General features: G+C 69.5%; 48 protein-coding genes and 2 pseudogenes (1 of these 50 only partly in view). 20 read left to right on the top strand and 30 right to left on the bottom strand.

The genetic code is table 11. The features are described from left to right. From ACIQU6_RS32255 to ACIQU6_RS32220, 8 genes are all read right to left on the bottom strand, one after another. Positions 1–12, bottom strand: the 5' portion of a protein-coding gene (locus tag ACIQU6_RS32255; RefSeq protein WP_403485264.1) for a hypothetical protein. It extends 255 nt beyond the left edge of the window; only the first 12 of its 267 coding nucleotides appear in the window; the start codon lies at positions 10–12; its stop codon lies off the left edge, out of view. A 526-nt stretch (positions 13–538) separates the two neighbouring features. Then, on the bottom strand, positions 539–742 hold the full coding sequence (locus ACIQU6_RS32250; protein WP_403485263.1) for a DUF6126 family protein: 204 nt from the start codon (positions 740–742) through the stop codon (positions 539–541). 131 nt (positions 743–873) lie between these two features. Continuing rightward, a complete protein-coding gene (locus ACIQU6_RS32245) occupies positions 874–1,236 on the bottom strand; it encodes an ArsR/SmtB family transcription factor (protein ID WP_403485262.1) in 363 nt (120 codons plus the stop codon). A 16-nt stretch (positions 1,237–1,252) separates the two neighbouring features. After that, positions 1,253–1,447: a hypothetical protein gene (locus ACIQU6_RS32240; protein ID WP_403485261.1), complete on the bottom strand. Its 195-nt coding sequence runs from the start codon at positions 1,445–1,447 to the stop codon at positions 1,253–1,255. Between the two features lie 433 nt (positions 1,448–1,880). Then, a complete protein-coding gene (locus ACIQU6_RS32235) occupies positions 1,881–3,134 on the bottom strand; it encodes an NAD(P)/FAD-dependent oxidoreductase (RefSeq protein WP_403485260.1) in 1,254 nt (417 codons plus the stop codon). Further along, on the bottom strand, positions 3,134–4,567 hold the full coding sequence (locus ACIQU6_RS32230) for an NAD(P)/FAD-dependent oxidoreductase (protein ID WP_403485259.1): 1,434 nt from the start codon (positions 4,565–4,567) through the stop codon (positions 3,134–3,136). Before ACIQU6_RS32230 ends, ACIQU6_RS32235 begins: the two co-directional genes overlap by 1 nt. After that, positions 4,564–5,997, bottom strand: a complete 1,434-nt coding sequence (locus ACIQU6_RS32225; RefSeq protein WP_403485258.1) for an FGGY family carbohydrate kinase — start codon at positions 5,995–5,997, stop codon at positions 4,564–4,566. The genes ACIQU6_RS32230 and ACIQU6_RS32225 overlap by 4 nt, the downstream gene beginning before the upstream one ends. Further along, positions 5,994–7,529, bottom strand: coding sequence for an APC family permease (locus ACIQU6_RS32220; RefSeq protein ID WP_403485257.1), 1,536 nt, complete (start codon positions 7,527–7,529; stop codon positions 5,994–5,996). Before ACIQU6_RS32220 ends, ACIQU6_RS32225 begins: the two co-directional genes overlap by 4 nt. 385 nt (positions 7,530–7,914) lie before the next feature. Here ACIQU6_RS32220 and ACIQU6_RS32215 point away from each other — a divergent pair, with 385 nt between their 5' ends. Further along, positions 7,915–8,676, top strand: a complete 762-nt coding sequence (locus tag ACIQU6_RS32215; protein ID WP_403485256.1) for a DeoR/GlpR family DNA-binding transcription regulator — start codon at positions 7,915–7,917, stop codon at positions 8,674–8,676. A gap of 203 nt (positions 8,677–8,879) precedes the next feature. On the opposite strand, the gene ACIQU6_RS32210 is transcribed toward ACIQU6_RS32215, so the two are convergent. Continuing rightward, positions 8,880–9,902, bottom strand: a complete 1,023-nt coding sequence (locus ACIQU6_RS32210; RefSeq protein WP_403485255.1) for a GlxA family transcriptional regulator — start codon at positions 9,900–9,902, stop codon at positions 8,880–8,882. Positions 9,903–10,042: 140 nt separating this feature from the next. Between ACIQU6_RS32210 and ACIQU6_RS32205 the strand changes: the two genes are divergently transcribed. Then, positions 10,043–11,020 (top strand): NADP-dependent oxidoreductase, encoded by a 978-nt coding sequence (locus ACIQU6_RS32205; RefSeq protein WP_403485254.1) that lies wholly within the window; start codon positions 10,043–10,045, stop codon positions 11,018–11,020. On the opposite strand, the gene ACIQU6_RS32200 is transcribed toward ACIQU6_RS32205, so the two are convergent. After that, the gene (locus ACIQU6_RS32200; protein WP_403485253.1) at positions 11,021–11,800 is read right to left on the bottom strand and encodes an esterase/lipase family protein; all 780 of its coding nucleotides are present in this window, start codon (positions 11,798–11,800) and stop codon (positions 11,021–11,023) included. Between the two features lie 218 nt (positions 11,801–12,018). On the opposite strand from ACIQU6_RS32200, the pseudogene ACIQU6_RS32195 reads away from it, so the two are divergent. After that, positions 12,019–12,600: pseudogene (locus ACIQU6_RS32195) on the top strand (M20/M25/M40 family metallo-hydrolase); the annotation flags it as partial. A 101-nt stretch (positions 12,601–12,701) separates the two neighbouring features. Then, a complete protein-coding gene (locus tag ACIQU6_RS32190; protein ID WP_403485252.1) occupies positions 12,702–13,304 on the top strand; it encodes a peptidase dimerization domain-containing protein in 603 nt (200 codons plus the stop codon). A 171-nt stretch (positions 13,305–13,475) separates the two neighbouring features. Here the strand turns inward: ACIQU6_RS32190 and ACIQU6_RS32185 are convergent, their stop codons facing one another. From ACIQU6_RS32185 to ACIQU6_RS32160, 6 genes are all read right to left on the bottom strand, one after another. Then, on the bottom strand, positions 13,476–16,103 hold the full coding sequence (locus ACIQU6_RS32185; RefSeq protein ID WP_403485251.1) for an EF-hand domain-containing protein: 2,628 nt from the start codon (positions 16,101–16,103) through the stop codon (positions 13,476–13,478). Between the two features lie 80 nt (positions 16,104–16,183). Continuing rightward, positions 16,184–16,432 (bottom strand): hypothetical protein, encoded by a 249-nt coding sequence (locus ACIQU6_RS32180; RefSeq protein ID WP_403485250.1) that lies wholly within the window; start codon positions 16,430–16,432, stop codon positions 16,184–16,186. Positions 16,433–16,571: 139 nt separating this feature from the next. Further along, entirely contained in the window at positions 16,572–17,882 is a 1,311-nt protein-coding gene (locus ACIQU6_RS32175) for a DUF6801 domain-containing protein (RefSeq protein WP_403485249.1), read from the bottom strand. A gap of 566 nt (positions 17,883–18,448) precedes the next feature. Continuing rightward, on the bottom strand, positions 18,449–20,449 hold the full coding sequence (locus tag ACIQU6_RS32170; RefSeq protein WP_403485248.1) for an ABC transporter ATP-binding protein: 2,001 nt from the start codon (positions 20,447–20,449) through the stop codon (positions 18,449–18,451). A 952-nt stretch (positions 20,450–21,401) separates the two neighbouring features. Then, positions 21,402–21,677 carry a hypothetical protein gene (locus ACIQU6_RS32165; protein WP_403485247.1) on the bottom strand — a complete coding sequence of 92 codons (276 nt, stop codon included), beginning with the start codon at positions 21,675–21,677 and terminating at the stop codon, positions 21,402–21,404. 398 nt (positions 21,678–22,075) lie between these two features. Continuing rightward, the gene (locus ACIQU6_RS32160) at positions 22,076–22,675 is read right to left on the bottom strand and encodes a short chain dehydrogenase (RefSeq protein WP_403485246.1); all 600 of its coding nucleotides are present in this window, start codon (positions 22,673–22,675) and stop codon (positions 22,076–22,078) included. A gap of 161 nt (positions 22,676–22,836) precedes the next feature. On the opposite strand from ACIQU6_RS32160, the gene ACIQU6_RS32155 reads away from it, so the two are divergent. The 4 genes and pseudogenes from ACIQU6_RS32155 (at position 22,837) to ACIQU6_RS32140 (ending at position 25,519) form a co-directional block, all read left to right on the top strand. After that, positions 22,837–23,691, top strand: coding sequence for a LysR family transcriptional regulator (locus tag ACIQU6_RS32155; RefSeq protein WP_403485245.1), 855 nt, complete (start codon positions 22,837–22,839; stop codon positions 23,689–23,691). 83 nt (positions 23,692–23,774) lie between these two features. Next, positions 23,775–24,638 carry a maleylpyruvate isomerase family mycothiol-dependent enzyme gene (locus ACIQU6_RS32150; protein ID WP_403485244.1) on the top strand — a complete coding sequence of 288 codons (864 nt, stop codon included), beginning with the start codon at positions 23,775–23,777 and terminating at the stop codon, positions 24,636–24,638. Between the two features lie 446 nt (positions 24,639–25,084). Next, a pseudogene (locus ACIQU6_RS32145) lies at positions 25,085–25,260 on the top strand (fluoride efflux transporter FluC); the annotation flags it as partial. Next, the gene (locus tag ACIQU6_RS32140) at positions 25,184–25,519 is read left to right on the top strand and encodes a fluoride efflux transporter FluC (protein WP_403485243.1); all 336 of its coding nucleotides are present in this window, start codon (positions 25,184–25,186) and stop codon (positions 25,517–25,519) included. The pseudogene ACIQU6_RS32145 and the gene ACIQU6_RS32140, both read left to right, overlap by 77 nt. Before the next feature lie 46 nt (positions 25,520–25,565). Here the strand turns inward: ACIQU6_RS32140 and ACIQU6_RS32135 are convergent, their stop codons facing one another. Then, entirely contained in the window at positions 25,566–26,582 is a 1,017-nt protein-coding gene (locus ACIQU6_RS32135) for a pentapeptide repeat-containing protein (RefSeq protein WP_403485242.1), read from the bottom strand. Between the two features lie 340 nt (positions 26,583–26,922). Here ACIQU6_RS32135 and ACIQU6_RS32130 point away from each other — a divergent pair, with 340 nt between their 5' ends. Continuing rightward, the gene (locus tag ACIQU6_RS32130; RefSeq protein WP_403485241.1) at positions 26,923–27,435 is read left to right on the top strand and encodes an RICIN domain-containing protein; all 513 of its coding nucleotides are present in this window, start codon (positions 26,923–26,925) and stop codon (positions 27,433–27,435) included. A gap of 102 nt (positions 27,436–27,537) precedes the next feature. On the opposite strand, the gene ACIQU6_RS32125 is transcribed toward ACIQU6_RS32130, so the two are convergent. Beyond that, the gene (locus ACIQU6_RS32125) at positions 27,538–28,173 is read right to left on the bottom strand and encodes a TetR/AcrR family transcriptional regulator (RefSeq protein WP_403485240.1); all 636 of its coding nucleotides are present in this window, start codon (positions 28,171–28,173) and stop codon (positions 27,538–27,540) included. A gap of 242 nt (positions 28,174–28,415) precedes the next feature. Here ACIQU6_RS32125 and ACIQU6_RS32120 point away from each other — a divergent pair, with 242 nt between their 5' ends. Next, complete coding sequence (locus tag ACIQU6_RS32120; protein ID WP_403485271.1) at positions 28,416–29,246, top strand: class II aldolase/adducin family protein; 831 nt, start codon at positions 28,416–28,418, stop codon at positions 29,244–29,246. A 191-nt stretch (positions 29,247–29,437) separates the two neighbouring features. Continuing rightward, the gene (locus tag ACIQU6_RS32115; protein WP_403485270.1) at positions 29,438–30,454 is read left to right on the top strand and encodes a helix-turn-helix transcriptional regulator; all 1,017 of its coding nucleotides are present in this window, start codon (positions 29,438–29,440) and stop codon (positions 30,452–30,454) included. A gap of 20 nt (positions 30,455–30,474) precedes the next feature. Here ACIQU6_RS32115 and ACIQU6_RS32110 read toward each other — a convergent pair whose 3' ends face one another. The 4 genes from ACIQU6_RS32110 to ACIQU6_RS32095 form a co-directional block, all read right to left on the bottom strand. Next, positions 30,475–31,419, bottom strand: a complete 945-nt coding sequence (locus tag ACIQU6_RS32110; RefSeq protein ID WP_403485239.1) for a Gfo/Idh/MocA family protein — start codon at positions 31,417–31,419, stop codon at positions 30,475–30,477. A gap of 132 nt (positions 31,420–31,551) precedes the next feature. Continuing rightward, positions 31,552–32,379 (bottom strand): VOC family protein, encoded by an 828-nt coding sequence (locus ACIQU6_RS32105; protein ID WP_403485238.1) that lies wholly within the window; start codon positions 32,377–32,379, stop codon positions 31,552–31,554. Between the two features lie 277 nt (positions 32,380–32,656). Next, positions 32,657–34,240, bottom strand: a complete 1,584-nt coding sequence (locus tag ACIQU6_RS32100) for an MFS transporter (protein WP_403485237.1) — start codon at positions 34,238–34,240, stop codon at positions 32,657–32,659. Positions 34,241–34,532: 292 nt separating this feature from the next. Further along, the gene (locus tag ACIQU6_RS32095) at positions 34,533–35,396 is read right to left on the bottom strand and encodes an alpha/beta fold hydrolase (RefSeq protein ID WP_403485269.1); all 864 of its coding nucleotides are present in this window, start codon (positions 35,394–35,396) and stop codon (positions 34,533–34,535) included. 279 nt (positions 35,397–35,675) lie between these two features. Between ACIQU6_RS32095 and ACIQU6_RS32090 the strand changes: the two genes are divergently transcribed. Next, positions 35,676–37,100, top strand: a complete 1,425-nt coding sequence (locus ACIQU6_RS32090; protein ID WP_403485236.1) for an RtcB family protein — start codon at positions 35,676–35,678, stop codon at positions 37,098–37,100. A gap of 19 nt (positions 37,101–37,119) precedes the next feature. Here ACIQU6_RS32090 and ACIQU6_RS32085 read toward each other — a convergent pair whose 3' ends face one another. The 5 genes from ACIQU6_RS32085 to ACIQU6_RS32065 all read right to left on the bottom strand — a co-directional run bounded on the left by ACIQU6_RS32085 (position 37,120) and on the right by ACIQU6_RS32065 (position 44,158). Beyond that, on the bottom strand, positions 37,120–39,126 hold the full coding sequence (locus ACIQU6_RS32085) for a S9 family peptidase (RefSeq protein WP_403485235.1): 2,007 nt from the start codon (positions 39,124–39,126) through the stop codon (positions 37,120–37,122). Between the two features lie 282 nt (positions 39,127–39,408). After that, complete coding sequence (locus ACIQU6_RS32080; RefSeq protein ID WP_403485234.1) at positions 39,409–40,416, bottom strand: LacI family DNA-binding transcriptional regulator; 1,008 nt, start codon at positions 40,414–40,416, stop codon at positions 39,409–39,411. 117 nt (positions 40,417–40,533) lie between these two features. After that, the gene (locus ACIQU6_RS32075; protein WP_403485233.1) at positions 40,534–41,787 is read right to left on the bottom strand and encodes an MFS transporter; all 1,254 of its coding nucleotides are present in this window, start codon (positions 41,785–41,787) and stop codon (positions 40,534–40,536) included. A gap of 161 nt (positions 41,788–41,948) precedes the next feature. After that, a complete protein-coding gene (locus tag ACIQU6_RS32070; RefSeq protein WP_403485232.1) occupies positions 41,949–43,418 on the bottom strand; it encodes an arabinose isomerase in 1,470 nt (489 codons plus the stop codon). A gap of 413 nt (positions 43,419–43,831) precedes the next feature. Continuing rightward, the gene (locus ACIQU6_RS32065; protein ID WP_403485231.1) at positions 43,832–44,158 is read right to left on the bottom strand and encodes an L-rhamnose mutarotase; all 327 of its coding nucleotides are present in this window, start codon (positions 44,156–44,158) and stop codon (positions 43,832–43,834) included. Between the two features lie 331 nt (positions 44,159–44,489). Here ACIQU6_RS32065 and rhaI point away from each other — a divergent pair, with 331 nt between their 5' ends. From rhaI to ACIQU6_RS32050, 3 genes are all read left to right on the top strand, one after another. After that, the gene (rhaI, locus tag ACIQU6_RS32060; RefSeq protein WP_403485230.1) at positions 44,490–45,653 is read left to right on the top strand and encodes an L-rhamnose isomerase; all 1,164 of its coding nucleotides are present in this window, start codon (positions 44,490–44,492) and stop codon (positions 45,651–45,653) included. 104 nt (positions 45,654–45,757) lie between these two features. Beyond that, positions 45,758–47,794 carry a bifunctional aldolase/short-chain dehydrogenase gene (locus ACIQU6_RS32055; RefSeq protein ID WP_403485229.1) on the top strand — a complete coding sequence of 679 codons (2,037 nt, stop codon included), beginning with the start codon at positions 45,758–45,760 and terminating at the stop codon, positions 47,792–47,794. Between the two features lie 62 nt (positions 47,795–47,856). Further along, a complete protein-coding gene (locus tag ACIQU6_RS32050) occupies positions 47,857–49,335 on the top strand; it encodes a rhamnulokinase family protein (RefSeq protein WP_403485228.1) in 1,479 nt (492 codons plus the stop codon). A gap of 267 nt (positions 49,336–49,602) precedes the next feature. On the opposite strand, the gene ACIQU6_RS32045 is transcribed toward ACIQU6_RS32050, so the two are convergent. Both ACIQU6_RS32045 and ACIQU6_RS32040 read right to left on the bottom strand, forming a co-directional pair. After that, complete coding sequence (locus tag ACIQU6_RS32045; protein ID WP_403485227.1) at positions 49,603–50,058, bottom strand: archease; 456 nt, start codon at positions 50,056–50,058, stop codon at positions 49,603–49,605. Continuing rightward, entirely contained in the window at positions 50,055–50,831 is a 777-nt protein-coding gene (locus ACIQU6_RS32040) for an STAS/SEC14 domain-containing protein (RefSeq protein WP_403485226.1), read from the bottom strand. The genes ACIQU6_RS32045 and ACIQU6_RS32040 overlap by 4 nt, the downstream gene beginning before the upstream one ends. Positions 50,832–51,082: 251 nt before the next feature. Here ACIQU6_RS32040 and ACIQU6_RS32035 point away from each other — a divergent pair, with 251 nt between their 5' ends. The 4 genes from ACIQU6_RS32035 (at position 51,083) to ACIQU6_RS32020 (ending at position 54,851) form a co-directional block, all read left to right on the top strand. Beyond that, positions 51,083–52,411 carry a SpoIIE family protein phosphatase gene (locus ACIQU6_RS32035; RefSeq protein ID WP_403485225.1) on the top strand — a complete coding sequence of 443 codons (1,329 nt, stop codon included), beginning with the start codon at positions 51,083–51,085 and terminating at the stop codon, positions 52,409–52,411. 5 nt (positions 52,412–52,416) lie between these two features. Beyond that, positions 52,417–52,827 carry a hypothetical protein gene (locus ACIQU6_RS32030; protein WP_403485224.1) on the top strand — a complete coding sequence of 137 codons (411 nt, stop codon included), beginning with the start codon at positions 52,417–52,419 and terminating at the stop codon, positions 52,825–52,827. 208 nt (positions 52,828–53,035) lie between these two features. After that, complete coding sequence (locus ACIQU6_RS32025; protein WP_403485223.1) at positions 53,036–53,917, top strand: trypsin-like serine peptidase; 882 nt, start codon at positions 53,036–53,038, stop codon at positions 53,915–53,917. A 34-nt stretch (positions 53,918–53,951) separates the two neighbouring features. Then, positions 53,952–54,851: a LysR family transcriptional regulator gene (locus ACIQU6_RS32020; protein WP_403485222.1), complete on the top strand. Its 900-nt coding sequence runs from the start codon at positions 53,952–53,954 to the stop codon at positions 54,849–54,851. 19 nt (positions 54,852–54,870) lie between these two features. On the opposite strand, the gene ACIQU6_RS32015 is transcribed toward ACIQU6_RS32020, so the two are convergent. Then, positions 54,871–55,659 carry an SDR family oxidoreductase gene (locus ACIQU6_RS32015; protein ID WP_403485221.1) on the bottom strand — a complete coding sequence of 263 codons (789 nt, stop codon included), beginning with the start codon at positions 55,657–55,659 and terminating at the stop codon, positions 54,871–54,873. A 333-nt stretch (positions 55,660–55,992) separates the two neighbouring features. Here ACIQU6_RS32015 and ACIQU6_RS32010 point away from each other — a divergent pair, with 333 nt between their 5' ends. Next, complete coding sequence (locus ACIQU6_RS32010) at positions 55,993–56,274, top strand: hypothetical protein (protein WP_403485220.1); 282 nt, start codon at positions 55,993–55,995, stop codon at positions 56,272–56,274. Positions 56,275–56,346 lie beyond the last annotated feature (72 nt).

Genomic DNA, 56,346 nt, shown 5'->3' with positions numbered 1-56,346 from the left:
CGTCTCCACCACGTCCGAGGCGCCTACGGTGCTCGGGTGGCTGTGCAGGAATGACCGCCACCAGGCGTGCCAGACGTTCTCCAGCGCCGTGGCTCCGCCTCGCTCCCATCGCGCCAGCCGACGGCGAGGAACCGAGAGGCGACCATGTCGCTGATGAGGCCGTCAGCGACAAGGAGGCGAGCGATGCGGGGCGCCAACTTGCGGGTACAGGCCAGGGAAATCGCCCCAGTGGTCGGGCCCCTCGTGTGCGACGTAGCCGACCAGCTTGTCTGAGATCTGGCTCACCGGACCGGCCAGGGCTTCAAGATCCGCTTCGCTGTAGCAGTAGGTGCAGCCGTCCACGGAAATGGACAGTTCGGCACGTGGTGCGAAGGCTGCGTCCAAAGCGGCGAGTGCGTCACGGAGTTGCTGTTGTGGGTCGGTTATGAGGTGGTGCCTGACAGCACTCCATCCGGAAGCTCCGGAGAAGAGAGCGAGGCCATCACGGACAAATCACCAACAACCTGGCCGGGGGCTCTCGTTCCGCCCAGTCCGACGCCTACTTGCCGGCGTGGCTGCCGAGGTAGAAGAGGAGCGCCATGAAGGCCAGGAGGAGGTGACTGCCGGCGATGTAGATGAACACCCGCCAGGACGCGCCCCGTTCCTTCCGCCGCTCGGACATCCCGCCGCCGAAGGATGCTTCGAGCGGGTGCTGCGCGTCGGCCTGCGCTGGGGTCTGCTCGTTGGTCTGGTTGTCGGGCATGGTTGCTCTCCTGGGTGCGTCGCGAGTCAGGGGGAATGGGGGAGGGGAGACGGGTAGGGCGTACGTCCCGGCTGGGGTGGTGAGGGGCAAGGTCTGCCGACGCCACCACGGCAGGGCGCGCCCCGCTCACCTCACGACGCCTGCTCCGGAACGCCCGCTCCCGACCCGCGCAACTGCGTCAGCAGGTCCTCCCGCCCGGCCAGCAGCTCCACCAGGATCCGACGCGCGGCCCGCAACAGCTCGGCCACATCGCCGCCGGCCAGCTCGTACACCACCGTCGACCCGCCTCGCGCGGCCGTCACGATTCCCGCCCGGCGCAACACCGCGAGCTGCTGCGACAGGCTCGACGGCTCCACCTCGATGTCGGCCAGCAGCTCCCGCACCGGCTTCGGCCCGTCCTGGAGCAGCTCCAGCACCCGGATCCGGACGGGATGCCCCAGCATCCGGAAGAACTCCGCCTTCGCCTGGTACAGGGGGACCTGCGTCCTGTTCATGCGGTGCCACCTGCGTTCATGTGGGGTCTTCGTGTGCGTCGTCCGGTGCGGCACCGGGATCCACGCCGAGGTCGCGCGCCATCCGCAGCGCGTCGTCCAGCTCCTCCTTGGCCTCGGTCACCGCGTAGACGTCCCCGGCCCCGTGCGCCGCCGCGACAGCCTCCCGTGCTCGCCGCACCCGCTCCCGCACCGCTTCGACGAAGTCGCCCACCCGGACCTCCACACCGCGACGTAATTAACCTCTGACGAAACTGACGAATTGAAGAACTCTGCAAGTCTAGGGCCCGGTGCCCCCGCGGGACGCCATCAGGACGCCTCTCGTGGGGAGAGGCGGGCCACAGTCGTTGGTCGACGCGGGGGAGGGGGAGTAGCGGCGGCACCGTCGGACGTCTTCAGGTCGTGGTCCCGGATGGTGCGGGCAGTGAGCGGCCCCAAGCGCCACGCCGAGGACGTTGCGAACCAGCAGCGCTTGGGGCCGGGAAGGCCCGTGGTGCCCCGGCCCTCCGCTACGACAGCGGAGCGGAGGGCCGGGGAGGATGCGGACACCTTCACCGCCACCAACGACGGCCGGCCACGTAGGGCACGCCCCCGTCAACGCGTCGCGATGACGGGCAGTGCGGTGCCCGTGACCGGTCGTTCCGGGGTCAGTGCAGGCCGATGTGGACCGGGCCGCCGATGGACGCGACGTTGTCGAGTACGTCGGCGGGTACGCGGAAGACGCGGCCGGGGGCGGCGGGCCAGGCGAGCGTCCGGCGGGCGAGGGTCAGTCCGTCCTGACGGACGGTCACCTTGGGGAAGCGGACGAACTCCTCGGACCACAGCAGCAGACGTCCCCGGGCGGGTGCGGGGTCGTTGGGCCGCAGGATCTGCGGGGCGACCCAGCGGAAGGGTGGGTCGGCGAGCAGGCGGATGCCGTAGGCGGAGCGGGCCTCGCCGTTCAGGTAGCGGACGACCTGCTGTGCGACGTGCCTGCCGTCGAGGGCGGCGACGTCGGCGGTGTCGACGGGGTGCAGCAGATTGCCGGCGGCGAAGACGCCGGTCCGGCTGGTGTGCAGCGCGGTGTCGGTGAGGGGACCGAGGGTGCCCTCGTCGAGGGCGATGCCGCCGGCGCGGGCGAGTTCGTGGTCGGGGATCCAGTCGCCGGTGAAGACGACGGTGTCGCAGGCGACCGTGCGGCGCTGGCCGGTGTCGAGGTGCTCGATCTCCACGGCCTGGCAGCGTCCCTTGCCGATGATGCGGGTGACGCGGCTGCGGGTGGCGACGGGGACGCGCAGCACGGTGCGCCCGGCCGCGTTGAAGGCGGCGTAGGACTCCGCCTTCGGGTACTGGCTGACCATGAGCGCGGGGGTGCAGCCGGCCTCGCGCAGGGTGACGGCCGCGGACCAACTGACGAGTTCGCCGCCGACGATGACGGCCCACTTGCCGACGGGCTGGTGGTGCAGGTGGACGAGGTTCTGCAACTGGCCGGTGGTGTAGACGCCGTGGGGACGGTCGCCGGGGATGCGACGTGCGGTGCGGGGCCGTTCGCGGGCGCCGGTGGCCAGCACGATGGCGTGGGGCCGGATGCGGTAGCGGCCGTCGGGGCTGGTGACGTGGACGGTGCGCTCGTCGGCCCAGTCGGTGACCATGGTGCGGGTGCGGATCTCCGCTCCGGCCCGAATGGCCTGCCGCACGAGGTGACGGGCGTAGGCGGGGCCGGACAGCACACGGCGCAGGTCGCGCAGACCGTAGCCGGTGTGGTCGCTGTGCCGGGGGATGCCGCCGGCGTTCTGCTCCCGGTCGACGACGAGGACTTGGCCGGCCCGGCGTTCGGCCAGCTCGGCCGCGGCGGTCAGGCCCGCCGGTCCGCCGCCGATGATGAGGACGTCGGGCGTGATCAAGGGCGCTTGGTGGGTCATCAGTTGTCCTTGTGCTGGCTGCGGCAGCCGTCGTGGGCGTGGTGCTTCTCGCGCAGGGCGCCGACTTCCGCGCCGCAGAAGAAGCCCTGGCAGCGGCCGTTCATCGCGCGGGTGCGGCGGCGCAGTCCCTCCAGACTGCGGGCGGGTACCGGGGCGTGGCAGGCGTCGCGGATCTCGCCCTCGGTGACCCGTTCGCAGAAGCAGACGATGGTGCCGTAGGCGGGGTCGCGGGCGATGAGGGCGGCGTCCTGGTAGGGGCGCCGGGTGGCTTCGCCGAGGTTGGGCATCCGCGGTGGCTCGGGCAGGTCGGCGCGCGGGCGCAGGGCCAGGCCGGCCTCCTCCAGCAGGACGCGGGCGTGTTCGGCGATGGCGATGCCCGCGGTCAGGCCGGTGGAGCGGATCCCGCCGACGAGGAGGTAGCGCTGCTCCGGACTGGCCTCGATGAGGTAGTCGGAGCGGTCGATGGCGGCACGCAACCCGGCGTAGCTGGCGGTCACTTCCTCGGCCAGCAGGCGCGGCATGAGGCGTTCGCCCTTGGTGAGCAGGAAGTCGAAGCCGCCTTCGGAGGTGGCGGTGTCGGTGCGGTCGGTGAGGTCCTCGGCGGTGGGGCCGAGCATGACGTTGCCGTAGATGGTCGGGGAGAGCAGCACGCCCTTGCCCAAGGAGGTGGGCACCGGGAGCACGATCTTGTTCACCATGGGGCGGGTGAGCTTGTCGAAGACGAAGAGCTCACCTCGGCGGGGGGTGACGGTGAAGCGGTTGTGGCCGAAGAGGCGGTCGATGTGGTCGGCGCCTAGACCGGCGGCGTTCACGACCCAGCGGGCCCGCACGTCACCGGCCGAGGTGTGCAGTGTGGTCGCCTCGTCCCCCACGTCGACGCCGGTCACGGCGTGTTCGAGCAGGAGTGAGGTGCCGCGTTGCCGGGCGTCGGTGGCCAGGGCGAGGTTGGTGGTCCAGGTACAGATGATGGACTCGTCCGGCACGGTCAGCCCGCCCAGCACTCCCGCGCCGAGGTCGGGGATCAGCTGGTACACCTCGGCGGCGTCGATGATCCGGCAGCGGTCGTAACCGTTGGCCTCGGCCTTCTCCTTCAGGCCGGGAAGCGCCTGGAGCTCCTCGTCGTTCCAGGCCACCAACACGGCGCCGGTGTGCTCGACGGGAATGCCGGTGGCCTCGGCGTAGTCACTCAACAGCCGGTATCCGCGGGCCACGAGGCGGGATTCGAGGGTGCCCGGCTTGGCGTCGAAACCGGTGTGCAGGATCGCGGTGTTCGCCTTGCTGGTGGCGTCGCCGACGTCGTCGCGGGCGTCGAGCAGCACGACGCGGACGTCGTGGCCGGACAGTTCGCGTGCGATCGCCGCGCCGACGATGCCTCCGCCGATCACCGCGACGTCGTAGACGTCGCCGTGGGGGCGGTGTGGGGTGGCGGTCATGAAGGCTCTCCCTCGGCGGCGCAGGCCGTCGCGGCCCGCGTCCATGCGGTGCGGAACTCCTCGGCCCGGTCAGCGGACCAGCGGGGTTCGTAAACGGTGGTCGGTTGCCAGTCGCCGACGGCCTCTTCGAGCCCGAGCGCCGGATCAAGGGCGCAACGGGCAAGAGCGGCCGCCCCCAGCGGGGTGGCGTGGGCGTGTGGGTAGATGTCGACCGGCATCTGTGTGATGTCGGCCTGAGCCTGCATGAGGACGGCGGAGTTGGTCAGACCGCCGTCCGCACGCAGTCGGGTCAGGGGCCGGCCGAGGTCCTTGGCGACCAGCGTGCCCAACTCGGCGACCTGCGCGGCGATGCCCTGGAGCACGGCCAGGACGAGGTGTTCGCGTCGAGTGGGCAGGGTCATGCCGGTGAAGGAGGCGGTGGCCTCCGGCGCCCACCACGGGGCGGCGAGCCCGGCGAAGGCGGGCACACACAGCACGCCCTCGGCGTCGGCCGCAGCCAACGTGTCCAGGTCGGTCGAGGATTGGATGAGCCCGAGGTCCTGGAGCCAGCGCACCGCCGAGGCGACGGTATAGACCTGGCCGTCCACGCAGTACCGCGTCCGACCGGCCGCTCGCCACGCCACCGAGGTGGTCAGACCGGCGCTGGAACGCACCGCGTCCAGGCCGGTGTTCGCCAGCAGGAACGCACCGGTGCCGTACGTGCACTTCGCGGTACCCGGCTCCAGGCAGCGCTCCGCGACGAGAGCCGCCTGCTGGTCGACGATCAGCCCGGCCACCGGCACCTCCTGGCCGAAGGCCCGGGTGGTGCCGACGACCTCGTCGCAGGCCGCGATGCGCGGCAGCCGCTCGCCGTCGAGCCCGAACAGGCCCAGGAGTTCCCCGTCCCAGGCGACGCTGTCCAGATCGAGGACGAGCGAGCGGCTGGCGGTGGAGGCGTCGGTGACGAACTCCCCCGTGAGGTGGTGCACCAGCCAGGTGTCGGTGGTCGTCACCACCCCGTCGCGGGTGAGGTTGCGCCGCAGCCAGGCCATCTTGGGCGCGGAGAAGTACGGGTCGAGGACGAGGCCGGTGCGGCGGGCGATGCTCTCGGCGTGCTCGGACAACTCACCGCAGACGCTCTCCGCGCGCCGGTCCTGCCACACCAGCGCCTGGGTCAGGGGCGATCCGGTGGCCGGATCCCAGGCCAGGACCGTCTCGCCCTGGTTGGCCAGCGCCACACCGGCGATCGGACGACCGGCCGCACTCACCGCCCGCCGGCCCGCGTTGAGGACGGAGTCGAGCAGTTCGTGCGGGTTCTGCTCGACCCCGCCACCGTTCAGGTAGACGGGACGGACGGCCTCCTCCGCGATGGCGACCGTGCCTTCCTCCGGATCGACGACGATGGCCTTCGTGCCCGAGGTGCCCTGGTCGATGGCGAGAATCGCGGTCATCGCGCGCTCCGTTCCATGGCCGGGCCCGCGGACGTCGCGTCGCCGGCGTCCAGCGCGCGGTCGATGTCGGCCATGTCCGGCATGGTTAGCCCGTCCCGCCCGCGCCGGAACAGCAGTCCGGCGAAGTAGACGCCGCCGATCGCGAACAGCACGAGGACGTAGGTCCACGGAGCGAGGAAGGAAGCGTCCCGGAAGATCAACAGCTCGTACACCAGCCAGATCCCCGCAACGACCAGCACCGGCACCTCCCAGCGACCCAGCGAGAAGCCCTGGGACGCGGGCAGCGAACGCCGCTTGATGGCATACATCGCAACGGTTCCGGCGTAGATGAGGGCGGGAAGCAGGGTCCCGGCGGAGAACAGGTGGAACAGGGCGTCGGTGGACCGGGAGAAGACCGCGAGGATGATCTGCGCGACGAGCATCATGAACACCGTCGCGTTCAGGGGCGTGGCGGCACGGCGGTTGAGGCGCTTGAGCAGTTGCCAGCCGGGGAAGCGCTCGTCGCGCGACATGGCGTAGACGAGGCGGGTACCGCTCAGGGTGATCACCAGCCCGCAGGAGAAGATCGACACGACGACCAGGACCAGCAGGATCTTGCCGACGACCGAGCCGAGCACGGCGGTGATGATGGTCGCCACGGGAGTGTCCGACTCGCCGACACCGCTGACCTGGCCGGCTGCCGCAGTGATCGCCACCAGGAACAGGAAGCCGAGCACACCCAGCGAGAGCACGGCCTGGACCATGGCCTTGGGGATGACCCGGGCCGGGTTCTTGGTCTCCTCGGCCATGTTGGCCGCCGACTCGAAGCCGACGATGGTGAACGCGCCGAGCAGGAACGCCAGGGCGAACGGTCCGACCGAGGTGCCGCCGCCCAGGGCGAAGTAGCCGCTCTCGGGGATGGTCCCGGTCTCGAAGAGGTTCGCGAAGTCGAGCTTGCCGGTGAAGGCGCCCACCGCGAACAGCAGCACGGTCAGCGCGATCATGCCGACGAGCTGCACGGTCACGGCCACGCTGTTGACCCGATGGGTGGTGCGCGTGGAAGCGGCGACGAGGACGGCCTGGAGCAGGACGACGACGGCGGTGATCACCCAGGCGTTCTGCGTGGTGCCGACGTACTGGAACAGCTCCGGAAGGATGGTGGAGGCGATGGTGTAGTCGACGGCGACCAGGACCACGCCCAGGAAGGCGAACGAGATCCATCCCATGATCCAGCCCCATACCGGGCCCACGATCCGGGACACCCACTGGTACGAGTAGCCGCTGATGGGGATGCGTGCGGCGAGGGCCCCGAAGACCAGGGCGACGGAGAGCTGGCCGATCACGGCGATCGGCCAAGCCCAGATGCCCCGCGGGCCGGAGGTCGCGAGCACCGAGCCGTAGGTGGTGAAGATGCCGGTGGCGATGGAGACGAACCCGAAAGCCAGGGAGAACGAGGCGTACCAGCCAAGCTGCCGCGCCATCCGCGGCTTGGGCTCACCCTGGCCGGAGACGTCTGTTCCTGCTCCCTGGGGAGCTGATGCTGCGTGTGCCATGACTCTTTCCCCTGCTTAAGAGTGCCCCGCGGTGGAATGCGAGAGCCAGTGAACGTGGGCGAGCGAACTCGGTCGTGTGCGGACACGCCCCGCGCAGGGGAACCGTCCGGGGCCTGTCCGCTGGGGCAGCAGGGCCTGCGACGGTGCCGCGGGGCCATGGCCGAAGCGGTCTCGGCGACTCACCGTGTGACCGTTTCTATGGACTATTGACTGCGAATTACCGGAAGTGTGGACCCTTGCCTGCCTGTCGTCAAGGGCTACGTCAACGGGCGAGACGCCGCAGAGTCCGGCACCGGGGCGAAGGGGCTGACACGACTCGGCATCGGCCGACCGTAGAATGCAGTCACAGATCCACAGAAACGGTCACTCGCCCAAGGAGGTGGACGTGCTCGCCGCTGAGCGCCACCGCAGAATCGTCGCCGAGATCGCCCGACTGAAATTCGTCACCACCGACGACCTGACCACGCTGCTCGGCGTCTCCCACGAAACGGTCCGCAGAGACCTCGCCCTGCTTGAGCGCCGCGGCGAACTGTCCCGGGTACACGGCGGCGCCACCAGCACCCAGACACCCGTCGGGGAGGAAGCCCCCTTCAGCGAACGCAGCGGCAGCCTCGCCGCCGAAAAAGAGACCATCGGCCGGGCGGCGGCGGCCCTCATCGAGCCGAACCAGACCGTGGTCATCGACGTCGGCACCACGGCCCTGGAAGTGGCACGCGCACTTCCCGCCGACCACATCGGCGTGATCGCGACCCCGTCCCTGCTCGTGGCCGCCGAGGTCAGCACACGCTCCCGAGTGGAAGTGCTGGTGAGCGGCGGACGCCTCAGAGCAGGCGACCTCGCCTGCTCCAACGCCCAGACGCTGGAGTTCTTCGACGGCCTGCGCGCCGACGCCGTCTTCCTCGGATCCGGCGGAATAGCTCCCTACGGCCTCACCGACTTCCACCTCGACGAGGTCGCCACCAAGCGGGTCATGCTCGCCAACGCATCCCACCGCTACGTACTGGCCGACTCAAGCAAGTTCGGCCGCACGGCCGCCCACCGCGTGTGCGAGCTCAACGGCTTCGACACCCTCATCACCGACAAGCCCTGCCCGACCGACCTACGCACCGCCCTCACCCGAGCCGGTGCCACCGTCGTCGTGGGGTGACCCGCCCGGAACCCGCCCGGACTGAAAAGGCCGGGCCGGGACTACTTGCCGTCCCGCGGGCCACAGTTGACGACCGTGCCGACGTCGCCGGTGCCTGGCAGCGGTTGCCTGAGGGCACGCTCACGCTCACGACCAACTACCCCGCCAGTCCCGGGCGTAGGGCCGCCGGAGCCGTCTCAGCCGAAGCGGTCACGTGCGACGGCTCAGGCGGCCGGATCCATCCGCGGTGCCGGCTTGCCGCGGTCCGCCGCGGCGGGGCTGCCGACCGGCGCGGTGTGGAACGTGCGCCGGTACGTCTGAGGAGAGACGCCGAGGGCGGCCTGAAGGTGCTGCCGCAGTGACGTTCCGGTGCCGAACCCGGCGCTGTCGGCGATCCGATCGATCGGCCAGTCGGTCGTCTCCAGCAACTGACGGGCCCGCTCCACCCGTTGCTGGATCAGCCACTGACCGGGGCTGGTGCCGACCTCGTCCCGGAAGTGCCGGGTGAAGGTGCGCACACTGACCCGGGCGTGGGCGGCCATGTCGGCAAGGGAGACCGGTTCCGCGAGCCGTTCCAGGACCCAGGCACGGGTGGGCGCGGTGCCGCTGGTGGTCGGGGCGGGGACCGGGCGCCGGATGTACTGGGCCTGACCGCCCTCACGCCACGGCGGAACGACGCAGGCACGGGCCACGTCGTTGGCGACCTCGCTTCCGTGGTCCCGCCGGACCAGGTGCAGGCACAGGTCGATTCCGGCGGCCGCGCCGGCCGACGTCAACACATCGCCGTCGTCGACGAACAGCACATCGGGATCGACCCGGACGCGCGGGAACATCCGCTGCAGCCGCTCGGCCTCGCGCCAGTGCGTGGTGGCCGGGCGACCGTCCAGCAGGCCGGCCGCGGCCAGGACGTAGGTGCTGGTGCAGATCGCCACGATGCGAGTGCCGAACGGTACGGCGGCGAGGGCCTCCTGCAAGGCATCCGGCAGTCTCCCGTCCTCCTTGACCGGGCCGAGCCGGTGCGTGGGCGCAACGACGACGGTGTCCACAGCGGACAGCACGGAGGCATCGTGGCTCACGGTCAACTCGTAGTCCGCGTCGGTGCGTACGGGACCGCCGTCCAGGCTGCACGTCGTCACCGAATACAGGCGCTCGCCCGCCGCGCCGCGGGCGGCACCGAAGATCCGGGAGGTGATGGCGAGTTCGAACGGGAGCACGCCGTCCAGGGCCAGTACGCCGACACGATGCATGGCCCGATTCTTTCAGACCCTGACCATCAGGTCACTACGTCGGAACTTGACCATAGGTCAAACTGGGCCAGCGCCACCAGACACCACCGACCCACATGTACAAACCCAACCCGAAGGCCGAACACGAAAGACAACCAACCATGTTGCAGATCACGCACCCTACTCGCACCGACCGCTTCATGATGCGGGCCGTCGTCCAGAACCGTGCCGGCGGCCCGGAGGCCCTCAGGGTCGTCGGCACCATGCGGCCGGAACCGGCGGCCACCGAGATCCTGGTGCAGGTACGTGCAGCAGGCGTCAACCCGACCGCCTGGAAGACCAAAGGGTGCGGCACCTTCCACAGCGGGTCCAAGCCACCCTTCGCCCTCGGTTTCGACGTCTCCGGCGTGGTGGAGGCGGTCGGCCCCGGCGTCACCCTCTTCCGGCCCGGCGACGAGGTGTTCGGCATGCCACGCTGCCCCCAACTGGCCGGCACCTACGCCGACTACATCGCCGCCCCGGCCCGGCACTTCGCCCGCCGCCCGGCCAACGTGGACCACGTCCAGGCCGCGGCGATCCCCCTCGCGGCACTGACTGCCTGGCAGGCACTGGTGGACACCGCGGACGTCGGCCCCGGCAAGCGGGTCCTGATCCACGCGGCCGCGGGCGGGGTTGGCCACCTCGCCGTACAGATCGCCAAGGCACGGGGCGCCCACGTGATCGGTACGGCCAGCCGGGGCAAGCACGCATTCCTGCGCCGCCTGGGAGCGGACGAACTCATCGACTACACCCGCGAGGACTTCGCCGAGACCGTCCGCGACGTCGACGCCGTGCTCGACGCGGTGGGCGGCCCCTACTGGGAGCGCTCCCTCCGAACGCTGCGCCCAGGCGGGACGCTGGTCACCATTGTTCCCCCGGACGACACCTTCCCCGCCGAACAGGCCCGCGCGGCCGGGGTCCACGCCACCTTCCTGTTCGCCGAGCCCGACCACACAGGGCTGCGGGAGATCGCCGCCCTCGTCGAGAGCGGCCAACTCCGCGTCGAGATCGCGGCGGTGTTCCCGCTGACGGAGGCGTGCCGGGCCCACGAACTGGGCGAGACCCGCCACGCCACGGGCAAGATCGTCCTGACGACGTAGTCAGCCCACCCGGCTCACCCGGTCCGCACCGTTCACGCCGTCACCGTCGCCGCTGAGGAAGGCGCGCACCTGCTGGGACACCGTGGCATCCCCGAGGAAGTCGTTGTGTTTCAGACAGGCGGTGCGGGTGTTGAGGGCGCCGTCGAGTGCTGTGCTGCTGTGTGGTGTGATCTGCTCGTCGCACGGTGACCACCACGTCGCGTACTTCACCGGACCGGGCGTCGCGGTACCGGAGTTGAGGTGCGTGACGACATACGAACCGGGGGACATGTCCCGGCAGCCCTGGTCCCACGCCGCGCACAGCCAGGCAAGATCGGTGCCGTGGTTGGGGCCGGCCAGGGAGGCCCAGTGCGCCACCCTGTCCCGCCCGTCACCGAACTTGACGTACCAACGGGTCGGAAGGCTGCCCAGACTGTGGGCGACGAGATCCACCTTCGTGGCACCAGTCCGCTCCAGCACCGTGTGGACATAGCTTTGGAGTTGGCCGCTCAGCACCTCGTTCGTCGATTTCGAGGTGTCATACGACCAGGCGAACAGCCGGTCTTCTGGATACCCGTTCCGAGCGAAGTCCGCCCGCATGGTGTTCCAGACCTCCGCGTCGGCGTTTCGACCGTGCACGAAGATGACGGGGTCGGGGGAAGCCGCCGCTTGTGCGGGGGCAACGGCGAGCGCGGCGACCACCAGCGCGGACGATGCCACGAACAGCAGAACGCGACGGCCCGAGAGTCGGCCCGCCCCCCAACTACTCGACGTCCCCTTGCCGTTCGGAATGTGCGGCATGTGCGACATGTTCGGCATGGATGCCTCCGCCTCCGGCGCTGCGCTCGGTTGGTCTGGACGAACCACATGATGAGGGGCGGCTGTTGGGGGCACAAGAAATACGTCGCCTCCGAGACCGCGGCGGCCGTGCCGTCGCCGTCGTCCCACGGGGCTGGGGGATTCGACAGCGGTGTCTCACTCAGTCGTGATGCGGCCGTCGGGCGTCGGGCTGGTTCACCATGGGCGGGAGACGTGCGCCTCGGCGCGGCCGGTGGAGAGGATCGAGAACGTCCGCGCGCTGCCGATGCGGCACAACCGAGGGGCGAGGGAGGAACATGATCGAGAACGAGTCGCAGGCCGCGGCCCGTACGGCGTCCGTGGTGGAGCTCGCGCAGGAGCTCGTCCGGCGGCCGAGCAGGGGCGGCATCGATGACTACGAGCCCGTCCTGGGCGTGCTGGAGAACTGGCTCGCCTCCCGTGGCCTTCCGCACCGTCGACTGCACGACGACGCCGGGGAGTTGGTGGGGCTGCTGGCGGAGGTCCCCGGCGGACAGCCAGGTCCTTGGTGGACGCTGGATGCCTGTGTGGACACCGCCCCGTACGGGGACGAGGCCGCCTGGTCGTTCCCGCCGGCCAGCGGAGACGTCACCGACGGCTGGCTGCTGGGCCGCGGCTCGGCGGACTCCAAGCTCGCCGCGGCGATGTTCTGCCACATCGCCGCCGACCTGCTGCCCCGCGCTGCGGACCTGCACGGCGGGCTCGCCGTGCTGCTGGACGTCGACGAGCACACCGGCGGCTTCGGCGGCGCCCGCGCCTACCTCACCGACCCGGACGCCGCCCGGCCCGCAGGGGTGATGATCGGATACCCGGGCATGGACCAGGTCGTCGTCGGCGGCCGGGCCTGTGGCGGGCCACCATCACCGTGCACGCCCTCTCCGGGCACTCCGGCTCCAGCAAGACCGTGGTCGGCGCGGTCTCCCGGGCCGCGCACCTCGTACGCCTTCTCGACGCGGCCGATCTGCCCGCAGTCGACGGGGCCTCGGGGTTCCCGCTGCCGCCGAAGCTGTCGGTGACCTCCTGCCACGGTGGCCAGGGCTTCTCGGTCGCCCCCGACCGGTGCGACCTGCACATCGACGTGCGCACCACCCCGACGTTCGACGCCCAGGACGCGGAGACGCTGCTCCGCAAGGCCGTCGCTGAGCTGGATGCGGAGCTGCCCGCCCCGGCACCCACCGAGGTCACACCCGTCGCCGCCTGGCCACCCTTCCGCCTCCGCGAGGACGAACAACCCGCCGCGGCCTTGCTCAACGCCGCGGCCGAGGCGGGCCTGACGGTACGGGCGAAGACCGCGGGACCGTCGAACATCGGCAACCTGCTGGCCGGGGAGGGAATCGCGGCTACGGCTGGCTTCGGCGTGCCGTACGAGGGCCTGCACGGCATCGACGAGCGGGCCCGCCTCACGGAACTCCCCACGGTGTACGCCGTCTATCAGCGCGCCGTGCTCGACCTCCTCCGGGCGGGCTGACGCCCCGATTCCATCCCGGACTCCTACCAGATCCGCTCCCAGCAACTGCCCAACTCCGGCTCTGTTGGGTGCACAAGAAAGAGTTCGACGTTCTCTCTGCGATCACCGGGCGCACTTCCGGGTGGGGCGCGAGGTGGCCGGTAGCCGGGCGGCAGTGGACCAGGGCCATAGCTACGCGACGCCGAAGAACACGCTCCCCGTGCCACCCCGGTCGGGGGAGTAGAAGTACGTGTTGATCGCGCGGGTCAGGTCGTCCTTGCTGAGGCGGCCGTCGCCGTCGGTGTCCAGTTGGCCCAGCACGCGGGTGGCGTCTCTGGCGAGGTTCCACATCGCGAGGTACCGCGTCAGCTCCTGCTCTCCGATGTAGCCGTCGTGGTCCGCGTCGATGACCTTGAACACGGCTGCTCCGAAGGCCGAAACCGGCTCCTGCAGAGCCGGGTCTGCAGGAGCGGCGTCGGCGGCGGTGCGGTGCTGTTTGCGGGACAGTCGGCCGTCGGTCTTCGCGTGACGCTGCAGACCGGCCCAGTACTCCCGGTAGAAGGACGCCAGAGCCTTCGCCTCGGGGGTGTCCGTGGCGAGTTCGTAGGTGGTGCAGTAGCGATGGGCGATCCGCTCGTAGTCGGCCCTGTCGACGTAGCCGTCGCCGTCGGTGTCGGCCACGTTGAACAGGCGGTCCAGGTTGCTGGTGCGGTGAAGGACCCGCTCGGGCGGGGTGTCGGCGGTCTCGCGCAGGTGTTCCTGGAGCAGGGCGTGGCGGAACTGGTAGACCGCGCCGCTTCGGCGCAGGATGCCTCGCTGGTAGGCGTCCTGCAGGAACGCGTCAATGTCTCTCGGCAACCATCCCCCCAGGGGTAGCCAGATGCGAGCCAGGACTACCCACCGCCCCCAGGCGGTCATGGTGCCGACCCCGAGCGCGATCACGCATCCGGCCGCCAGCCCGGCCCCGAGTCCGGCCAGGGCATTGGTCACGAGCCCGAAAGCGATTCCGTACCCGGCCCCGACCACCAGCCCGATGGTGAGCAGCTGCTTGAGTACGGTGGCGCGGTTCGTGTTCAACAGGTCCGATGGCAGGGCGCGTTCGTCGATTGGGATGGCGGTCTCGAACCCGGCCCCGAGCGCGGCGATGAGCCCCATCGCGAGTCCCAGGCCGATCCCGGCCGCGAGCAGTTGCCCCGTGGCCAGCGCGATCATGAGCGCGGGATAACCCAGGACGGCCGAAAGGGCCGCGCTTCCGAGCGCCCACACGACTCCGAACAGGAGACCTCCGGCGAGCCCGCCCATGACTCTGGGGCAGAAGCTCTTCCGCAGTCGTGTCTTGGCTTCGTCCCTCGTCCGGCCCCGAAGACTGATTCTCATGAGCGACGGTTTGAACATCGGGCCGCCGACCTTCATCCTCGTGACGAACCCGTGCATGAGCCCGAAGGTCAGACCCAGTCCGAGTCCGTCCAGCGGGCCGGTGACGCCTGCTGATGTGAGCCCGTACGTGGGGCCGTACACGAGCCAGCCCTCGAACCCGTAAACGAGCCCGGCCACGAGCCCGGACGCGGCGAAGAGGGTGACCCCGACCCGCAGCATGAGCCAGCGCAGCCTCACGGTGGTCCCCAGCCGCCACCATTCGATGTCGGGCGTTTTGAGTTCCGTCAGATGCGCGGCGAGGTAGCCGAGCCAGCGCCGGGCTCGCTCGGTGTTCCGGCTCCGGTGTTCTGGTGCTTCTGGCTTGTCGCTCTCGTCGCTGAGAAAGCGCTCGTAGGCGGTAGTGACGAAGGCATCCAAGAGGTGATTCTCAAGGGCCTCTCGGGTGCCGAACCTGTCGGCCTTCAGCAGGTCCGACGGGTCTAGTTCGGATTCGTAGACGAATCGGGCGAGTGTGACCATCAAGGGGGTAGTCAGCACGGCGGCGAGATTGGCGACGTGTGGTGTGTGGCGGCGGTAGCGCAACTCAGTCAGGACGTAAGTCCATCCGGACCGGGGGGTGACGGTCGTACTGGCGGGGAGAGTTGTGCCGGTGGCCTCCTGGAGATACTTGATGGAGTCGTCCAGGTCGAGGTCGATCAATTCAATAGCGGTGGCGGAGGGCTCGACGTGGGTTTCTTCCCTGGCGGATTTGAACTCGGTGTAGCGGCTGGTGACAAGCAGCGGCAAGCCACATTTGTTGAGTTCTCTCAGCGCGCTCTTGCGCAAGCCGATGGCGATCTCGTCGAACCCGTCCAGGATCGGTAGCACGTAGTCGGCCCCCACCAGCGCGGCGGCCCACGTCTTACCGCTGGGGCTTGCCGCGGCGAGAAAGTTGTGATCCCGCTCCAATTGGCCGATCAACCACTTCCGCAGCGAGGCAGTTTCGGGATTCCATGATCCGAGACTGAAGATGACCGGTACCGGTGAATCATGAGTGGCAGGACGTGCTTTGAGACGGGCCAGGGCGAAACGTAGGGCCAGGGCGCTCTTCCCTGAGCCCGCCCGCCCCAGCACCATCAGCCAGTGGGACTTCGCCTGTTCAAGGGCGGCAGTGATCTCGTCCCCTTGACCGGTGGGGGATAGCGGGGGAGTGGGAGATTCCTCGACCTGGGCGTTCTGGATGCCCTTGTGGTCGGGCGTCTCCTCCAGTACCGGTCGCCAGTAGACAGGCAAATCCCGATCGGTTAGCCCCAGTTGTTCCACCTCATGCTGCAGGCGCGCACGGACAACGCTCGCGAGCACGTCGGCCTTCTCGGCCAGTGCACCCTCCGCGGACACCGCTTGGTTGAGGAACAGATTGAGGTTGTTGTCGCCGATACTGACAATCCCCAAAACGTTGCTCACCGTGATCGACCTTTTGTCGCCCAACTGGTCAGCAACATGGGCCGCGGTGAGCCCCGACTCCCGCGGATCCCGCGAGACGCTCACCGGTACAGGCCGTGCGTCGCGCCATCGTCGATGGCGATGATCCCGGCATTGCCCGTTGCGGAGGCGGAGACGCTGTGTGCGTCGGTGCCACGGTGCAGGGTTGGGGCGAGTGGCCGCTGTTCCGACCGCACCGTCGCTCTGGTCGCCTCGCTCTCGGCCCTGGCCAGCATGCCGACACCGTACGCACCCGCTGCCGCTTCAACTGCGGGCAAGATCCGGCCAAGCAAAGTGTCGATCTCAGCCACCAGAGACCTCTTCTCTCGCGCGGATAGCGGAGGGCCGGCTTTCCGTGTGACCGTCCCCGCCCCAGTAGGCAGGCACCCGTGGCTGGATGCCTGCCGCCCTGCTTGAGCCTCCGTTACACAGACGGTGGTCGTTCGTTCCCTACCCCTGCCGAACGGATTCGGTACCGGGCCGCTCGTCGGTCACGACGCCGACGTCCTCACCTTGCCGCGAGCCCGGGATGTGGCTGTTCAGGTTGGTGCCACCGCAGGCTCGTGCTCCGACGCCCTGATGGCCGGCCTGGTGTGGAACGTGGCGCCCCATCAGAAGATTGCGGCCCTCGGCCGCCCTCCTGGCCGTGGTGCCGTGTGATGCCGCCCTACCCTCGTAGCCTCGACGCTGAGGCGGAACAGCGTTCAGGTCCTTCCTCGGGTAACTGACGTCGGTGCTGCCGTCCTTGACGCCTGCGACGAGCAAGCCCTGCTTCGGGTCGATGGGCCGCTGAGCCGCTCCGTCGCCACTGGCGCGGCGGCGGTTCTTGAGCAGCACGCCGAGACCGAAGCAGGCGGCGCATGCGACGAGCACGCCCGCGGCCAGCAAGATGAGGTCCCTGGTGTGCTGCTCACCGGTCGAGGTCCTGGCGACGACCGCGGGTGTGGTCGACCTCGGCGTCGCGTGGCTGGGGCTCGTCACCGTTGGGGCGTTGGAAGCGCTGGAAGTGTGAGGGCTCGGGTTGTCGGGTGCGGGCGGGCTGTGGGGTGTGGGGCCGGTGCCCGCTGGCAGCGTCGGCTTGGGAACGGCAGCGCCCACCGGTCCGGTTGTCGGCCTCGAAGCGGCGGAGGCGCCCGATCCGGTCGAAGAGCTCGGAGGGGCGGACGGTGCCGGAGTCGGCTTCGTGACGTCGAAGGACGCCACGAAATTGCTTTGGCCGGCGTTCAGGCTGCACTGCGCGGCGCCCCATAGCTTCACGTTTCCGGCCGCGTTCTTCGCGAGGAGGTGAAGGGTGACGCCGCTGGCGGTGACCGTCCCCTTGCCCGGATGGTTGAAGGTGCGCGTGGTCACGCTGGCGGTTGCCCGGACTGTGAACGCACCGGATGCCGGGACGTTGGTCGTGGCGATGTGGAAGGGGACCGCGACGTCGAAGTCGTCCTGCGGCGCGGCCACATGGGTCGTTGCGTCCACAGTGCCCCCGAGGGTCTTCATGCCGGCATTGGCGAGCCACCCGGTGAAGCCCGCGCTCACCGTCGCCACCGCGTTGACGGCGATGGTCTTGCGGGGTGCGCCGACCGCGACCGAATGCGGGACGTCCGAGTCGATCTCCACCGTGAACGGCTGATTGCCAAGCAGGCCAGCCGCGCATGTGTAGTCGAATGTGCGTGAAAGCGGTTGCGCGGCAGCTGATCCGGCTCCGATAATGCCCACCAACCCGCTTGCTGTTGCCGTAGCCGTGGCGGCCGCAAGGATGATCCTCATCCTTGGCCTGCCGCACCTGATGCTCATGAGCCAGCCCCCGTTCGTTGTTCGGGTGTGCAATTACGACACGTTTCTCTTTTCCGGTAGCTCGGCATACTGCTCAGATCGCGTGACCCGTGCCGGGTCTGCCGAGCCCGGACGATTTTGATCAACGAGGCACGTGACGCTACTTGAAAGACGTTACTCCGTCGGTTCTGGTTGCGTGTGAGGAACTTAGAGCATAGCCCTGTCACCCTCCAACACGCCTTGTTAGAGGGTGACTTCCGGAAATACCCTTCGCGGCTTGCGGGCACCGAGAACCGTGCATTTACGCTTACCTGTGTTCGTGCGTCACGTGCGTCACACGAGTTTCAGTCGATTCGGCGAGCGCAAATACTTGCTGAACTGGGTAGTGTGGCGAAGGTTCAGACCAGTTGCGCGCAGAACCTCCACAGAATTCCGGATGTCAGGAATTGCGGCGGACAGGTTCAACAGGTGCCTACCGGATGAATTGACGACGAATGCTGAGGAGTTGACTGCGCCCGGCGATCGGGGGGATGCGCCATCAGCAGGTGTCGCCGTCCCGGTCATGGGCGAACCTCCTTGTCGTCGGTGCTGGTTGCAGCCTGGTAGCCGGAGGCTTGGAGGGTGAACATCGCGGCGTAGTCGCCGCGCAGGGCCATGAGTTGGTCGTGCGTGCCCGATTCCACGATCCGGCCGTCGTCGAAGACGTAGATGCGGTCGCAGTCCACGACCGACGCCAGCCGGTGGGAGATCAGTACGGTGATCCGGTCCTGTCGCAGGTCGCTGCGCAGGACCGCCTCGTAGATGCCGTGTTCGGACGGCGGGTCCATGCTTGCGGTCGGCTCGTCCAGCAGGAGGACGGGCGCCTTCTTGTACAGGCCACGGCCGACCGCGATCTTCGCCCATTGGCCGGCTGACAGTTGCCGGCCGCCGCGGAACCGCTTCGACAGCAGCGTTCCCCATTGGTGCGGCAGCCCGGCGATGACCTGCTCGGCGCAGGAGGCCCGCGCGGCGTCGAGGGCGCGCTGCGGATCAGCCGAGGTGAGGGTCCCGGTGGAAACGGTGAAGTTGGACAGGGCGCTGAAGGGGAAGCGAACCGGGTCCTGGAGGACGCAGGCAACCTGGGCGTGCACAGACTGCGCGTCCATCTCCTGGACGTTCACACCGTCCCAACACACGGTGCCGCCCTGCGCGTCGTAGAGGCCGGCGAGGACCCGGGCGCAGGTGGACTTGCCCGACCCGTTGAGTCCGACGAAGGCGACGGCTTCCCCCGCGGTGAGCGTCAGGGAGACACGGTCCAGGGCGGGGGTGTCCTTGCCTGGGTAGGCGTACGTGACGTCGCGCAGCGTGATCGTCCTCACGGTCGGCGGAGCCGCCAACTCCGCGCTCCGAAACGTAAGTTGCCTGCACCGCTGTTGAAACGCCAGCAGATCGTCGACCCACATGGCGTGCTCGTACACCAGGTGAGCCACGTTGACCAGCCGCTTGAGGGAGCTCTGACTGGTCTGGATGGCCAGGACCGCGCCGGCGCCGGCCGCCAGCGGCAGCCATCCGGCGATCAGCATGGCACCCAGGGCGGTGTACGTGACGCCCAGCGCCAGGCCCCCGGCGGTTCGGCCGGCCAGGGCGAGGGCGGCGGAGCGCATCCCGAGCTGGGTGTCCTCCTCGGCGATCTTGGACACCAGGCGGTGGTGCTCGTCCAAGAGGGCGCGCTGGGCGGTGTTCGAGCGCAGCTCGGCCGCGGCATCCGGCTCCAACAGCAGCCAGGAGAACACCCGCACCCGCCGCTGAAGGGCGTTGTACCGCTTGTAGGAATGGAAGCGGGCCCGCGCACTGTGGATCGCGGCCGCGCCGACCGGCACGACGGACAACATCAGCAGCGGAAGCAGCGCGGGATGGAGCACGCTCAGCACGCCCGCGGTGCCCATCAACCCGAGCATGGCGGAGGCCAAGTCGACGACCTGGCCGACGATTTGGCGGGCGTAGAACAGCCCTCGGTCATTGGCGCGGTACGCCTCGTCGTGCCAGTCCGGGTCGTCCACGACCTCCAACCGCACGTGTGCCGTCGACGCGAGGAACTCGGTCTCCAACGCCGTGCGGATCTTGGGTGTCACCCGGGCCTGGGCCGCGGAGACGCCGGCCTCCAGCAGCCCACGGGCCGAGAGGCAGGCCACGACGGCGAGCAGTTGCGGCACGGCCGCCCACACCCGGTCCGGCGTCGGCCCCTGGGCGAAGAGCTGCCGGAGGACCGAGACGGAGGCGATGAGACCGAAGGCGGTCATCGCGGCCGAGGCGAGCTCACAACCGATCAGCGCCAGGGTCGCTCGCCGGTCGGCGTGCCAGGCGAGTTGGCCGATCTGCCGCATGATCCGCGGCAGCCGCGAGAGCATCTGCCGCACCGTGGCCTGGGCCGCCGCACCGTCGTAGACGGACCAGTACGCCTCCTCCATCTCGTCCACCAGGTCGCCGTCCTGGGGCGTGGCGGTCACGGAGGACGACGGCAACGGCAACGTCAACGGGGCGGTTCGCTGCGTGGGCACCTCGGCGTCGTCGATCTGACTCATGCCGTCCACCACGCTTTCGCGTGCGCGGTGGACGAGAACTCGACGCTACCTGGGGCATGGCCGGCCGCGGCGGGCTGGGAGCGTTCGATACCGGACGGCGTACACGGGGTTCCGGGAACGGGCTTCACGTCTGCCTCCTGAGGGGTGAATGCGCGTGTGTGAGCTGGCAGTTGGGGCGTCACCTGGTCTGTTGCGTAAGGGCTGTGGGTTGGTCGATGACGTGATGGTCAACGACACGGCAACGGAATCGAACTCACGTATTTGAGACGGGGCGCAACCCGCAAGACAGCGCGAAAGTAGGCGTATGCACGGGCCACGGCCCCTTGCGGCGCCGGGGTCCTCGTGGGGTGGCGGGGTGGCCGAAACGCCGAGTTCGAGGCGCGTGGGCTCAAAGACGTCGCAGGGCCCTGCGAAATGGGATGGGGCGGAGCGATGCGGAAGGTGGCGGCGTGACGCCGGAGGTTGCGTCGGGGGCCGGGTTGTCGCGCGCGACTGACGGGAGTGGCGTGGTCACTGATGGCGGCTCTCCGCGTCTGCGGCCTTGCCTGCCCAACTAGCCCCAGTTGTCGGGTGGTTGCTGAACCCCGGCGCCTCCATCGCTGAAGCGGAGGAGATGCGCGCGGTCGTGTGGGGCCGGGCGTGGGAGTTTCGGAGGGTGGGCCGTCCCCATGCGGCGGTTCCACCTGCGCCTCCGGGGCCCGAGCCGGTCACCCCACGACGCGACTGAACTCGCCGTAGGGTGACTGGCCTTCGACTGCCGCGCACAGGATCGCGCCCGGCGAGAGGGAAGGGGGTGTCCGCCTTCCTGCCTGGCGCCCACACCTCACCGCGCCACCTCGGACGCCAGGAAGCGTGACTCGCCGCGCACCGAACCCGTCGCGGTACGCGGATCCCCTCAGGATGCCGCGATTGCCTCCCCGTACGGCAGTCCAGGTCTACCCGTTGGACGTGCTCACTGCCAGTGCGGTCGGCCGCTCTGCATCGCGCAGTGCAACCGATTGCCGTGCGCATCCCGCGTGGTGAGACCCAGGTGGGCCTTCTTGCAGAACTGGCCGCGCTGGTAGTGGTTCCCGGACGGGGAGAGGATGACGCCGGCGGTGTCCGAGGCGTCCCCAGCGGAACCGGACGAGGACGACGATCCGCCGCCGGACCGCGATCCCGAATGGGACGAGGAGCCGGAGCCCGATCCGTGGCCGTAACTCCCCTTCCCCTCAGGGGAGTTCGTCACTGCTGCGGGTGTCGGGGGCGCGGGCGTGGCTGACGGTGACGGAGGCACGGTCGAAGGACTGGGGGAGGGGGAGGGCGACTCCGAGGCCGGCTCGGAGACCGACGCCGAGGGCAAGAGCGAAGTGGAGGGCGACGGATCCGCCTTGTCCCCGCCGCTGGCACTGGGCTGGCAACCGGTGAGGACGAGCAACGCCGTGGCCGCAACTGCTGCGGCGGACAGAGAGGCGCGGCGGCGGGCTCGGACACGTATCACAGAGGGACACATCCTGACGAAAGGAGAGAGAAGCGGTATGGACGCACGCTCAGTGCGCACCGAAGACCTTATGTCTGTATCTCCCCTGTAGTCGGATATGTGGCTGGAATAGGCTCCCCGTCCCGCCTTCGCCGCTGCCTGCTCGGCTAGCCCACGCTCAACACCCGCCCCGTCTCCCGGCCCTCGACGGAACGGACGTATGCCCGGGCGACCTTGGCCGCCGGGACCGGCTCGAATCCCGGGAAGAACGGCCCGTAGGACTCCGTCGATTCGGTGAGCAGCGTCGGGCTCACCGCGTTCACGCGTTGTGGCGCGATCTCGATGGCCGCCGCACGGACGAACGCCTCGACCGCACCGTTCGCCGCCGAGGCCGCGGCGCCGCCCGCGATGGGCTGCTGTGTCAGCACTCCCGTGACCAAGGTGAACGACCCCTGCGGTGCCACGTGCCGCACGCCCTGCCGCACCAACTCGATCTGGCTCAGCGCCTTGCCGCGCAGCGTGGCCACCATGTCGTCGGCGGTCAGCTCGCTGAACGGGGCGAACACCGCGTCACCCGCGGCACACACCACCGCGTCGATGCCGGTCACCTGCTCGTAGAGCCTCCCCACGGCCGCCGGATCGGCGATGTCGCACAGCTCGTCGCCACGGCTGCGCCCCACCGCGACCACCTCATGACCACGGCCGACCAACTCCGCACGCACCGCACCGCCCAGCGTGCCGAACGCACCCACCACAACAACCTTCATCACGACCACCCTCTCCCCGGAAGAAACCGGAGAGCTAGAGAACTGGAGAACCGCAGCTCCGGAGGTCAGGAACTCCAGAGAACCCGGACATGTCGCCGACGCTACGGCTCCTTGGCATGCCCCCGAAAATGCCCTCCGGTCAGGAACTATGCTTCCTAGGCATGGATGTGGAGCTGCGCCATCTGAAGGCCCTGGTCGCCATAGCCGAGGAGGGCACCATCACCGCCGCGGCGGCCCGGCTGCGCCTCACCCAACCCGCCCTCTCCCGCACCCTCGCGGCGCTCGAAGAACACCTCGGTGTCCGTCTCGTGGACCGGTCGTCCCGCCATCTGACCCTCACCCCCGCCGGACGGACCCTCCGGGAGCACGGGCAGGCCATCCTCGCCCATGTCGACGCAGCCCTCGCCGAGACCACCGCAGTCACTCGGCCGCTGCGCGTCGGCTACACCTGCGCGGTCCTCGGCGAACTCACCGTGCCGCTCCTGCGCTCCTGGCGGCGCACCCACCCACACGTCACCCTCGAACTGCGACGCGTGGACAGCCGCACCGCCGGCCTGGCCACCGGCGAGACCGACGTCGCCGTCCTCCGCACCCGGCCCGTCGACGCCCGGCTGCGCGCCGAAGCCCTCTACCTGGAGGAGCGTGTCGCCGCCCTGCCCGACGACCACGCCCTGGCCGGCCGCCCCGGCCTCACCCTCGCCGAACTCGCCGACGAGTCGCTCGTCGCCTGCCCCGAGGCCGGCGCCGCGAGCGTCGAACTGTGGCCCAGGGAACGGCGCCCGGAGAGCGTGCGGGTGGTCGACAACGTCGATGCCTGGCTGACCACCATCGCCGCCGGTGAGACCGTCGGCATCGCGGCGGCCGGCACGCGGGAGAGCCACCAGCACCCGGGCGTGGCCTACGTCCCGGTCACCGACGCCCCGGCCGCCACGGTCTACGTGGCGCACCCGGCGCAGCCCACGCACCCGCACACGACGGAATTCCTCGCGGCGGTGCGGGAGACGGTCAGTGTCTGAGGAGGAACGACCCCCGGCCCGGCCGCTTCCACAGGCGGCTTATTCGTTGGCGGGCCGGGCCAGACGGTTGGCAGGCTGAGGCCATGAACCCTCCGCCCGACGACCTTCCCAACCACTCCTGGCTCGGCAGCCGCATCGACGCCCGCCCGCTGTTCGCCCGGGAGCACGCGGCGTTGATGGCCACCCTGCGCGGACTGGAGCCGGCCGACTGGCGCAGGGAAGCCGTGCCCGGCTGGGACGTGCGCGACGTGGCCGCACACCTCCTCGGCGACTGCTACGGGCGCCTGAGCCGCGACCGTGACGGTCACCAGACCGGACCCGCCCTCGCGCCAGGGGAGACGCTGGAGGCGTTCATCCACCGCATCAACCAGGAGTGGGTCGACGCCCACCGCCGGGTCAGCCCCGCCGCGCTCACCGATGCCCTGGACCTCTTCGGCGCCCAGGTCACGCGCCTCTTCGAGGCCGCCGACCTCGACCAACCGTCGCTGGGAGTCTCCTGGGCCGGCGTCGATCCCGCTCCCATGTGGCTCGACTGCGCCCGCGAACTGACCGAGTTCTGGACCCACCGCCAACAGATCCGCCACGCCACCGGCCAGGCAACCGACCCCGCCCCAGGCACGCTGTCCGTGGTCCTGGACACCTTCCTGCGGGCCCTGCCCCACACCCTGCGCGAAACCCACGCCGCCGCCGACACCCAGATCCAGATCCACATCCCGGGCCCGGCCGGCGGCACTTGGACCGCCATCGCCCTCGCCACCCCAGGCCGCTGGTCCCTGGCCGAGCCTGACGCCGGATCGCCTGCCGCCCGCGTCACCCTGGACGCGGAGACCGCCTGGCGACTGTGCACCCGCGGGATCGAGCCCGCCACCGCACTGGCCCGCGCCCACGTGGACGGAGACCACCAACTGGCCGAAGCCGCCTGCCAGATCGTGTCCATCGTGTACTGATTCCGCGACCCGACCGACAGCGGCCCGGGCTTCCGTTCCGACCAGGGGCGAGCCCAAGGCCGGGCATCCGTGTCGACGCCCCTCCAACAGGCGTTACCCCTGCTCCCGCGGCAACAGCTCTCCTCCTTGATCTCGTAGCCGCACGGCGGTGGGGCTCGCCGTACCCGAACCGCGGCATCGGCGCCGCCAACAGTCCCTACTTGCAGCGAGCGGAGCGCGCCCATTTCGGGGCGCCTGGCAAGTAGAAGACGTGGCACGTGGAGACACCTCAGGCAGGTGCGGCCCCGACGGCAGCCCCCGAGTCCGCCGACCCCGATACCGGTCCCGACGTGGATGATTCGACCGGCGACGCGAGGCGTCCGTCCCGCGGCGCTCGCGCCGGGCAGTTGCCGGTTGTCTGCGCGGTCGCGGTCGGTGGGGGACTGGGCGCCGCCACCCGCTACGGGATGTCCTTGTGCCGGCCGCCGGCGCCTTCCCCTGGACGACCCTGGTGATCAACGTGTTGGGATGCACGGTGATCGGCGTCTTCATGGTCGCCATCACCGATGCCTGGTCCGTGCACCGGTTGGCGCGGCCGTTCTTCGGTACGGGTGTCCTGGGCGGCTTCACGACGTTCTCGACGCAACGTCGTCGGCAGTCTGATCCTGGGGCTCGTCACCGGTGCGGTGGCGGCCGGCGCGGGGACGACTCAGGTGCAGTTGCTCATCGGTACCGGGTTGTGCGGCGCGCCGACGACCTACTCCACCTTGTCGTACGAGACGTTGCGCCTGTCGCAGGACGGCGCGCGGCTCTTCGCGGTGGCCGACGTGGTGGGGAGCCTGACCGCCGGCCTGGGCGCGGCCTTCCTCGGGGCCGCGTTGGCGCAGGCGATCTGGGCGTGATGCGTCGGCGTACTGCTGCGTGAGCCTACTCCGCACCGGCCGCTGATCAGGGCGGCTCCGGAGCATCGCCGTCCCGGAGTCGCCCGGCGGCGAAATCGGCCAGTGCGGGCGGTAGTTGGGTGGACTCGTCGATGAGGGCGTCGGCGAGTTGTGGCTCGGTGAGGCCGGTGCAGTCACGGAGATCGGCCCCGGTGAGGTCGGCTCCCCGCAGAACCGCCTCTTCGAGCCCCGCGCCGCGCAGGTCTGCCTGGTGGAGTGCGGCGCCGTCGAGGCGGGCGCCGCGGAGCATGGCGTGCCTGAGGTCGGCGAAGTTGAGGATCGCGCCGTGGAGTCGGGCGCCACGCAGGTCGGCACGGCGCAGGTCGGCGTAGGTGAGGAAGGCCCGGTCCAGGCGCGGTGCGCCGTCGAACTCGAAGGCGCGCAGGAGGAGTCCGCACAGCACGGCGTCGCGGAGGTCGACTCTGCGCGGCTCATGCCGCTCCGGGCGGCGCGCGAGCACATCGATCGCTGCCTGGACGTCGGGCGGTGGCTGCGTTCCCCACACGGGCAGCGGTCGGTCGGCGTTCCGTTCCTCCGGCGGTCTGAGGTCTCGTGTGGGTGCCGGCTCGGGCTGCGTGCGGTTCCGTATGAACGCGGCCAGGACGCTGACGACGGCCGCGTGCTCCTGCGACGACTCCGACAGCACGTGTTCCAGGCCGTACACCCCGCCCAACCGCAGCTCCACCGTTTCCGAGGCCAGATGCTGAACGGCCGTACGGAAGCGCTCGGTTACCTGGCCGCGCCGGGAGAGCAGGTAGGTGCGCGCCGTGTAGACGAGGCCGGCGAAGACGGTCGCCCCCGTCGCCCCGGCGAGCACGGTCTGCCGGACCGTGTTCACCGCGTCGGCCCGCTCCTTGCCGTGCAGCGAGCGCACCGTGTCGCCCGCCACCAGCCAGGAGACCGGCCCCAACACCAGCAGCACGACACCCAGGACGGCCACCAAAACCACCCCGCCCCAGGCCACCGAGCGCCAACGGCGCCACCAGGCCCGCCAGCGGGCCCTCCCACCCCTGTCAGTGCTCACGTTTGCCCCTCCCCGCACACCGATGGCAGACCGCGAGGTCGTAGCTTACGGATCTTCACGTTGCGCCGAGCACGGCGCCGCCGCGTGCTGTCCCAACTGCCCCGAGTCCCCTCCTTACGCGACAGATCGGGCTGTATTCGTCGGATTGGGGTCGGCACACCAGCCACTCGCATCACGGACGAACCCGCACGGCCCTGCACGAGCGCCCGACCAATGCTCCACGCGCTCCCAGCGACATCCCCTCGGGTGACTTTGCGCGCTGCGCAAGCTCGCCACGATGAGAACGCAGTGATGGATCAACCAGAACTCATGAAGTCGCCTACTCTCAGGGAGAGTTACGATGCTCCGTCGAATTGCCGCCACAGCTCTCGCCGCAGCCGCCCTCACCGCGGGGACGGTGCTGTTCACGCCCAACGCCCAGGCAGCCGGCGGTTTGACCTGGACGATCACGGCGACCGGCGGCAAGTGCGTGGACGTGGAGGGCATGAGCAGCGCCAACGGCGCAACTGTCCAGCAGTACACCTGCAACTCCACCCCGGCGCAGAAGTTCTCCCTGCGCTATGTGAACGACGACGTGTTGGAGATCCGCACCTTCGCCAACAAGTGCATGGACGTCCAGAACCGCAGCAGTGCTGACGGCACGCGCATCCAGCAGTACGGCTGTAACGGCACTCCTGCCCAGAAGTTCACCCCACGACAGTTGGACACCCGCCCGGGCACCGCCCAGTTCGTCACCTTCGCCGGCAAGTGCCTCACCGCCGACGGCTCACCCCAGACCGAAGCCGCCCCGATGCGCCAGCAGCCCTGCGACGAGAACAACCCCGCCCAGCAGTTCCGCCTGACCCTTGGCTGATCAACACCGTCCTGGAGAAAGAGAGTGCGGCTGGCCGGATCCCGTTCCTCGCCGGGACGGGACCGGACAGGGCCGGGACGAGGAGGTCACCGGCCTGACGCGTCAGCTCTCTGCCGAGGGCGACATGACGGGGTCGCTGAAGGTGGAAAGGAGAGCGGGGAGGAAGCGTCGTTCCAGTTCGCCTGGCGGGTAGACCTCGGGTTCGACGTAGCTCTGGGCCTGTCCGCCTTCCCGGAGTGCCACGAGGAGGCGGACGAACCCGTCGATGTCGACGGTGAGTTGGCGTCCGAGACGAGTGGCGAGTTCGGTGACGGCCTCGGCGACGGCGGCGCGGGCCCGGGCGTCGTGCTCGGCCAACTTCCGTGCCGCCTCGGGCGTCCGGATGGCGTGCAGGGTGAACTCGGTGGTCACCAGATACCAGGCACGCTCCTCGGCTTCGAGCTCGTCACGGGCCACGATCTGTGCGAAGCGTTCCACCGTGGGCTCGCCGGTGCCCATCTGGGCGACCAGTGTCCTCAGCCGCGCGGCGAGACGGTCGCTGTGCTCGTCGAACAGCGCGAAGAACAGCTCTTCCTTGCTGTCGAAGTTGGAGTAGAACGCGCCCCGGGTGTAGCCGGCGTGGGCGCAGATCTGCTCGATGGTGGCGGCATGGAAGCCCTGTTCGGCGAAGACCTCCAACGCGGCCCGCAGCAGCGCGGCCCGGGTCTGCGGCCGGCGCTTGGTGACTCCCTTGGGCATCGCGACCCTCTCTCCACTTCTCCGCTTCGCCGCCGTCTTCATGGTGCGCTGCGGTCTGCTGCTCGTCCGCTCGTTCGTTCACCGCCGTTCCGCTGCGCGTTCTGCTGCCTGTTCGGTGTTCCGGTGAGCGGGCACGGTGACCCGGCTGACCATACAACAGCGCATCCGATGCATTGATGCATCTGATACATGCAGGTATCTTCTTGCTCGTCGTCGAACTCCCCTCACCTCTGGAGGACTTCATGACCGCGTCCACGACCACCCCCACCACCGCAGGCGCTTCCGGCCCCACCCGCCTGGTCGGCCCCGCCCCTGGTGGAACCGGCCTGCCCACCCCTCCCGTCTTCGACTCCATCGAGGCCGAACGGCAGTACCGCAAGGAGCAACTCGCCGCCGGATTCCGCCTGTTCGGGAAGTTCGGGTTCTCCGAAGGCGTCGCCGGGCACATCACCGTGCGCGACCCCGAGCACCCGGACTGCTTCTGGGTCAACCCGTTCGGCATGAGCTTCCACCGGATCAAGGTCTCGGACCTGATCCTGGTCGACCACGAAGGCAACGTCCGGCACGGCGAACGGCCGGTGAACAAGGCCGCGTTCGTCATCCACTCCCAGGTCCACGCCGCCCGCCCCGACGTCCAGGCCGCCGCCCACGCCCACTCGCTGCACGGCAAGGCGTTCGCCAGCCTCGGCATCCCCCTCGCCCCCATCACCCAGGACGCCTGCGCCTTCTACGAGGACCACGCCCTCTACACCGACTACCGGGGCGTCGCCGACGAGATGGAAGAGGGCCGACGCATCGGGGCCGCCCTCGGCCCGCACAAGGCCGCCATCCTCGCCAACCACGGACTGCTCACCGTCGGCCGCACCGTCGCCGAGGCCGTCTGGTGGTTCGTCACCATGGAACGCTCCTGCCAGGCCCAACTCCTGGCGATGGCCGCCGGAAAACCACTGCACATCGACCACGAAACGGCCCTGAGGACCCGCGACCAACTCGGCACCCCGCTCGCGGGCTGGTTCCAGGCCCAACCGATGTGGGAGCAGATCACCGACGACGCACCGGACTTGTTCGACTGACACCCGCTGCGTGAGGTGCGTCGTCCCTGGACCAGGCAGGACGGCCATCCGACCGTGCGGTCCGGCAGTCATCTGCCCGGGCGCGAGAACCTGAGCACCCCACGATTGCACGGCCGACGATGGGACCGAGCAGCCGTGTACTTCCAGGAGAAGCCCAAATAGGACAGGCAATGTCCTCGCGGTTGGTGAAGATGGACGGCATGACAGCCGATCCTGGAGTGACCCGAGAAGCGAGAGACCCCGCTGCCCGTCTGCTGAGGCTGCTCTCGCTGCTGCAGCGCCCGCGCGAATGGACGGGTGCGGAACTGGCCGAGCGGTTGGGAGTCACCGCCCGCACCATCCGCCGCGACATCGAGCACCTGCGGGAGCTGGGCTATCCCGTCCAGGCCACCCAGGGCAACATCGGCGGCTACCGGCTCAGCGCGGGCACCGCGATGCCACCCCTGCTCCTCGACGACGACGAGGCCGTGGCCATCGCCATCGGACTGCGCGCGGCTGCGGTCGCCGCGGTCAGCGGCATCGAGGACGCCTCGCTCCGCGCCCTGGCCAAGTTGGAGCAGGTGCTGCCCTCCCGCCTGCGGCGCCGGGTGGCCCACCTCGCCGAGGCCGCCACCTTCCTGCCACAACCCGTCCAAGGGCCCGACACCGAGCTGTTGGCGGCCCTCGCCGCCGCCTGCGTGGCCCACGAGAAGATCCGCTTCGGCTACGCCCCGGCGCGCGGGGCGCCGACGCGACGACTGGCCGAGCCCAAGCGACTGGTGGCCGCCGGCCGACGCTGGTACCTCGTCGCGTACGACGTGGACCGCGCCGCTTGGCGCACCTTCCGCGTCGACCGGATCGACGCGCTGCACCGCACCGGCGCCCGCGTCCCCGAACGCGACCTGCCCGACGGCCAGGACGCCGCCACATACGTGGCCGACACCCTGGCCGCCGGCCCGGGCAACTGCCGCGCGGAGCTGATCGTCCACGCACCCTTCGAGCGCGCCACCGAGGGCGTGCCCGCCTCCCTCGGAGTCCTCGAACGGCTCGACGAGCACCGGTGCCGACTGCGCACGGCCGTCGATTCCCCCGAGTACCTGGCCTTCCGCATCGCCGCCCTACGCCTGGACTACACCCTCATCGGCCCGCCCGAGATCGCCCCGCATCTGCAACGGATCGCGGAGCGCGCCCTGCACGCGCTCCAAGACCAGGCACGGGGCGGCGACTGAACGAGCGGCCGTGCGGCGCGTCAGGCGGTATCGCCGTTGACCAGGCGGTCGACGTCGAGGGTGAGTTGGAGGGCGTCCAGCGCGCTTGCCGGCGCGATGGCGTTGTCGTCCTCATCGCGGAGGCAGGCCAGGACGTGGTCGATCATCGCGGTGTACGGGTCGGCGGGAGGCAGGCTCAACTCGTCTGCGCCACCGACGGTGTAGGCGGTGACGGTGCCGGTCGGCTTGCCGTCGAAGCCCATCGACGAGGCCGCGTCCACCACCCCGTCGCTGAACATGGCGGTGTAGCCGCCGCGGGCGCCCCACCCCATGGGCATCAGCGAGGAGACCGAGTCACGGGCGAACGCGCCGTCGAAGTGCAGGGTCGCCTCGATCGCGGCGCTGTCGGCGTCGCGAGCCACCGTGGCGACATCGATACTGCGGGGCCGACCGAGGGTGCGCGTGACGATGTCCATGTCGCTGTGCATGGCCTCCAACGGAAGTGTCCCGAGCCCCAGTGAGACGCCGGGCCACAGGTGCGCGGTCCAGTTCCAGAGGGTCAGTTGCTCCAGGCGGCCGTAGGTGCCTTCACGGACCGCGTCGAACAGGGCCTGGTTGGCCGGGACGAACCGCTCGAACATGTCCACGAACACCTGCCGGTCGCTGCGTTCGGCGGCCTCGACCACGCGCCGGGCGTCGTCCATGGTGCCCGCGAGCGGCAACTCGACCAGTGCGTGACTGTCGGCGTCCAGCGCCCGCAGCACGTACTCGGCGTGCAGCGGCACCGGCAGACAGACATCGACCAGATCGAAGTCGCCCTCGAACGCCCGGCCCGTATCGGTACACGCGGCGAACCCGAACTTCCCGGCGGCCTCGGCGGTCTTGTCCGGATTCCGGCCGAACATCACCACCTCGATATCTGGGTGCCTGGCGTACGCGGCGGCGTGTGCCTGCCCGAACCCGGTGCCCAGCAACGCGATCTTCATGTCGTTCCCCACTCTCCTCTTCGTGTGCTTCCTGTGCCTCGTGTGCGCGGTCAGATGGCCCGGGTCCGCGGGCAGGGATGCCCGCACCGCGGCCCACGCGCAGGTGCCGACCCGCGGGCGTTTGGGAGACCGTCAGGCGTGCTGTCCGTCGACGGGCGCGGAGAACAGGCCGAAGCGGTTGCCGCGCGGGTCGATGATGCGGGAGTAGACCAGCCCGTCGGGGTTGGTGTCCGGGCCGAACTCGACGGTGGCGCCCAGCTCGACGGCCTTGGCGGTGACGGAGGGGACATCGGTCACCAGGAAGTCGGGCATCAGGTAGTCGACGCCGTCCGCACCAAGGTCGTACATGCCGCCCGACGGCCACTGGTTGCCGGTGAAGACGTTGTAGTACCGCTTGCCCCCGGCGGTGTCGTCGAACGCGAACCGCCAGTCGAACGCCCGGCCGTAGAAGTCCTGCGTCGCCTCGGCGTCGGTGGTGCCGACCTCGAACCAGGCATAGGAGCCCGGCACCGGTCCGCCCAGCATCTCCCCCATCTGCTCCTGCCCCTGGTCGGCGAACTCCTTCAGCCGCGCGGGAGTTTGGTTGTTCTGGAACAGCGAGAACACATTGCCCCGAGGGTCCGCCAAGCGGGCGAAGACAGTCACATCGGCCACCTGCGCGGCCGGGACGATCACCCGGGCGCCCAGCTTCGCCAGCCGTTCCTGATCGGCGACCACGTCCGACGAGACGATCGAGACGTTCATCGCCTCCTCCGGGTGGTCGGCGTTCTCGTAGATCGCCCCCATCGGGAACGGCATGCCCGGCGCCATGATCCGCGTGTACCGGACCCCGCCCACCGACGAGTCCGCATCGACGGCGAACTCCCAGCCGAGCAGCGATCGGTAGAAGTCCTGCACGGCAGGACCGTCAGCGGTGCCGATCTCGAACCAGACGACGTTTCCCGGGTCCATGAAGCCCATGACGGCTCCTCCTCTTCCTCTTCAACGGGTCGCTCTTCGACAGGCGGTAGATGCGGTCGCATGCCTGTACGCCGCCGGTCGTCGCATGCGGTGGGTGATTGATCGGTCCCACGGGGCCGCCCCGGCGGACACTGCCCTGCCGGACCCCGACCCCGTGAGACGAGAAGTCCAATAGGTCGGCGAATGTCCCAACAGGCCCAACGACAGGGATCGTTCGCGCCGTCATCGCACCGCCGTTACGCGGTATCGCGCTATCTCCGTCGCGACCGGTCCCCCGTCACTGGGTGGACGCGACGTACCGGTCCGGCTCGGTGACTGCCTCCTCGGCCGGGGTGTCGTCGCCGTCCTCCCCGTCCCTGTTCCCCGCTCCGGCCGTGCGCGGTACCGCGTACAACAGCGCGAAGGCGGCGAGGAAGGCGCCGGCGACGTAGGGCAGGGTGTGCGCGAAGGCGTCCGGCATCCTCGCCGCCTGGGCGGCCGGGTCGCCGTCGCCGGTCAGACGGTTGAAGAAGATCACCGAGGAGAGTGCGGTGCCGACTGCCTGGCCGAGCTGGGTGGTGGTGTTGTTCAGGCCGGAGGCGGAACCGGCGTGCTGGTGCGGCACCTCGGAGAGGACGATGTCCGCCAGCGGCGCGACGATCAGGCCCATGCCGATGCCCATCGGCACCAGCGGCAACATTGTCTGCCACAGTGCGATGTCCGCGCCGTAGTGGCCGGTCAGCCACGTGAACAGGACCATCCCGGCCGCGGCGATCAGCGCACCGGCCTGGAGCACTCGACGGCCGAAGCGCGGCACCAATACCTGCATCGAGAGGCCGGCGCCGGCTATCAGCAGCAGGGAGAGCGGCAGTCCGGACAGGCCCGCCTTCAACGGCGAGTAACCCAGCCCCAGTTGGAGGTACAGCGTCCAGGCGAGGAAGAGCATCCCCGAGGCCAGCCCGAACAGTAGCTGTACGCCCAGGCCGCCGGTGAAGCTCCTGCGGGTGAACAGCGAGAGCACGACCAAGGGGGAGCCGCCGCGGGCGACCACTCGGCGCTCGTACGCGACGAACAGCACCAACACCGGCACCGAGGCCGCCAGCATCACGTACGTCCACACTGGCCAACCCAGCTCGCGGCCCTGGATCAACGGCAGGACCAGGAACAGCAGTCCGCACGTGGACAGCAGCATGCCGCCCACATCGAGGCCGGCCGCCCGCTCGGCCTTGGACTCACGGACCAGCAGTGTGCCGGCGATCAGGCCCAGCACGCCCAGCGGCAGGTTGACCAGGAAGATCGGCCGCCAGCCCAGCCCGAACACATCGCCCTCGACCAGCAGCGCACCCACCAACGGCCCCGCCAGCACGCCCAGCGAGCTGACTGCCCCGAAGATCCCGAAGACCTTGCCGCGCTCCTGCCTGGCGAAACTGACATGGATGATCGACAGCACCTGAGGCACCATCAGCGCGGCCGCCGCGCCCTGCACGATCCGGCCGACCAGCAGCAGCTCGGGGGAGCCGGCAACACCACACACCAGCGAGGTGAGGGTGAACCCGGCGACCCCGATGAGGAAGACCCGCTTGCGGCCGTAGAGGTCACCCAGGCGTCCGCCGGTGATCAGACCCAACGCGAAGGCCAGGGCGTACCCGCCGACCAGCCACTGGATCTGGGCGGTCGACGCCCCGGTGTCCTGTTGGATGTGGGGCACGGCGATATTGACCACGGTCACGTCCACCGCGTCCATGAAGGTCGCGACGAGGAGGACGACCAGCGCCAGCCAGCGGAGCGGATCTGCTTGGTCCCGTGGTGACTGCCTGCGGTCGGGTGGTGCCTGGCCGATCGATACGTGGGTGTGGTCTTGCGGAGTCTTGCCATCTGTCATGGCTTCGACGCTAAAGACCCAATAGGTCACCCGATGACCTCAATGCCGGACGATCAGGGGTGTGATCAGTGCCCTGACTGCCGGGGTGCCCTTCCCCGTGGAGAAGAGGGCGGCCGGTAGCGCCGGTAGGTTCGGCAACATCCGCTGCCTCCGCCTCGCCGCCGCGTTCCTCGCCCGACCGCGAGGTCACACGTCACCGATCACGGTGGTCAAGCCCACCGCCGCCGCCCCCACGGGGCGGGAAGCCCGCGCTGTCGCCGCCGACGCGGCCCCCGCCCGGCCACACTGACTGTCAGACCGACTCGGCCGTGAGGGCGGCGAGTTCGCCCAGGACGCGGGCCGCCGGGGCCGGGTCGACCAACCACTTCAGGTGGCTGCCGGCCAGGGTGCGGACGTCGTACGGGTTGTCCGGCGTCAGCGCGTTGCCCTCGCGGATCAGCCGGTCCTGGAGCGCGAGCGTCAGGCTTGCGTCATCGGTCAGACGGACATAGGTCTTCGGGACGCGGCCCCAGGTCGCGGCCTGTGCGCGGTCGCTGGAGGTACCGCCGTCGAGGTTCTCGTCGGGCTGGAAGGTGTTGAGGAAGGTCAGGAACTCCTCGTCGGTGCCGTCGGCGAAGAAGGCCGCCTTGAACGCCGCGAGGGCTTCCGGATCGGCGGTGCGGAAGTTGAAGCGCAGCAGGCCGAGTTCGGCCGGATTCCCGACCATCGACGGCGCGAGCGGGACGCCGTCGTATGTGGCCATCTCCGGCTCGGCGTAGTAGTCGTTGACGTCGAGATCGACCGGACACCAGGCCGAGACGTAGACGAGGCGGTCGATCAGGTCCGGGCGCGCGTTGGCCGCGGCGGTGGCCGTGATGCCGCCGCGACTGTGCGAGACGAGGATCACCGGGCCGTTCTCCTTGGCCCGTTCCAGGATGCCGATGAGGTGCCTGGCGTTGTCGGCCAGCGTGACGCCCTTGATCGAGCCGGGGGCAGTGGCGAGCGCTTCGAGATCCTGCGGTGCCTGGTACGCGCGCGAGTAGGTTGCCTGGAAACCGTGGCCGGGCAGGTCGATGGCGACCGAACGGTGCCCGAGAAGGCCGAGTTCGGCCTGGAGCGGCGCGAAGGAGAAGGAGTTCGCGAAGGCCCCGTGAACCAGTACGAACGTCGGCTGCATCTGTTCACTCACTCTCTGAAGTCTCGGCCGCATCGACGACGCATGCGGCCGAGGGGCAGTACGAACGGTTGTCCGCTCTCTCCGATCTCCGGGGAGATTACGCAGCGAAGATCATCGGGGCAACCGGTTTGGATCCGTGCGTTTGCGCCCTTCCCAGGCGCAGGCGGCGCCCCGCCGAGCACGGGATGACCGTGGGGATGACGATGGGAGCGGGGGAGCGAAGGAGAGCAAGGGGAGTGCCCTGATCCAACCGGCAGACAGGCAAGGCGGCGGACGGACATGGACGTCACGGTGCGGGAGGAGACCCCGTTCCGGTACCGCATCGAGCGGGAGGGCGCCATGCGCGTGCCCGGTGTCGTCTTCGCCAGCCGTGAGCTGCTGCCGCAGGCCGTAGGGGACCGGGCCCTGGAGCAGGTGGTGAACGTGGCGACGCTGCCCGGGATCGTCCGCGCCTCGTACGCCATGCCCGACGTGCACTGGGGGTACGGCTTTCCCATCGGCGGGGTCGCCGCCACGGACGTCGACGCCGGCGGCGTCGTCTCGCCGGGCGGGGTGGGGTTCGACATCTCCTGCGGCGTCCGACTGCTGGCCGCGGACATGGAACGGCCCGACCTGGCACCCCACTTGAAGGCGCTGATGGACATCCTCGGGGACACCGTTCCGCGCGGCGCGGGGCGCGGCGGACTGTGGAAGATGTCCGGACGCGCACAGATGGAGAAGCTGCTCGTCGGCGGCGCCCGATACGCGGTCGAAAACGGCCACGGCGTCCCGCGCGACCTGGAGCGCTGCGAGGACCACGGGGCGCTGACGGACGCAGACCCTAACCACGTCGGCCAACGCGCCATCGAGCGCGGACTGCAACAGGTCGGCAGCCTGGGCTCGGGGAACCACTTCCTCGAAGTCCAGGCAGTGGACCGGGTATACGACGCAAGCGCCGCGGCCGCCTTCGGCCTACGGGTCGGCCAGGTCTGCGTCATGATCCACTGCGGCTCCCGCGGCCTGGGCCACCAGGTGTGCACCGATCACGTCCGGGTCATGGAACAGTCACTGCGCGCGTACGGCATCAAGATCCCCGACCGCCAACTGGCCTGCGCACCCGTCGTCTCGCGATCCGGCCGCAACTACCTCGGGGCGATGGCCGCCGCAGCCAACTACGGCCGCGCCAACCGGCAACTGCTCACCCAGGCCGCACGCCGGGCCTTCGCCACAACCACCGGCGTCGACGTGGACCTGGTGTACGACGTCTCCCACAACATGGCCAAGGTCGAGACCCATGCCGTGGACGGTGAGCCGCGACGGCTGTGCGTCCACCGCAAGGGGGCCACCCTGGCTTTGCCTGCCGGCCACCCCAGCCTGTCGGGGGAACTCGCCGAGGCCGGCCAGCCCGTTCTCGTACCCGGCACCATGGGCACCGCCTCGTACGTCATGGTCGGCACGCCCGACAACGACGCGTTCTTCTCCGCCTGCCACGGCGCGGGACGGGTCTGGAGCCGGCACCGGGCGCTACGCGAGGTCCACGGAGAGCACTTGCGCAGCGTCCTGGAATCGCGCGGCATCGCGGTCCGGCCCTCGTCGTGGCGCGGCCTCGCCGAGGAGGCCCCCGCCGCCTACAAGGACGTCGACGCGGTCGCCACCGCCACCGAGGGCGCCGGGCTGGCCCGACTGGTAGCCCGACTGGTCCCGTTGGGCGTCGTCAAGGGCTGAGGCGATGAACGAGCGCCGCTCAGGCATAAGTTGACGGTCTGCCACGCGCCTCGGCTCGGGCCTCTAGCCAGCGGTCGTACCAGGCGCGGACTCGTCGAAGGGCGTCGAGTTGGTGGGCGCGCTCGTCGAGCCCATGGCCTTCGCGGGGATAGACGACGAACTCGTGCTCGACCCCGAAGTGGCGCAGGGCGCGATGGAAGTGGATCGCCTGGCCGAGCGGGACGTTGGTGTCCTCTTCGCCGTGCAGGATCAGCACCGGGGTGCGGATCCTGGAGGCGTAGGAGATCGGACTGTGCCGGTCGTGGACGTGCGGTCCCGGGCCCTCCCATCCGGTGCTGCCGCCGAGCGCCGCGTCGACGATGCCCCAGTCGCCAGTCCCGGCCTGCATGCCCCAGTCACTGATGCCCGCACCCATCACGGCGGCCTTGAACCGGTCCGTGTGGCCTATCGCCCAGGCAGCCAGGTAGCCCCCGTGGCTCCATCCGGAGATTCCCAGACGCTCGGGGTCGGCGACTCCCTGTGCCACCAGCAGGTCGATTCCGCTGAGAATGTCGGTCCACTCGTCGCCGCCGACCGCGCCCACGACCTCGGCGGCGAACGCGTGGCCGTGCCCCGAGCCGCCTCGGGGGTTGGGCAGGAAGACCGCGTACCCGGCGGTCGCCAGCCACTGGCCGCAATCGATCGCGTTGAGGGTGAACTCGTCGGCGTAGCGGAAGTAGGGGCCACCATGGACGATGGTGACGAGCGGAAACGGACCGTTGTCCCGAGTCCGCCCGGCAGGCAGGATCAGTAGGCCGTCCAACTGGGTTCCGTCGGATGCCTGGTAGCTGAGGCGCTCCTGGACACCCCAGCGGATCCTGCGCAGTTCCGGGCTGGTGTCGCTGAGCCTGGCCAGTGGTCCGCCGGTGGGGCCCGCATGGACGTTCTTGGGCTCGTACGCCGTGCTCGCCAGCAGGGCGACGGTTTCCCCGAATCGACTCGCGGTGAGTCCGGCGAGCATGCCGGGGGCGGAGGACAAGTGATGGAACTGCCATGAATCGGGGTGGAGTTGGTACAGTGCGGTGTCCAACCCGTCGGCGAACAGCGCAAGCGGCGGCCCGTCCGCGACCTGCACCAGCTCGGTCGGGCTGACGGACATGCCGACGGTGAGGTTGCGGTGTTCGACGGCCGGGCCGGTCGCCGGCGGGACCGTGTCCATCACGGCGAGCTCGCCGACCAGGTGACCGGGGGTCACTGCCAGGTGGGCCAGATGCCAGACACCGTTGTGGTTCCACCAGGCCGGGGATTGAGCCTCGATCCCGACCGGGCCCAGGTCGTGGACGGCTGCCGTGTTCGGGTCGACCACGTGCAGTTCCACCGTCGTGACGCCGGGGTCGAGTTCGGGGGTGGACCAGCTCAGCACCGCCAGCGGACCACCCCGTGGACGCTGGGCCAGCTCGACCACATGCCGGCCACCGAGGCCGTCCACGGTGCGGAGGACGCCGGTCTCCAGGTCGAGCAGGTGCAGGCGGGTGGCGGGAAGGTGCTGGCCCCAGATCCTGGCGTCGTCGCGCTCGGCTTCCCGGCGTTCGTCCTCGGCGGTGGGTTCGTCCTGGGCGAGCAGGGCGACGGTGCGGCCGTCGAAGAGCGGGCAGTGGTCGGAGATGCCGCCGCGCCAACTGGTCAACGTCTCGGCCTCGGCGGTGTCCACGCTGCCATCCAGGCGGATCCGTTGGAGTTGGGCGGTGCCCTGCTCCTCGCGGTCGGAGGTGAAGAAGACAGTGGCCGAGTCCGGCGCCCACTTCGGGGCGAGGTCGCGGGCCGTGCCGTCGGTCAGCCTGCGCGGGGGTGTACTGCCGTCGGCTGCGGTGACCCGGATCGACCCGTGCGGACGCCCGTCCCTTCCGCCGTTCGCGACCACTGCGTAGGCGACCAGGCGGCCGTCCGGCGAGATGGCCGGTGCCACGGCGGCGGCAACGTCCACCACCAGTTCGGCGGTGAGCGGGTCGGTCGGCTCGGGAGCCGGCTGCGGTGCGGGGTGCGGCATGCGGACTGCCCTTCGCTCGTCGGTACGGCAAGCGGACATCCTGTCGCACTATCGGGTCGGCGTCAGTCGGAACTCGGAGAACGAGCTGCACCAGAAGGCACGGCTCGACCAACTCCCAACTCACCAGCGATAGTTGAACCCATGTGGTGCCAGGCGATCTACGCGATCACACCTCGCCGCGGAGACGCATCCGTCCGTTGATCATGACGCGATGCGCGCCCTGGTGTTGCCGTGATCGGCGGCGCCGCGGGGCTGGCGCGATATGGCGATCCGGAGCGGGGCTTATTGAGGGGCCGCGCGGGTGGAGGAGCGGATCACCAATTCGGGCTCGAAGACGATGTGTTGGGGAAGCTCGGCGGACGGTTCGTCGCCCGCCATGCCGAGCAGCAACTCGACGGCGGTGCGGCCCAGTTGCTGGCGGGGCTGGGCAACGGTGGTCAGCGGGACGCTCGCGGTCGACGCGAAGGAGATGTCGTCGTACCCCACGACGGACAACTCGTCAGGCACTGCGATCCCGCGGTGCACGCACTCGTTGATAGCGCCGATGGCCAGCAGGTCGTTCGCGCAGAACAGCGCCGTGGGACGGCTGTCCGGCGGTCCCGCGAGGACGCGCGCGAGTCCTTCCGCACCACCTCGGGTCGACATGTCCGAGGTCTCGTGGACGTCCACCCGAAGGCCGCGACCGGCTGACCGTAGGCCGTACAGACGGTCGTTGACCTGCCGCAACGACAGGGGGCCACCGAGGAAGGCGACCCGCTCGTGGCCCGTGGCGGCAAGGAGCTCGCCGACCAGGCTCCCGCCGTGGATGTCGTTGACGGCGACGGACGCGTAGGGGGGCGCCGTGGTGACCCGGTCAACGAAGACGACCGGCGCCTGACGTCGTTGGGTGGCGAGGAGCTGAGTGCTGAGGTCCTCGTTCACCGGCGACAGAAGTATCCCCAGCACCCGCTGCTGTTCCATCAGCCGGAGGTGCCGCGCCTCCCGCTCCGGATCCCCGTTGCTGTTGCAGACGATGACCTGGGCGTCGTGCTGTTCGGCGGCCTCCTCCGCCCCCTTGACGAGGTCGGTGAAGAACGGGTTGGCGATGTCCAGGACGACGACTGCGATCGTCCGGCTGACGCCCGCCCGCAACTGCCGGGCAGGTTCGTTTCGAACGAAGCTCAGCTCCGCGATGGCCCGCTCCACCAGCGCACGCCGCTCCGGGCTGACCTGCTCCGGGCGATTGAGGACATTGCTGACGGTCCCCACCGAGACGCCGGCAAGACGCGCGACGTCCTTGATGCTGGCCATAGACCCTCCCGAAGTGTCCGTACCGACCCAGCGAGAGCCAGACGCCAGTGTGACACTGTACCCGTGGGCACGCCGACGGCGATCTTGCCGGCGTACCCACCGCAGGCACCGTTGGGTTCAGGTGGTGGCCGAAGTAGCGGGGCGCTGGGCCTGGTTCACCGGAAGCACCTCGCCGTACCGCTCGATCTCGATCTCCTCCAGCGTCTTGCCTTGCGTACGGGGAGTCCAGATCGCACCGACCAGCAGCGCCACGGCGAGCAGGACGATCATGACCGTTCCGACGGCGGGCACTCCCTGTGTGGCGAGCATGGTGGGGAAGAAGTAGCTGAGCAGCCCCACCGCCACCCGCGCGGCGAAGAACAGCACTCCTTGTGCGCTCGCCCGGTAAGGCGTGGCGAACAGCTCGCTGGTCCACAGGGAGTAGAACGCCTGCGCTCCGATGCCTGCGGAGATGCCCCAGGCCAGGGCGAACAGCAGCAGTACCGGCAGCGTGGCGTTGACGAACACCAACAGGATCCAGGCGAAGATCCCGAGCGCCGCGCCCACGATGTAGAGCAGGCGGCGACTGACGCGATCGCCGAGCCGCATGAAGCCGAAGTAGGTCGCCAGCACCGTGAAGGTCCACAGCAACACCTGCAGGAGGTTCTGCTGGGTCGCGCTCGTCACTCCGGCCGTCTCGTAGACGCGGGGCATGAAGATCCCCATCTGGCCCGCGACCACGCCCCAGAAGCCGTAGACACCGAACAGGAACAGCAGTGCCTTGACATTGGGACGTCGCGAGAGCAGCTCGCGCAGCCCGCGGCGCTGCCCGGTCGCCACGGTGTCCCGGCTCTGTTTCCACATCGCCGACTCCTGCAGGCCCTGGCGGATGTACCAGACGACGAATGCGACCACGAACAGGTGGAGGAAGATGATCCGGCTGCCCAGCAGGCCCAGGGGTGCCAGCACGATGGCCAAGGCGAAGCCCAGGACCGGCCCCATGGACCAGGCGAGCTGCGCGGTCCCCACATGCCTGGCCCGTTGTTTCGCCGGCGCTTCCTCGGCGATGTACGTCCACGAGGCGGGCACGCCCGCGCCGACCGCGATGCCGGTCAGGACGAACGCCACCAGCAGCATCCCGTAGCTCACGGCGAAGGCGGCCAGGAGCACACCGACCATGTACAGCATCAGGTCGTAGGTGTAGATGAACTTGCGCCCGAAGCGGTCGCAGAGAGGGCCGCCGATCGCGGCGCCGATCGCGGAGCCGAACGCATTCGCGCTGATGGCGGCCAGGAGGCCGATGGCGAAGTCGTCGACGCCGAATCGCTGCTGCCACAAGGTGAGGCTGGTGGCGATCGCGATGATCGAGCCCGCCTCGATGTAGTTGGACATCGCGACCGATATGGTCGCTTTCCAGCCGGTTGTCTCTTTGCTCCCTATTCGCATAGGTACGGCCTTTCTCGGGCGCGGCTTGAGGGGAGGGAGTGATGGTGAGCTTACGTCCGAACGGACATGAACGGACATGGGGAGCTGCGGGGCAGCCCCCGAGGCGTTCAGACCCGCACTTCGCGGAAGCCGACGCCCAGCAGGTTGGCCGCGGCGCGGTACTCCTCGACGCGGTGACCGGTCGACAGCGCCCAGTGATGGCCGATGCCGCTCGCACTCCAGGCGTCGACCCACTCACCGGGATCGCATCCGAAGTCCACCCGCGAGGTGGTGTTGCCGATCCGTAGCAGTGGTCCGGGGACGACCTGGCCCTCCGAGGCGATGAAGGTGTAGGACCCGTCGCGTTCCTGCCCGATGCCGAAGGTGGTCACCGGACCAGGCTCGACGTCGAATTCCACGGAGACGCCGAAGCCCCGCTTGCCGTGGTAGACGCCCAGCCCGCGCAGCAGCGGGGCCTGGGCGCTCAACGCGAGGTGCGCCGGCCCGTCGTGGCCCATCTCCACCACGTCGTCGGTGAAGTTGAGCGCCTGGATCTCCGTGAAGGAGCCCCCGGCGCCGAGGCGCTCGGCGATCAGCATCGCGATGCTGTTGCGCAGCTCGAACTCGCCGGCCATCGGGACGCCACGGGCCGTGAGGAGGGAACAGCCGAGGATCATCCCGGCGCCGAGACGCTCGTGGATCTCCCCTTCGAGGCCACGGTGGTAGTAGGCCATCGAGTCGAGTTCGAAGTCCGCCACGAGCCGGTCCAGGGCGACCGAGACCTTGGCTCCCCACGCCAGGTCGTCACTGTTCACCGACTCGGCGAACGAGAAGACCTGCCGCGCCAGGTCGATGCGCTCGGCCACCTCGGCCTCCGTGACGGCCTGCACGCGCACGCGCAGATCGTCGAACTCCAACACCTCGACATGAGAGCCGAATTGACTGGAGACAAGGGTCAGGTCGGTGGAAACGTCGAGCATTCCCGGGTAGAGGTGGCCCATCAGCCCGTGCCGGGCGTGACGCAGGGTCGCCCGGACGTGCGCGGCGGCGATCCACCGGTTGATCCGTGCCCACGCCCGCTCGTCCTTGAGATGGCCGGAGACCGAGCGGAACTCGATGCCCGCGCGACGGAAGGTACTGCCCACCTCGGGCACCGCGCACTGGCCGCAGTAGGCGAGCCACTGGCCCGTGTCGACGGTGTCGTGGTCCATCGCCTCCGTGGGCTGCAGGTCGATGACGAGCACCGGGGCGCCGGAGCGCTGGGCGACGGGAAGGACCATGGAAGCGGTGGCATAGGTCGTCAAGAAGACGACGATCAGGTCGGGATCGGCCGCCCGAAGCCTTTCCGCGGCCGTGGCGGCCTCCTGGGCGTCGGAGATGAATCCGACGTCGGTCACATCGGCGTCCAAAGCGTTGAACCGCTCCGTCACATAGCGGGTGGACTCCCGCAGCTGCGGGAGGAGATCGGGGAACTGCGGCCAGTAGGTGCCGAGTCCGCCGGCCACCAGGCCGATGCGGGTCCGGCGGCGCGGCTTGATCGGCGGCAGCGCGTTGATCAGCGTGCGCCTGTCCTCGGTGATGCGTCCTGGTTCAGTCATGGGTCCTACTTCGTCGGGGCGGTCGGGCGGCCTCGCGGGGGATTCGGATGCCGGCGCGGACACCGGCGGAGCCGCACATGCGCGGCTGTGGTGTGGGCACGTCTCCCGGGTGTCTTGATGCGCCGCGGGTGCGGCGGACCATGTCCTTGTTCCTTGAGGGCGACGCGCATCGCGGTGGCGCCGGGCTACGCGATGCGTGTGCGCGAGCGCTTCGGCGTCGGCAGAAGGACTCGGCACCGTGCCTGCCGGGCACCGGGCCCACGCGACGGCACGGCGATGCGTGCCCGTGCGTGGCCCGACGGGGTCGGCGAAGGCAGGGAGCGGGGAGGTAACGCCGTCATATCCGTGCCTCCTGACGATGTCATCGGGCCCCTGACCGGTGCGGCGGACGTGGGGCGAGGCGGCCGTGGGTGTCAGGCCAAGTGGAAGTACTGCGAGAGCCGTTCCAGGCCCTGATCCGGCCGACGATCGTCGGCCGCGGTGAAGAAGCGCGACATCTGGGCCTGCCACCGCTCGTTGACGTCCTCGGCGTCCATGCCTGCGAGTGAGGCGGCGAAGTCGTCACTCGTGACGACGCCCACCACCAGACCGTCCTCAGGCCGTACGAAGAGGGAGTAGTCCCGCCACCCGTGACGGGACAGGGCTTCCAGCATCTCCGGCCACACCTCGCGGTGAGCTTCGAGGTACTCCTCGACGCGTTCAGGCCGAAGGTGCATGAGGAAACAGACACGCTCGCTCATCAGGCACCTCCTTGATGGGGATGGCGCCGCCGTACGCCTCTCCAAGCTCAATGAAGCGTTTCAATGCGACTTGCCCGGACTGTGCCATGTGAGGAGCGGAACAGGCAAGGGTTGCTCGGCTTTTTCTGGTAGGGCGCTGCGGTAATGGATCTTAGATAGAGAAGAAATCCCTGGTCAGGAGCATTTCTTTCCAATTCGAGAGGCTGTGACCCTGCCGTCCGACTGTGCGCCTGACATCGATCCGACCCATTGACTGTCAGTCGAAAGGCGGCTTTGATACGTTTCAAATATTCGTCCCGCAAACCCGCCCTTCCTCTTGAGGTGATCATCGATGGCGCCACCTTCGGTCCTGGCCGCACTGTCGGAACAGTCGATCGAGCTGCCCAGCTGGGCCTTCGGTAACTCGGGTACCAGGTTCAAGGTCTTCCCCCAGCCGGGAGTCCCACGGAACCCCTTCGAGAAGGTGAGCGACGCGGCTCAGGTCCACCGCCTCACCGGTGTCGCTCCCCGGGTCTCCCTGCACATCCCGTGGGACATGGTCGACGACTTCGGCAAGCTGGCCGCGCACGCGGCCGACGAGGGGGTGAGCCTGGGAGCGGTCAACTCCAACCTGTTCCAGGACGAGGACTACAAGCTCGGGTCGCTCACCAACCGGGATCCGGACGTACGGCGCAAGGCGGTCGCACACCATCTGCGATGCATCGACGTGATGCGGGCCACCGGCTCCAAGGACCTCAAGATCTGGCTGCCCGACGGCTTGAACTACCCGGGCCAGGACGACATCCGCGACCGCCAGGAGCGCCTGGCGGAGTCACTGCAGCAGGTGTACGCGGGCCTCGATCCCGACCAGCGGATCATCCTTGAGTACAAGTTCTTCGAGCCGGCCTTCTACGCCACCGACATCCCCGACTGGGGCACTTCGCTGCTGCACTGCTTGGCGCTGGGCGACCAGGCCACCGTGGTGCTCGACACGGGACACCACGCACCCGGGACCAACATCGAGTTCATCGTCGCCCAACTGCTGCGCATAGGGAAACTCGGCGCCTTCGACTTCAACTCGCGCTTCTACGCCGACGACGACCTGATCGTCGGAGCCGCCGACCCGTTCCAGCTGTTCCGGATCATGTTCGAGATCGTGCGGGCCGACGCACTGCGGCCGGACTCGGGCGTCAACTTCATGCTGGACCAGTGCCACAACATCGAACCGAAGATCCCGGGACAGATCCGGTCCGTGATGAACATCCAAGAGGCCACCGCCAAGGCCCTGTTGGTCGACCGTGACGCCTTGTCAGCCGCGCAGCAGGCCGGAGACGTGCTCGGTGCGAACGCCGTCCTGATGGACGCCTACAACACGGACGTCCGCCCCCTGCTCGCCGAACTGCGCGCCGGCATGGGCCTGCCCGACGACCCGTACGCGGCGTATGCGGCCTCCGGCTACGCCGAGAAGATCGCCGCCGAACGCGTCGGTGGCGCACAGGCCGGCTGGGACGCCTGACCCCCACGCCACGACCAGGGCTACCGGCACAGGTAGCCCGCCCCTCCAGGGCTTTCAGCACCGAAAGTCCTGCACTCCCGGACTACCGGAAGGACGAAGTGCTGATGACCAACCCCGTGGTCGAGGAACTGCTGAGCCGCGGCAACCGGCTCGGCTCCGACCCTCGTAACACCAACTACGCCGGCGGCAACACCTCAGCCAAGGGACAGGAGGTCGACCCGGTCACCGGTCAGCCGATGGAGCTGATGTGGGTCAAGGGCTCCGGCGGCGACCTCGGCACGCTGACGGAGAGCGGCCTGGCCGTACTGCGACTGGACCGACTGCGCTCGCTGGTCGACGTCTACCCAGGCGTCGAGCGCGAGGACGAGATGGTCGCCGCCTTCGACTACTGCCTGCACGGCCGTGGCGGCGCCGCGCCGTCCATCGACACCGCCATGCACGCACTGGTGCGTACCGCGCACGTCGACCACCTGCACCCCGACTCCGGCATCGCGCTGGCGACCGCCGCCGACGGCGAGGCGCTCACCCGCGAGTGCTTCGGCGATCGCGTCGTCTGGGTGCCCTGGCGGCGACCCGGCTTCCAACTCGGCCTGGACATCGCCGAGATCGCAGAGAAGAACCCGCAAGCCATCGGCTGCATCCTGGGCGGACACGGCATCACCGCCTGGGGCAAGACGAGCGAGCAGTGCGAGGCCAACTCGCTGGAGATCATCCACAAGGCGGAGCGGTTCCTCGCCGAGCGCGGCACGTCAGAGCCGTTCGGCCCGGTGCTCTCCGGCTACGAGGCACTCCCCGAGAGCGAGCGGCGGCTCAAGGCGGCCGCCCTCGCTCCGGTGATCCGCGGACTGGCCTCGACCGACGAGCCACAGATCGGGCACTTCACCGACTCCAACGTCGTCCTCGACTTCCTCGCGTCGACCGAACATCCCCGGCTGGCCGCGCTCGGCACCTCCTGCCCCGACCATTTCCTGCGCACCAAGGTCCGCCCCCTGGTGGTCGATCTGCCCGCGAGCGCACCGGTCGAGCAGGTCATCGCCCGGCTCAGGGAACTGCACCAGGACTATCGCGCGGAGTACGCGGCCTACTACGACCGGCACGCCACCCAGGACAGTCCGCCGATGCGCGGCGCGGACCCGGCGATCGTGCTGGTACCCGGAGTGGGCATGTTCAGCTTCGGCCGGAACAAGCAGACCGCCAGGGTGGCCGGTGAGTTCTACGTCAACGCCATCAACGTGATGCACGGCGCCGAGGCCGTGTCCAGCTATGCGCCGATCGACGAGGCGGAGAAGTTCCGCATCGAGTACTGGGCGCTGGAGGAGGCCAAACTGCAGCGGATGCCCAAGCCCAGGCCACTGGCCGGGCGGATCGCACTGGTCACCGGCGCGGCGGGCGGCATCGGGAAGGCCATCGCCCACCGACTGGCCGCCGAGGGCGCCTGCGTCGTCGTCGCCGACATCGACCCGCTCAAGTCCGTTGAAGCGGCCGACGAAATCGGCTCGTCCGACGTCGCGTTCGGTGTGGCCGCCGATGTCAGCGACGCCGAGTCCGTGGCCGCCGCCTTCCGGGAGGCCGTGCGGGCATTCGGCGGGGTCGACCTGGTGGTCAACAACGCCGGGCTGTCGATCTCCAAGCCACTGCTGGAGACCACCGAGGCCGACTGGGACCTGCAACACGACGTGATGGCCAAGGGAAGCTTCCTGGTCTCCCGCGAGGCGGCCCGCGTCATGACCGAACAGGCAATGGGCGGCGACATCGTCTACATCGCCTCCAAGAACAGCGTCTTCGCCGGCCCGAACAACATCGCCTACTCCGCGACCAAGGCGGACCAGGCGCACCAAGTACGGCTACTGGCAGCGGAGTTGGGTGAGCACGGCATCCGCGTCAACGGCGTCAACCCCGACGGCGTGGTGCGCGGTTCCGGGATCTTCGCGGGCGGCTGGGGCGCACAGCGCGCCACGACCTACGGCATCGAGGAGTCGGAGCTCGGCGCCTTCTACGCCCGACGCACCCTGCTCAAGCGCGAGGTGCTGCCGGAACACGTCGCCAACGCGGTCTTCGCCCTGACCGGCGGCGACCTGACCCACACCACGGGTCTGCACATCCCGGTCGACGCCGGCGTCGCTGCGGCGTTCCTGCGCTGACGACACGTCAGCCCGGCCATGAGCCACCCCCGTTCACACCGCCACACGAGGTTCTCAGCGCCATGTCCACCACACCCACCGTCTTCGCCGCCGCGGACCTCGGTGCCACCAGCGGCCGGGTCGTCCTGGCTCGTGTCGGGCGTGACACGCTCGACACGAGCGAGGTGTACCGCTTCGCCAACACCCCGATCCGGCTGCCGAGCGGCCTGCACTGGGACATCCTCGCCCTCTACTGCGGCGTGCTGGACGGACTGCGCGACGCCGGCCGCGCAGCCGACCTCGCCTCGATCGGGATCGACAGTTGGGCCCTGGACTACGGCCTGCTCGATGCCAGCGGGGCCCTGCTCGGCAACCCGTTCCACTACCGCGACACACGCACCGACGGTGTGGCGGAGCGGGTGAGGCAGGACCTTCCCCCGCAGGAGCTCTACGCCACCACCGGCCTACAGCACCTGCCGTTCAACACCGTCTACCAGCTGGCAGCAGCGTCCGGCACACCACAGCTCGACGCGGCGCACACCCTGCTGCTCATCCCGGATCTGCTGACCCACTGGCTGACCGGCAGCATCGGAGCCGAAGTCACCAACGCCTCCACCACCGGCCTGTTCGACGCCCGCACCGGCGCCTGGTCCACGGACGTGCTGGACAGACTGGGCGTCGATGCCAGCCTGTTGCCACCACTGCGGCAACCAGGCGACCCGGCCGGAACGCTCCTGCCGCACCCCGCCTCCGCGACCGGTCTGCCCACGGGCACCCCCGTCACCGCGGTCGCCTCGCACGACACCGCCTCGGCCGTCGCCGCCGTTCCGTTGAGCGGCCAGACCGCCGCCTACATCTCCTGCGGCACATGGTCACTGGTCGGCCTGGAACTGGACACCCCGGTGCTGACGGAGGCATCGCGCGCGGCCAACTTCACCAACGAGCGCGGCGTCGACGGGACCGTGCGGTATCTGCGCAACGTGATGGGCCTGTGGCTGCTCAGCGAGAGCCAGCGGCACTGGGCGGCCAACGACATCCCCGCCGATCTGCCTGCCCTGCTGACCGAAGCGGCCCGCGCCGAACCCTTCGCCGCGCTCATCGACCCGGACGCGCCGGAGTTCCGCACACCCGGCGACATCCCCACCCGGATCGCCGACTTCTGCGTCCGTACGGGGCAGAGGCCACCAGCCGACCCGGGTGCCGTGGTGCGGTGCATCATGGAGAGCCTGGCGTTGGCACATCGCACCACACTCCGTCAGGCGGCAGCGCTGGCCGGACGGAACGTGGACGTCGTGCACCTGGTCGGCGGCGGCGCACACAACGAACTGCTGTGCCAACTGACCGCCGACGCCACCGGCCTACCCGTGCTGGCCGGCCCTACCGAGGCCACCGCCCTGGGGAACGTCCTGATCCAGGCGCGCGCCCAGGGCCTGGTCGGAGACCTCGCCGACATGCGACGCCTGGTCGCGGAGACCCAACAACTGCGACGCATCGAACCGAGCCGCGACGCCGGCCGCGAGCGCGCCTGGTCCGAGGCAGCCGCCCGAGTGGGTCTGGAATGAGCGTGACGCCCTACCCGGAACCCGGGAGCAGGCCCGGTTCCAGTGATGGTGCGCGGCTTCGCTCGACGGCCCAACTATCCGACCATGGTTACTTCGCAGCGCCTGTGACGCCGACTCCCTGAACGGGCACTGAGCCGGCAAGGCCGCCACAGTTGAAGCGGTGTGCGTTCCCCGACCGAGTGCCAGAAGGCGAGGAGCAGCGGACGTCAGGAACGAGCGGCCTCCGCCCGCAGGCAGGGCCGGAGTACACGAGAAGTCGCTGCTCGGTCACACGTCGAGCGTGACCGAGCAGCACCATCCGTCCGGCCCGCCCCCGCACGCCAACCCGTGCAGGGTGACCGCTTTCGGTGCGGCCCCGATCACCGGGAGCGACCCGATGTCTGTCATCGAGAGGAGGGCGCGCAGACCACCGCGGACCGGCGTCAGCTCCACCTCGACCGGCGCCTCGTTCTGCGTGTCGAGCCAGTAGACGACCTCTTCCAACAGGGTCACCAGCAGGTCCTCGTCCGTGTCTGCCAGCATCGTCACCTCTCGATGACGGACCCTCGCTGGGCCCGGCGCGGGCTTCGCGCCCGCCAGGTCCAGGAAGGACTCACAGACTCCCCGCACCGCCTGGGCCAGGCATACCTCACGGGTCGGACCCCACGCCTCGACCCGCAGGTCCGCGGTGTGCGGAACGCTACGGTGCCCGCCAGGCTGCGTGGAGTCGCTGGCCCCCCTCATGGTTGTGGGGCGTCATGTTCGACGTCGGGGCGTGGGGAGCCGGCGGCCCAGGCGAGGGCGTCGTCGAGTTCGTCGTAGGCGAAGCGGCGCACCTCGGACTGGACGAGGTGGTTGGCAAGCCGGGGCGCCAACGCGGCGACCTGGCCGTCCACCGCCAGCGCGATCCGCTCGACCTTCCGGTGATGACCGCGGACGCACCGCACATGGCGGAACAGGCTGGCGAGGTTCTCCCAACCGGGGAACCCGCGCGCATGGACCACGACCCCGGCCAACGTGTCGTGGCTCCGCAGCCAGTCGTCCGCGGTCGCCGCCAGCGCCTCGAAGTCCCGGCCACGCAGCGGCCGTTCGACCTCGACGAGGAGCACGCCCGTGTCAGGCAGCAGCCGATGGGACACCCCTGAACCGGCCGGCAGCGCCGCCAACCACGCCACGGCCTCCTCGCGCTCCTGCATGCCGAAGACATGCACGGGGCAGGGCATCAGGAAGCGCGCCAGGCGCGTCGTCTCCCGAATCCAGCCCGCATCGCTGACCACCGCGCAGCCGTCGCACAACCGCATCGCGGCCGGGGCGACCTTGAGGTCCTCCCAACCGGCGCCCGGTGTGAACGAACGGAACTCCGGCCCGATCTCGCACAGCACGCGCAGGCGTCGCCCCTCCCTGCGGGCCTCATCGACGAGCGGCTTCACCACCGCCTCGTAGTCACCCTTCGACACCGTGCCGATCGCCTGCACCACGTCGATGCCTGCGGGCGTGTCCTTGGCGTACTTCAGCATGGCGTTCCTCCCTCCGTGAGGGGCGGAGCTCATTCCCTACAGAGCCCCTACCGCCCATTATTTCGCGCGCGTGGAAAGTCGACATCGCACTGCGTGGACCGGTGTGATACCCACGGTGAGTTGGGTGCCCGCCCCGGTTCGACCCGGAGTGCGTCACCGCGCAGCATGGGAGCAGGGAGCGGAAGGCCGAGCAGTGCCGCCCTCCGCTCCCGTGAGGCCCTGGCCCTGGCGCCGTCGTGGATCGGAGCATCATGCAGCCGCCCGAACAGCTCCCGCGACCGGAGCCGCAGCTCCCCGACGATCTGCGGCAGCCGCAGGGTGCCGAGGGCGGCCGTTCCCAGGCGCAGCTCCAGGCACTGCTGGACGCGGTACTGGCCATCAGCCGGGAGTTGGAACTGCCGGCGGTGCTGCACCGGATCGTCACCACCGCCATGGACCTGGTCGACGCCCGCTACGGGGCGCTCGGAGTGCTGCACGAGTCCGGGGAGTACCTGGAGGAGTTCGTCGTCGCCGGCCTGTCGGAGGAGGAACGCACCGCCCTGGACGGTCTGGAGTTCCCACGCGGACGCGGACTGCTCGGCCACCTCATCCGCCACCCCGAACCGCTTCGCGTCGACGAGATCGGCTCCCACCCGACCGCAGTCGGCTTCCCGCCCCACCACCCGCACATGAGCACCCTGCTCGGCGTCGCCGTCAGCGTACGCGGCCGGATCTACGGCGACCTGTACCTGACCGAACGCCGCGACGGCCAACCCTTCGACCGCGCCGACCAGGAGGTCGTCGTCGCGCTCGCCGGGGCCGCCGGCATCGCCATCGACAACGCCCGCCTGTTCGAGCAGGTCCGCGACAGCGCCGAGCAGTTCCAACGCCTCCTGCTGCCCACCCTGCCCGACCTCACGCCGTTCACTGCCGCGGCCGTCTACCGACCCGCCGCCGCACCCGCCCACCTCGGCGGAGACTGGTACGACGCCGCCTGGCTCCCCGACGGCGCCGTCGGCATCGTCATCGGCGACGTGGTCGGCCACGACCTGCACGCCGCGGCAGCCATGGCAGCCACCCGCAACATGCTGCGCGCCCTGCTGTACGACCGCTGCACCCCACCGAGCGCCATCCTCACCCGGCTCGACCGCACCCTCCACGCCATCACCGACACCCCGGTCACCACCGCCTGCCTGGCCCGCATCGAACCCGCCGGCGACGACTGGCAGTTGCACTGGTCCACCGCGGGCCACCTCCCACCCCTACTGATCACCCCCGACGGCGGAGCCGCATACCTGCACGCCGACCCAGGCATCCCCCTCGGCGTCGACCCCGCCCACCCCCGCTCCGACCACACCCACCCCCTCCCCGCGCGCGTCACCGTCGTCTTCTTCACCGACGGACTGATCGAACACCCCGCCCACCACATCAACCAGGACCTCAACGCCCTCCTCCAACTCGCCACCGAACACGCCGAAGCACCCCTGGACGACCTCGTCCAGGCACTGGTCGACCACCACCCCAGCGACGGCCACGACGACATGGCCCTCCTCGCCCTGCGCACCCCGGACACCCCACCGGGCCGCCGCGCAGGCTCATGACGACCATGGCCAGGCTGCAGATCTCCGGCGCGGAACTCGTCGTCCGCCTGACGTGGTGGGAAAAGGCGGTCGGACGCCACGGCACCGTGCGCGTGCCGTTGACGGCCGTGCGCCGGGTGGCGGTCGAACCCGACTGGTGGCGCGCCCTGCGCGGCCGGCGACGGCGCGGCCTGTGGATTCCCGACACGCTGTGCCTGGGCGTCCGGGACCACCCCGGCGGGCGGGACTTCGTCGTCATCCGACCGCGCAGTCCGGTCGTCTGCGTCGAACTGCGGACCGCCTCCGCACCGTTCAGCCTCCTCGCCGTCACCGTCGCGCACCCACAGGCCACGACAGAACGCCTTCGCCGCCAACTCCCGGACATCGACCCAGCGGACTGGCGCCAGGCAATCCCCGCACCGCCGGACGCGGCCTGAAGGGGGGAAGGTCAGCCGCGGCAGCCTCGCCCGGTGGCCGGACCGCGCGACCGCAGGTCGGGCGAAAACCGCCCACACCCGGCGAGTTGATCACTCCACGTCACCTGATATCGACTCCACGTCACTTGGTGTCGATTTGGCGAGATCCCAACCTCGACCTGCCCTTCGCCAGGGCACGCCACCCCAGGCCGTGCCCTACGATCCCGCCATGAACCAAAGGTTCGCTGTGACGGCCACCGTCCTGGCCGTACTCGCCACCGCCACAGGCTGCGCTGGGGACAAAGTGGCGGCCGAGTCTGCCGCATCCTCCGCCTCGTCCTCCGCGTCGCCTCCCGCCTCCCTGCCCTCGGCGCTGCACCACCACGAGTGGACCATCGCCCGGATGCTCGGCGCCCACGCGTTCCACCATCAGCGGGGCGTCTCCCATACCTCACCCCCGACGACGGTCAACGCCCGCGTCGGCGCGGTGTTCAGCCATAACGGGACCGGCGACCACTTCTGCACCGGAAGCGTCGTGGACAGCCCCAAGAAGACCATCGTCATCACCGCCGCGCACTGCATCCACACCGGCAAGGGCGGCAGCTACCAGTCCGACCTGGCCTTCGTCCCCGGATACCGCGACGGGAAGGACCCCAACGGGGTCTGGACGGTCAGCAAGATGATCGTCGACCCCCACTGGGCCCAGTCGTCCGACCCCGCCTACGACGTCGGCTTCGTCATCGTCGACAAGCTCAAGGGCAAGCGGATCGCCGACGTGTTGGGCGCCAACCGCTTCGCCTACAACGTCGGCTACGACAAGTTCGTGAAGATCACCGGCTACCCGGCCAGCGGCAATTCCCCCATCTCGTGCGCCAACAAGACCGTGGAGTTCCAGACCAATCAGATGAAGGTGGACTGCACCGGATACAGCGGCGGCACCAGCGGCAGCCCCTGGCTCACCAACTTCGACCGCACCACCCGCACCGGCGAGGTCATCGGCGTCATCGGCGGCTACCAGACCGGTGGCAGCACCGACGACACCTCCTACAGCTCGTACTTCAACGACGACATCAAGGCGCTGTACGACAAGGCGGTCAGCGCGGAGAGCTGACGCCCGCGGGCAGGAGGCGGGGGAGAATGCCGCGGTGGACCTCAACCTCAAGCTCGTACAGGCCCTGGTGACGGTGGTCGAAGAAGGCAGCATCACCAGGGCCGCCGCCCGCCTGCACCTGACGCAACAGGCGGTGAGCGGCCAGCTCCAACAACTGGAAAAACAGGTCGGGACGACCCTGCTGCTGCGCACCCCACTCGGGGTCACACCATCCGCCGCGGGACGCGAACTGGTCAAGCGGGGCTCGCGGTTGCTCGACCAGGCCGACACCATGCTGTCCGAGGTCCGGCTGATCGGCGCCGGCCGGACCGGCAGACTGCGGGTCGCCTTCAAGGCGCAGAGCACCGCACACTTCATGCCCAAGGTCGTGGCGGTACTCAAGAAGGAGGCGCCCGACGTCGAGGTCGACATGGTCTCGGTGTCGACCCTGGACGAGGAACTCGACGCACTGGCGGGCGGCCGGGCCGATGCGGCCTTCCTCTGGCTGCCGATCGGCGACGACCGCTTCACCGCCGCCGAGGTCCTGACCGAACAACGGGTCGTGGCACTACCGCCCGACCATCCGCTCGCCGACCGCGCCCACGTCACGCTCGCCGAACTGGCCGGGGAACCGGTCGTCGGCCCCCACGCCGTCATGCCGCCCGACGTGGTGCGCTGCTGGTTCATCGACCCGCGTCCCGACGGCTCGCCGGCCGTGTACGGACCGCAGGCCCGCACACCGGAGGAGTGCCTCCAACTCGTCGCCGCACGACGGGGCGTGTGGATCGCACCGGCCTCCAGCGCCCGGTACTTCGCCTTCCCCCGCCTGTCCTGGGTCCCGATCACGGACGCGGAACCCTTCCGCCTCGCCATCGCCTGGCCCAGACATCGCCAACCACCCCTGCTCGACAGCCTGCTGGACCACTGCCGGCGCTGGGCCCACGAGGGGAAGTGACCGGTCGCGCGGCACCCGCTCAGCGCGTGGTGAAACCACCGTTGAGGAAGAAGACCTGACCGTTGGCCCACCAACCGTCGGTGAGGAGGAACTTCACCCACGGCGCGATGTGCTCGATCTTGGTCAACTCGCCGTTCATCGCCTGGGACTTGAGATAGGCGACGGATTCGTCGGTCTCGGCCGGATAGAAGAACCCGGTGTCCATCGGCCCGGGCGCAAGGGTGTTGACGGAGACGTTCCGGCCGAACAACTCCTTTGACAGTGCGCGGGTGAAGTCCTCCACCGGCGCCTTACTGCCGGCGTAAACCGAGTAAAGGCCCGTGTAACCGGCCAACAACGACGTGACGACGGACAGGATCTTCCCACCGTCCGCTACTCGCTTCGCGGCCTCCTGCATCACGAAGAACGCCGCCTTGGAGTTCACCGCGAACATCCGGTCGTACTCCGCCGGCGTCACCTCGACGAGCGGCTTCTTGATGACCATGCCGGCCGTGTTGACGCTCGCGTACAGCGAGCCGAAGCGGTCTGCCACCTCGTCGAAGGCCCGCTTGACCTGATCAGGCTCGGTCAGATCGGCCTGGAGCGGGAACGCCTCACCGCCCCTGGACGTGATCGCGTCGACCACGGACCGCGCGTCGGCGGCGGACGAGTCGCTGTTGTAGTGCACCGCCACACGGGCACCCGCATCGGCCAGCGTGCGGCTGATCAACGCACCGAGATTGCGCGAGGCACCGCCGACGAAGACGGCCTTTCCTGCCAGCTTTCCTTCCGGACTCCCGTCCGGGGCGTGGGGAACGACGGTCGTCATAAAGCGACCCTCCTTGCGTGGTGGGGGAGTCGGGGAACGAGCAGTCGGCGGGTCAGGGCGCATGACACCCGGTTTCCGCGGCCGACGCCTCGATTCTGCGACAAGGCGAACTGGCCCGGGTAACAAGGATTTCCGGAGCGGTCACAGCAGAACGTTGTGGCCTACGCGGCCCCTCTCGCTGCACAGCCCGCAAGGCGCCACGGAAAAGCGCACGGATACACGATTGATACCAGGCTCAGCGGCGGCTGATACGCGCCTACAGCAGCGCGGAAACCCACCCCACCGACAGTGGACGGCGTCCCACTTCCTCTTCCCTTCCCCGGAGGCCGTCCCATGCCGCTGCGTCCGCTGCCGTTCCGCCCGCCGCCCGGCCGTCGGCTGCGGCACATGCTGTTGTGGATCATGCCCACGCTGCTGGCCATGGCCGTTGTCATCGCCGTGGCCGTCAACGGCGGCCTGCCCGGATTCATGACGGGCAGCCGGGCGGAGGCGGAACAGGCCGGCGCCGACTCCGTCCCCGACTTCGCCGCGGGGCTGCCCTGGCCGGACGAGGGCCAGACAAGCCTGGCAGTCCAGGGAGCCCAGGGAGTCGGTAACGGGTCGCCCCACGATTGATGATCTTGCTCACGGTTGGGGACATGGAGTGGTTTCTATGAGTTGTCTGGGTTGTGATGACTCATCAGGCTC

This window comes from Streptomyces sp. NPDC090442, from assembly GCF_044769405.1.
Classification (GTDB): Bacteria; Actinomycetota; Actinomycetes; order Streptomycetales; family Streptomycetaceae; genus Streptomyces.
The sequence above is the reverse complement of the archived record's forward strand: the minus strand, read 5'-3'. Positions and strand labels throughout refer to the sequence as shown.

What these genes read in the sequence shown, in the direction of transcription:
- ACIQU6_RS32015 (WP_403485221.1), bottom strand. Translation starts at nt 55,659, where the DNA reads ATGACGACCGTCGTTCCCCACGCCCCGGACGGGAGTCCGGAAGGAAAG.
- ACIQU6_RS32245 (WP_403485262.1), bottom strand. Translation starts at nt 1,236, where the DNA reads ATGAACAGGACGCAGGTCCCCCTGTACCAGGCGAAGGCGGAGTTCTTC.
- ACIQU6_RS32075 (WP_403485233.1), bottom strand. Translation starts at nt 41,787, where the DNA reads ATGTCCAACTACATCGAGGCGGGCTCGATCATCGCGATCGCCACCAGC.
- ACIQU6_RS32110 (WP_403485239.1), bottom strand. Translation starts at nt 31,419, where the DNA reads ATGAAGATCGCGTTGCTGGGCACCGGGTTCGGGCAGGCACACGCCGCC.
- ACIQU6_RS32155 (WP_403485245.1), top strand. Translation starts at nt 22,837, where the DNA reads ATGGATGTGGAGCTGCGCCATCTGAAGGCCCTGGTCGCCATAGCCGAG.
- ACIQU6_RS32130 (WP_403485241.1), top strand. Translation starts at nt 26,923, where the DNA reads ATGCTCCGTCGAATTGCCGCCACAGCTCTCGCCGCAGCCGCCCTCACC.
- rhaI (WP_403485230.1), top strand. Translation starts at nt 44,490, where the DNA reads ATGGCGCCACCTTCGGTCCTGGCCGCACTGTCGGAACAGTCGATCGAG.
- ACIQU6_RS32150 (WP_403485244.1), top strand. Translation starts at nt 23,775, where the DNA reads ATGAACCCTCCGCCCGACGACCTTCCCAACCACTCCTGGCTCGGCAGC.
- ACIQU6_RS32225 (WP_403485258.1), bottom strand. Translation starts at nt 5,997, where the DNA reads ATGACCGCGATTCTCGCCATCGACCAGGGCACCTCGGGCACGAAGGCC.
- ACIQU6_RS32160 (WP_403485246.1), bottom strand. Translation starts at nt 22,675, where the DNA reads ATGAAGGTTGTTGTGGTGGGTGCGTTCGGCACGCTGGGCGGTGCGGTG.
- ACIQU6_RS32045 (WP_403485227.1), bottom strand. Translation starts at nt 50,058, where the DNA reads ATGAGGGGGGCCAGCGACTCCACGCAGCCTGGCGGGCACCGTAGCGTT.
- ACIQU6_RS32205 (WP_403485254.1), top strand. Translation starts at nt 10,043, where the DNA reads ATGTTGCAGATCACGCACCCTACTCGCACCGACCGCTTCATGATGCGG.
- ACIQU6_RS32080 (WP_403485234.1), bottom strand. Translation starts at nt 40,416, where the DNA reads ATGGCCAGCATCAAGGACGTCGCGCGTCTTGCCGGCGTCTCGGTGGGG.
- ACIQU6_RS32095 (WP_403485269.1), bottom strand. Translation starts at nt 35,396, where the DNA reads ATGCAGCCGACGTTCGTACTGGTTCACGGGGCCTTCGCGAACTCCTTC.
- ACIQU6_RS32115 (WP_403485270.1), top strand. Translation starts at nt 29,438, where the DNA reads ATGGACGGCATGACAGCCGATCCTGGAGTGACCCGAGAAGCGAGAGAC.
- ACIQU6_RS32230 (WP_403485259.1), bottom strand. Translation starts at nt 4,567, where the DNA reads ATGACCGCCACCCCACACCGCCCCCACGGCGACGTCTACGACGTCGCG.
- ACIQU6_RS32010 (WP_403485220.1), top strand. Translation starts at nt 55,993, where the DNA reads ATGCCGCTGCGTCCGCTGCCGTTCCGCCCGCCGCCCGGCCGTCGGCTG.
- ACIQU6_RS32065 (WP_403485231.1), bottom strand. Translation starts at nt 44,158, where the DNA reads ATGAGCGAGCGTGTCTGTTTCCTCATGCACCTTCGGCCTGAACGCGTC.
- ACIQU6_RS32210 (WP_403485255.1), bottom strand. Translation starts at nt 9,902, where the DNA reads ATGCATCGTGTCGGCGTACTGGCCCTGGACGGCGTGCTCCCGTTCGAA.
- ACIQU6_RS32250 (WP_403485263.1), bottom strand. Translation starts at nt 742, where the DNA reads ATGCCCGACAACCAGACCAACGAGCAGACCCCAGCGCAGGCCGACGCG.
- ACIQU6_RS32170 (WP_403485248.1), bottom strand. Translation starts at nt 20,449, where the DNA reads ATGAGTCAGATCGACGACGCCGAGGTGCCCACGCAGCGAACCGCCCCG.
- ACIQU6_RS32140 (WP_403485243.1), top strand. Translation starts at nt 25,184, where the DNA reads ATGCCTGGTCCGTGCACCGGTTGGCGCGGCCGTTCTTCGGTACGGGTG.
- ACIQU6_RS32200 (WP_403485253.1), bottom strand. Translation starts at nt 11,800, where the DNA reads ATGCCGCACATTCCGAACGGCAAGGGGACGTCGAGTAGTTGGGGGGCG.
- ACIQU6_RS32175 (WP_403485249.1), bottom strand. Translation starts at nt 17,882, where the DNA reads ATGAGGATCATCCTTGCGGCCGCCACGGCTACGGCAACAGCAAGCGGG.
- ACIQU6_RS32235 (WP_403485260.1), bottom strand. Translation starts at nt 3,134, where the DNA reads ATGACCCACCAAGCGCCCTTGATCACGCCCGACGTCCTCATCATCGGC.
- ACIQU6_RS32085 (WP_403485235.1), bottom strand. Translation starts at nt 39,126, where the DNA reads ATGCCGCACCCCGCACCGCAGCCGGCTCCCGAGCCGACCGACCCGCTC.
- ACIQU6_RS32055 (WP_403485229.1), top strand. Translation starts at nt 45,758, where the DNA reads ATGACCAACCCCGTGGTCGAGGAACTGCTGAGCCGCGGCAACCGGCTC.
- ACIQU6_RS32040 (WP_403485226.1), bottom strand. Translation starts at nt 50,831, where the DNA reads ATGCTGAAGTACGCCAAGGACACGCCCGCAGGCATCGACGTGGTGCAG.
- ACIQU6_RS32070 (WP_403485232.1), bottom strand. Translation starts at nt 43,418, where the DNA reads ATGACTGAACCAGGACGCATCACCGAGGACAGGCGCACGCTGATCAAC.
- ACIQU6_RS32025 (WP_403485223.1), top strand. Translation starts at nt 53,036, where the DNA reads ATGAACCAAAGGTTCGCTGTGACGGCCACCGTCCTGGCCGTACTCGCC.
- ACIQU6_RS32100 (WP_403485237.1), bottom strand. Translation starts at nt 34,240, where the DNA reads ATGACAGATGGCAAGACTCCGCAAGACCACACCCACGTATCGATCGGC.
- ACIQU6_RS32220 (WP_403485257.1), bottom strand. Translation starts at nt 7,529, where the DNA reads ATGGCACACGCAGCATCAGCTCCCCAGGGAGCAGGAACAGACGTCTCC.
- ACIQU6_RS32050 (WP_403485228.1), top strand. Translation starts at nt 47,857, where the DNA reads ATGTCCACCACACCCACCGTCTTCGCCGCCGCGGACCTCGGTGCCACC.
- ACIQU6_RS32105 (WP_403485238.1), bottom strand. Translation starts at nt 32,379, where the DNA reads ATGGGCTTCATGGACCCGGGAAACGTCGTCTGGTTCGAGATCGGCACC.
- ACIQU6_RS32125 (WP_403485240.1), bottom strand. Translation starts at nt 28,173, where the DNA reads ATGCCCAAGGGAGTCACCAAGCGCCGGCCGCAGACCCGGGCCGCGCTG.
- ACIQU6_RS32090 (WP_403485236.1), top strand. Translation starts at nt 35,676, where the DNA reads ATGGACGTCACGGTGCGGGAGGAGACCCCGTTCCGGTACCGCATCGAG.
- ACIQU6_RS32035 (WP_403485225.1), top strand. Translation starts at nt 51,083, where the DNA reads ATGCAGCCGCCCGAACAGCTCCCGCGACCGGAGCCGCAGCTCCCCGAC.
- ACIQU6_RS32030 (WP_403485224.1), top strand. Translation starts at nt 52,417, where the DNA reads ATGGCCAGGCTGCAGATCTCCGGCGCGGAACTCGTCGTCCGCCTGACG.
- ACIQU6_RS32120 (WP_403485271.1), top strand. Translation starts at nt 28,416, where the DNA reads ATGACCGCGTCCACGACCACCCCCACCACCGCAGGCGCTTCCGGCCCC.